Origin of the sequence: Butyricicoccus intestinisimiae, from assembly GCF_018918345.1 — a bacterium.
Lineage (GTDB): Bacteria > Bacillota > Clostridia > Oscillospirales > Butyricicoccaceae > Butyricicoccus_A > Butyricicoccus_A intestinisimiae.
The window spans coordinates 456,884-514,554 of sequence record NZ_JAHLQI010000002.1 but is presented as its reverse complement, the minus strand read 5'-3'; the positions used below and the strand labels follow the sequence as shown (position 1 = coordinate 514,554).

The following is a 57,671-nucleotide window of genomic DNA, read 5'->3' as shown; positions in this document are numbered from 1 at the left end:
TTTGAAAAATAGGATTGTAGAAGGAGTTATTACATGAAAGGATTGATTCTGGCAGCTGGCAAGGGTACACGACTGTATCCGATGACCCGTATGATTTGCAAGCCGCTGCTGCCGGTATATGACAAGCCGCTGATTTATTACCCGCTCAGCATTCTGCTTCAGGCTGGTATCACGGATATTATGGTCATTATTCCGGAGGGAGAAGAAGAAACCTTTAGCAAGCTGCTCGGTGACGGCAGCGCATGGGGCGCGCATATTTCGTATGCGGTGCAGAAGGTGCCGCGCGGCATTGCGGACGCATTCCTCGTTGCAGAGGACTTTATCAAGGGCGATTCGGTTTGTCTGGTGCTGGGCGACAACATCTTTTATGATGAGAGCCGCGATTATCTGTTCCTCAAGAAGGGCAGAGAGCTGACGGAAGGCGCGCTGGTATTTGGCTATTATGTAGAAGATCCGCGCCCGTTTGGCGTTGTAGAATTTGACGCAGACGGCAATGCGCTGAGCATTGAGGAAAAGCCGCGCTTTCCGAAATCCAACTATATCATTCCGGGCTTGTATTTTTATGACAGCGATGTACTGGACATTGCGCGCAATCTCAAGCCGTCGGCGCGCGGCGAGCTGGAAATCACCGATGTCAATCTGGAATATCTGCGCCGCGGCAGCCTAAAGGTTGCGCCGCTGGACAACGATTTTGTTTGGCTGGATGCGGGAACCGCAGAGAGCCTACTGGAGGCCGGCAATCGGATTCGAGAGGTACAGACGCGCACCGGACGGTATGTTGCTTGCCCGGAGGAAATTGCCTGTGAGCAGGGACTGATTACGGTGGAGCAGGTGCACAGCTTGGGCGATGAGCTGAGCAAGACGCTGTACGGACAATACCTGCAGTGCATGCCGGTGAAAAAAGATCAACAATAACTGGAAAAAGGCGGCCGAGAGGTCGCCTTTCGTGCAAACGAGGAGGAATTGTGATATGACGACCGTGTATTTTATCCGGCACGGCACAACCGAGAATAACATTGCCGGACGGTTTCAGGGACGGTCAGACATCCCGCTGGGAGAGAAGGGACGAAAGCAGGCGGCATGCTTGGGCGAACGATTTGCCCATATTCCGCTGGATGCCGTGTACACCAGTCCGCTTCGGCGCGCGTATCAGACTGCGGAGGGCGTGTGCGCGCATCTGCCTGTGCAGCCGATTTGCTGCGACGGTCTGCGAGAGATAGACGGCGGCGCACTGGAAGGCAGAACAAATGATGAAAATATACGGGATTATCCTGATGTCATGCGCAATTTCCGTGAGCATCCGGCAAAATTTAACCCGCCGGACGGCGAGAGCGCGGAGCAGGTGCATGCGCGTGTGCTGGGTACGATTGAAAAAATTGTCAGCAAAGAACGAGACAAAACCATTGCGATTGTGTCGCATGGCTTCGCGCTGCTGTGCAGCATTGGCAGCTTGGGCATTCCGTTCGATGCGCTTCCGCCGCAGATTTTGGCAAATGCTTCCGTGAGCTGCATTCAATTTGACCAAGACGGCAGCTATCGCGTGGTGCTCTGGAATGATCAGAGCCATTTGCCGGAACAGCTGCAATTTCATTCTCCGTTCTGGAAGGAAGCAGAGACGAAAAAAATCAGCACAAACGTCTGATGACTGCAATCTGTTGCCTTTTGGATATAAAAATTGCACATCTGACAAGACAGACGACAATGCCCCGCTCACTGCGCACAGCAAAAGCGGGGCAAAATTTTTTTCCGGATTTGAGACACATCCGACAATGTGGATAAAAGAAAACGCCGCATTTCGCCGAAAACTGGCGGAAGCGACGGGACAGCGCACCCATCCGATTCTTGACAAAATGGGTGTTTTGTGGTATTATAAATTAGTTTCCACATAGGACGGTGGAAACGTTCACTAAAAATATTCTAGCATTTTTTCACCGAAGATGCAAGAAACGAAGAAGCAATAATCACTACGCAGCCGGGCGTATCGAATACTTGAGAAACGGAGTGATGGGTACAATATGGCAAATGAAGCAACGATCAATGGCGTACACGTTCATGATGTGCAATATGGACGCACCACCAGAAAGAGCTTTGCCAGAATTCCGGAAGTTCTGGAAATGCCGAACCTGATCGAGGTTCAGAAAAAATCCTACGAATGGTTCCTGACCGATGGTCTGCGCGAGGTCTTTGAGGACGTCGCTTGCATCACCGACTATACAGGCAATCTGGAACTGTCGTTCATCGACTATAAGCTCGATGACGAGCCGAAATACAGCGTAGAGGAGTGCAAGGCGCGCGATGCAACGTACGCTTGCCCGCTGCGCGTCCGCATGCGTCTGCGTTACCGCGAGACAGGCGAAATCAAGGAGCAGGAGCTGTTCATGGGTGACTTCCCGAAGATGACAGATTCCGGCACCTTCATTATCAACGGCGCAGAGCGCGTTATCGTATCCCAGATCGTCCGTTCCCCGGGCGTATACTACGGCATGACGCTGGACAAGACCGACAAGCCGCTGCTGTCCGCAACGGTTATCCCGTACCGCGGCGCTTGGCTCGAGTACGAGACCGACAGCAACGATGTATTCTATGTCCGCATTGATAAGAATAGAAAAATTCCGATCACCTCTTTCATCCGCGCAATCGGCGTAGAGACCGATGCAGAGATTATTGAGATGTTCGGTGAGGACGAGCGCATTCTCGCAACGCTGGACAAGGATCCGTCCAAGACCGTTGAGGAAGCACTGATTGAGATTTATAAGAAGCTGCGTCCGGGCGAGCCGCCAACGGTGGATTCTTCCCGCAGCCTGCTCAATGCGCTGTTCTTTGACACCCGCCGCTATGACATTTCTGCGGTAGGTCGTTACAAGTATAACAAGAAGCTGAACATTGCACGCCGTCTGGCAGGTCACACGCTGTGCGAGACCGTCACCGATCCGATGACCGGCGAAATCATTGCAGAGGAAGGCACGCTGTGTTCCCGCGAGCTGGCAAATGAAATTGCACGCCGCGGCGTACACGGCACCATCATCGAAGCAAATGACGGCACCAAGGTCAAGGTATTCGGCAACGGCATGGTTGACATGAAGGACTTCGTTTCCTTTAACCCGCAGGAGAAGTGCGGCATTAAGGAAAAGGTTCGCTTTGAAGTGCTCAAGGAGCTGCTGGAAAATGCACAGACCGAGGGCAAGAGCGAGGACGAGCTGATTGACGACATCAAGGCTGCCAAGGATGATTTGATTCCGAAGCACATCATCGTTGATGATATGCTGGCATCCATCTGCTATCTGCTGGGTCTTGGCCATGACATCGGCAACACCGACGACATCGACCATCTGGGCAACCGTCGTCTGCGCTGCGTTGGTGAGCTGCTGCAGAACCAGTTCCGCATCGGCTTCTCCCGTATGGAGCGTGTCATTCGTGAGCGCATGACCATTCAGGATCTGGACATCGTTACCCCGCAGTCCCTGATTAACATTCGTCCGGTCACTGCGGCAATCAAGGAGTTCTTCGGATCTTCTCCGCTGTCCCAGTTCATGGACCAGAACAACCCGCTGTCTGAGCTGACGCACAAGCGCCGTATGTCCGCATTGGGTCCTGGCGGTCTGTCCCGTGACCGTGCATCCTTTGAAGTTCGAGATGTACATTACAGCCACTACGGCCGTATGTGCCCGATTGAGACCCCAGAAGGTCCGAACATCGGTCTGATCTCTTACCTCGCAACCTACGCACGCATCAACGATTTCGGCTTTGTAGAAGCACCGTATCGTTTCATTGATAAGGAAACCGGCCGTGTCACCGATGAAATTCAGTACATGACCGCTGATGTCGAGGATGAATACACCGTATGCCAGGCATACGAGCCGCTGGATGAAAACGGCTGCCTCGCAAACCCGCGTATCACCTGCCGCTGCCGCGAAGAAATCGTCGAAGTAGACCGTCAGGATGTCGATCTGATGGACGTATCTCCGCGCATGATGGTATCGGTTGCAACTGCCATGATTCCGTTCCTGGATCACGATGACGCAAACCGTGCACTGATGGGCGCGAACATGCAGCGTCAGGCTGTGCCGCTGCTCAAGACCGAGGCTCCGGCTGTCGGTACCGGCATGGAGTACAAGGCATGTGTAGACTCCGGCATTGTTCCGCTGGCAGAGGGTGACGGTACCGTTACCCGCGTTACCGCGCGTGAAGTGACCGTAAACTACGACACGATGGGCGAAAAGACCTATCGTCTGACCAAGTTCCTGCGTTCCAATCAGTCCACCTGTATCAACCAGCGTCCGATTGTCAATCTGGGCGAGCGCGTCAAGAAGGGCGATGTACTGGCTGACGGTCCGGCTACCTGCAACGGCGAAGTTGCACTGGGCAAGAACGCACTGATCGGCTTCATGACCTGGGAAGGTTATAACTACGAGGATGCTGTACTGCTCAACGAGCGTCTGGTTCGTGACGACGTATACACCTCAATTCATATTGAAGAATACGAATCCGAGTCCCGTGACACCAAGCTGGGACCGGAAGAAATCACCCGTGACATTCCGAACGTCGGTGATGACGCACTGCGTGATCTGGACGAGCGCGGCATTATCCGCATCGGCGCTGAGGTTCATTCCGGTGATATTCTGGTTGGTAAGGTTACCCCGAAGGGCGAGACCGAGCTGACCGCAGAAGAGCGCCTGCTGCGCGCTATCTTCGGCGAGAAGGCACGCGAAGTGCGTGATACCTCTCTGCGCGCACCGCACGGTGAGGCCGGCATCGTTGTCGATGTCAAGGTATTCACCCGTGAGGGCGGAGATGACATGTCTCCAGGCGTAAACATGACGGTTCGCGTTTATATCGCACAGAAGAGAAAGATCTCTGTCGGCGATAAGATGGCAGGCCGCCATGGTAACAAGGGTGTTGTTTCCCGCATTCTGCCGCAGGAGGATATGCCGTTCCTCGAAGACGGTACTCCGCTGGATATCGTGCTGAACCCGTTGGGCGTGCCGTCCCGAATGAACATCGGACAGGTACTGGAAGTACATCTGGGCTATGCTGCAATGAGCATGGGCTGGAAGATTGCGACTCCGGTATTTGACGGCGCGAGCGAGCAGGACATTGCCGATGCCCTCAAGGCAGCTGGCAAGAACCCGAACGGTAAGTCTGTTCTGTATGACGGACGTACCGGCGAGAAGTTTGACAACGAAGTAACCGTTGGTTACATGTATTACCTGAAGCTGCATCATCTGGTTGATGATAAGATTCATGCACGTTCTACCGGCCCGTACTCTCTGGTAACCCAGCAGCCGCTCGGCGGCAAGGCACAGTTCGGCGGCCAGCGTTTCGGCGAGATGGAAGTTTGGGCCCTCGAGGCATACGGCGCAGCGTACACCCTGCAGGAAATCCTGACCGTCAAGTCCGACGATATTGTCGGCCGTGTCAAGACCTACGAGGCAATTGTCAAGGGTCACAACATCCCGGCAGCCGGTATTCCGGAATCCTTCAAGGTACTCATCAAGGAACTGCAGTCCCTGTGCTTGGATATTCGTGTACTGGACGAGCAGGGTGAGGAAATCATTCTGACCGACGACGATGATGAAACCACCAACTTCAGCCAGGTTGAGCGCGAGAACCGCTCTCATGCAACCGCTGAGGAGTTTGAAGCAGCCGGCTACGGTGTTTCGGATGCAGAAGACGGCGATCATCCGCTGATGGAAGATGACGCGGCTTACACCGACACCAGTGCAGATGCAGACGATCTGTTCGGCAGCGACGACGGTTTTGACAGCGATACGGAGGAGTAAGCATGGGATACAATACGTTTAATGCAATTAAAATCGGCCTTGCTTCGCCGGAGCTCATCCGCGAGTGGTCTTACGGCGAGGTCAAGAAGCCGGAAACCATCAACTATAGAACACTGAAGCCGGAGCGCGACGGTCTGTTCTGTGAGCGCATCTTTGGACCGCAGAAGGACTGGGAGTGCCACTGCGGACGCTACAAGAAGGTTCGCTATAAGGGCAAGATCTGTGAGCGCTGCGGTGTTGAAGTTACCAAGTCCAAGGTACGCCGTGAGCGCATGGGTCATATCGAGCTGGCAGCTCCGGTATCTCACATCTGGTACTTTAAGGGCATTCCGTCCCGCATGGGTCTGATTCTGGACATGTCCCCGCGTCTTTTGGAGAAGGTGCTGTACTTTGCAGCATACATCGTAACCGATCCGGGCGAGGGCACCGGTCTGATTAAGAAGCAGATTCTGACCGAGCGCGAGTACCGCGACATGCGCGAGAAGTTCGAGGACGATTTCGAAGCTGCTATGGGTGCTGAGGCAATCCAGAAGCTGCTGAAGGAATTGGATCTGGAGCAGCTAAGCGCAGATCTCAAGGCTGAGCTGAAGAATGCAACGGGTCAGAAGCGCGTTCGCATTATCAAGCGTTTGGAGGTTGTCGAGGCATTCCGCCAGTCCGGCAACCGTCCGGAGTGGATGATTATGGACGTTGTTCCGGTCATCCCGCCGGAAATCCGTCCGATGGTACAGCTGGACGGCGGTCGTTTTGCGACTTCCGACCTGAACGATCTGTATCGCCGCGTTATCAACAGAAATAACCGTCTGAAGCGCTTGCTGGAGCTGGGCGCTCCGGACATCATTGTTCGCAATGAGAAGCGCATGCTGCAGGAAGCAGTTGACGCGCTGATCGACAACGGCCGCCGCGGCCGTCCGGTAACCGGCCCGAACAACCGCCCGCTCAAGTCGCTCTCCGATATGCTGAAGGGCAAGCAGGGACGTTTCCGTCAGAACCTGCTGGGCAAGCGTGTTGACTACTCCGGCCGTTCCGTAATCGTCGTAGGTCCGGATCTGAAGATTTATCAGTGCGGCCTGCCGAAGGAAATGGCAATCGAGCTGTTCAAGCCGTTTATCATGAAGCGTCTGGTTCAGACCGGTGTTGCATCCAACATCAAGTCTGCCAAGAAGATGGTAGAGCGCGGCAAGCCGGAGGTTTGGGACGCACTCGAGACCGTCATCAAGGGTCATCCGGTTCTGCTCAACCGTGCACCGACGCTGCACCGTCTGGGTATCGAAGCATTCGAGCCGATTCTGGTAGAAGGCCGTGCAATCAAGCTGCATCCGCTGGTTTGTACCGCATTTAACGCCGACTTCGACGGTGACCAGATGGCTGTGCATCTGCCGCTGTCTGTTGAGGCACAGGCTGAAGCACGTCTGCTGATGCTGTCTGCCAACAACCTGCTCAAGCCGCAGGACGGCAAGCCGGTAACCGTACCGTCTCAGGATATGGTACTTGGTTCTTATTATCTGACCATCGACCGCGACACCGAAAAGGGTGCTGGCAAGGTATTCCGCAATGAGGACGAGGCTCTGATGGCATACGATGAGGGTGTTATCGGTATTCATGCACCGATTAAGGTACGCAGAAGCGTTGTCGTAGACGGCGAGACCGTTACCGGCATCGTCGATGCAACCGCAGGCCGCCTGATCTTCAACCAGAAGATTCCGCAGGATCTGGGCTTTATCGAGAGACATACCAAGGAAGATATGCTCAAGCTGGAAATCATGCAGACTTGCGGCAAGAAGCAGCTGGGCAAGATCATTGACAAGTGCATTCGCAAGCATGGCTTTAACACCACCGCTGAGGTGCTGGACGCCATCAAGGCAATGGGCTATAAGTACTCTACCAAGGGTGCGCTGACCGTATCCTTCTCTGATATCGCTGTTCCGGAGCAGAAGCAGAGCTTGATCGAAGCTTCTGAGAAGAAGGTTGCAGCAATTGACCGCAAGTACAAGCGCGGCTTCATCACGGACACCGAGCGTTATCGTCTGGTTGTTAAGGAGTGGGAGGAGACCACCAAGGTTGTAACCGACGCACTGCAGGAAAAGATGGAAAGCGACCGCTTTAACCCGATTCACATGATGGCACAGTCTGGTGCGCGAGGTTCTATCAACCAGATCCGTCAGCTGGCAGGTATGCGAGGTCTGATGGCAAACGCAGCCGGCCGTACCATCGAGATTCCGGTTAAGTCAAACTTCCGTGAGGGTCTGTCGGTATTGGAGTACTTCATCTCCGCTCGAGGCGCTCGTAAGGGCTTGGCAGATACCGCACTGCGTACCGCCGACTCTGGTTACCTGACCCGTCGAATGGTTGACGTATCTCAGGAAGTTATCATCCGTGAGGAAGACTGCGGCGCGAAGATCGGTATTTGGGTCGAGGACATCATGGAAGGCAATTCCTGCATCGAGCCGCTGGCTGAGCGTCTGGTTGGCCGTTACCCGGTTGACGATGTGGTTCATCCGGAGACCGGTGAGATTCTCCAGCACAAGGAAGATATGATGAACGAGCAGGATGCAGAGCGCATCGTTGCCGCTGGCATCAAGAAGGTACAGATTCGTACCGTTCTGCAGTGCCGTGCACGCAAGGGCGTTTGTGCACACTGCTATGGTTCCAACCTGGCATTCAATGCAGAGTGCGCAATGGGCGAGGCTGTCGGCGTTATCGCAGCACAGTCCATCGGCGAGCCGGGCACCCAGCTTACCATGCGTACCTTCCATTCCGGCGGTATCGCAGGTTCCGATATTACGCAGGGTCTTCCGCGAGTTGAAGAACTGTTCGAGGCTAGAAAGCCGAAGAAGGTTGCTACTCTGGCTGAAATCGGCGGCGTAGTTACCATTGAAGAGTCCAAGCGTACCACGGTTCGTACCGTAAACGTTGTCAACCAGCAGACTGGCGAGACCAAGAGCTACCAGCTGGCTTCTTCCTCTGGCATTCGCGTACATGATGGCGATGTCATTCCGCAGGGCTTCCAGCTCAATGAAGGCGCTCTGAATCCGCATGACATTCTGCGTATCCTGAATCCGCGTGCCGTTGAGGATTACCTGCTGAAGGAAGTTCAGAAGGTATACCGTCAGCAGGGTGTAGATCTGAACGACAAGCATATTGAAGTTATTGTTCGTCAGATGATGCGCAAGATCAAGGTTGAGGACGCAGGCGACACCGATCTGCTGCCGGGCGCAATGCTGACCATTCTCGAGCTGGAAGATGCAAACGAGAAGGTACAGGAGCGCATGGACGCAGGCGAAACCGGACTGACCTTTGCAACCGCTTCTCCGGTACTCATGGGTATCACAAAGGCTGCACTGGCTACCGAGTCTTTCCTGTCCGCTGCATCCTTCCAGGAGACCACGCGTGTCCTGACCGATGCTGCAATCAAGGGTAAGATCGATCCGCTGACCGGTCTGAAGGAGAACGTTCTGATCGGTAAGCTGATTCCGGCAGGCTCTGGTCTGAAGGAATACCGCAACGGTCATTACGAAGAGATCCACAATATGGACTAAACGATCTTTATAGATATGAAAATCCCCTCGGATTTCTCCGAGGGGATTTTTGTCAACTTTCACAGATGAAATTTTCGGTATGGTGTGCTATACTGTGTCAAGTAAACACAATCCCCGAGAGGGAGTTTTTTGTTATGAAACACGAGAAAATCTGGAAATACACGTGCTTTTTCGTGGCGCTGGCGCTGATTTTGTACGGTGTGCATCTCGCGCGCATAGATGCCGTGCTGCACGGTGCGTGCAAAAAACAGTTGTATTACAGCCGGTTCGCAACGTATGGCCTGTATCTGTTTTGTCTGACAGCCGCGGCGCTGCTTCTGTATGCCGTATGGCTGTGGATTGCGGAGGCTGTGAAGAAAAAGCAAATCGCGTGCACAATGGTGCTTGCAGTGTGTCTCTGTGCGTTTTTGGCTGCGGGATATCAGGACTATCATGCAGAGGTCTACCGGCGTTCGACGGTATCCGCACAGAAAAAATATCAATTGCTGTACGAAAAAGGACTTTTCTACGATCTGAAGGGTCTTTTTCGATAACTATATGCAGGAATAGAGAACGTGTCCTGCATATGCGAAAAACCGGAAAATTTTGCCGTTTCATAGGAAGTTTCTTGTCGTTTGTGCAATATTACGCATAAATTCCGAAAAGAAGGACATCCTGTTTTCAGGTTCGTAGAATTCGGAAAAAAAGCATTGACAGGATGCGACTTATGGGGTAAAATAAACGGGTATGCGATAAGGAGGTATATCTATGCTCTCTCAGCTGTCCTCGGCGGCAAAGGTCGTCGGCGTCAAGCAGTCAAAAAAAGTCATCCGTGACGGCAGTGCAACACATGCATTCATTGCGGCGGACGCAGAGCGTCGGATTACCGCACCGATCTATGAACTGTGTGAAGCACACAATGTTCCGGTGACAGAAGTTTCGACAATGAAGGAACTTGGAAGCGCGGTCGGCATTGCAGTCGGCGCAGCAGTCGTCACCGTTATCGACTGATTTTAACGGGACAAATTCCCGCTGAAATATAAATCTATTCAATCTTTTGAAGGAGGTGCAAGTTAAATGCCAACCTTTAACCAGCTCGTTCGCAAGGGTAGAAAGGAAACTGAGTACAAGTCCACTGCCCCGGCACTTCAGGTAGGTCTGAACTCTCTGAAGAAGAAGGAGACCAAGCAGTCTTCTCCGCAGAAGAGAGGCGTATGCACTACTGTTAAGACCATGACTCCGAAGAAGCCGAACTCCGCACTGCGTAAGGTAGCCCGTGTTAAGCTGACCAACGGTATGGAAGTTTCCGCTTACATCCCGGGTATCGGCCACAACCTGCAGGAGCATTCCGTAGTAATGGTACGCGGCGGTCGTGTCAAGGACCTTCCGGGTGTACGTTACCACATCATCCGCGGCACTCTGGATACCCAGGGCGTTGCAAACCGCAATCAGGCTCGTTCCAAGTACGGCGCAAAGCGTCCGAAGGCAGGCAAGTAAGCCTAAGAGCCTAAAACCCACACATCACCCGTGCGTTTGACTTGAACACAGTTCAGCAAAGCAAAAAAAGCTTTGTCCTGAGCGTTGTTTGAATAGATTTTATTTCAGACACCTCGGACAGGCGATGACAAAAGCCAGGGGTGGCTTTTGAAGTACCTATGAAATCATTATTGTGAAGGAGGGAAGTATCGTGCCAAGAAGAGGTTTTGTTCCCAAGAGAGAAGTTCTGGCGGATCCGATCTACGGTTCCCAGCTCGTTACCAAGCTGATTAACTCCATCATGCTGGATGGCAAGAAGGGTGTTGCTCAGAAGGTTGTTTACGGTGCTTTTGACATCGTGAAGGAGAAGTCTGGCCGCGATCCGTTAGAAGTATTTATCGAGGCTATGGATAACATCATGCCGTCCCTGGAAGTTAAGGCTCGCCGTGTCGGCGGTGCTACCTACCAGGTTCCGATGGAAGTTCGTCCGGAAAGACGTCAGACTCTGGGTCTGCGCTGGATCACCAAGTACTCCCGTGCTCGTTCCGAGAGAACAATGGCAGAGAGACTGGCTGGCGAGATCATGGATGCAGTGAACAATCTGGGCGGTTCTGTTAAGAAGCGTGAAGATACCCATAAGATGGCAGAGGCTAACAAGGCATTTGCTCATTACAGATACTAATCTGTAACCGGGTGACTTTACGAAAGGAGAAATACCATGCCAAGAGAGTTTTCACTGGAAAATACTAGAAACATTGGTATCATGGCTCATATCGATGCTGGTAAGACCACTACTACAGAGCGTATTCTGTACTACACTGGTCGTACCCACAAGATCGGTGAGACCCATGAAGGCGCTTCCCAGATGGACTGGATGGTACAGGAGAAGGAACGTGGCATCACGATCACTTCCGCTGCTACTACCTGCCACTGGAAGGGCAACCGAATCAACATCATCGACACCCCGGGTCACGTTGACTTCACTGTAGAAGTACAGCGTTCCCTGCGCGTACTGGACGGTTCCGTTTGTGTATTCTGCGCAAAGGGTGGCGTAGAGCCGCAGTCCGAGACTGTATGGCACCAGGCTAACGATTATATGGTTCCGCGTATGGCGTTCGTCAACAAGATGGACATCATGGGCGCAAACTTCTATAACGTTGTTCAGATGATGAAGGATCGCCTGAAGTGCGTTCCGGTTCCGATTCAGCTGCCGATCGGCGCTGAGAGCGATTTCGTTGGCATCATCGACCTGATGACCATGCGCGCAGAGGTTTACTATGATGACCTCGGCAAGGACGTCCGTGATGAGGACATCCCGGCAGATATGGTTGAGAAGGCACAGCAGTACCATGACGAGATGGTAGAGCTGATCTGCGATACCGACGAAGATCTGATGATGATGTACCTGGAGGGCGAAGAGATTCCGGTTGAGGATCTGAAGAAGGCACTCCGCAAGGCTACCATCGACAACAAGCTGGTTCCGGTACTGTGTGGTACCGCTTACCGCAACAAGGGCGTTCAGATGCTTCTGGATGCAATTGTTGATTACATGCCGGCTCCGATTGATATCCCGCCGATCAAGGGTGTCAATCCGGATACCGACGAAGAGGATGAGCGTCCGTCCGATGACGAGGCTCCGTTCTCTGCACTGGCGTTCAAGATTGCCACCGACCCGTTCGTTGGCCGTCTGTCCTTCTTCCGCGTATACTCCGGTACTCTTGAGGCTGGTACTTCCGTTCTCAACGCTACCAAGGACAAGCGCGAGAGAATGGGTCGAATCCTGCTGATGCATGCAAACCATCGTGAGGATATCACCAAGGTATACTCCGGCGATATTGCAGCCGCTGTAGGCTTCAAGAACACCACCACCGGCGACACGCTGTGCGACGAAAAGCACCCGATCATCCTGGAGTCTATGGACTTCCCGGATCCGGTTATCCGTGTTGCTATCGAGCCGAAGACCAAGGCAGGTCAGGAAAAGATGGGTATCGCGCTGGCTAAGCTGGCAGAAGAAGACCCGACCTTCAAGACCTACACCGACGAAGAGACCGGTCAGACCATCATTGCTGGTATGGGTGAGCTCCATCTGGAGATCATCGTTGACCGTCTGCTCCGCGAGTTTAAGGTTGAGGCTAACGTAGGCAAGCCGCAGGTTGCTTACAAGGAAACCATCCGCCGCAAGGCAGACGTCGAGACCAAGTACGCTCGTCAGTCTGGTGGTAAGGGTCAGTATGGTCATGTTAAGATCACGCTGGAGCCGAACGAGCCGGGCGCTGGTTACGAGTTCGTAAATGCAGTTGTCGGCGGTGCTATTCCGAAGGAATACATCGAGCCGGTTAACCAGGGTATCCAGGGCGCTATGCAGAATGGTATTCTGGCAGGCTATCCGGTAGTTGACTGCAAGGTTACGCTGTATGATGGTTCCTATCATGAAGTCGACTCCTCCGAAATGGCATTTAAGATCGCTGGTTCTATGGCGTTCAAGGAAGCTATGAAGAAGGCTGATCCGGTTCTGACCGAGCCGATCATGCAGGTTGACGTTATGGTTCCGGAGGAATACATGGGCGACGTTATCGGCGACCTGAACTCCCGCCGTGGCCAGATTCAGGGCATGGAGCCGCGTGGCGCCGTACAGGCTATCTCGGCAAAGGTTCCGCTGTCCGAGATGTTCGGTTACGCTACCGATCTGCGCTCCCGTTCTCAGGGTCGTGGTCAGTATGTTATGCAGCCGAGCCACTATGCTGAAATCCCGAAGAGCATTGCGGACAAGATTATCTCTAACCGCAACAAGTCTCAGGGCTAATTTCTAAAAATACAGGCTCTCTTTCGCAAGAGAGAGAGAGCCTGATTTCGGATTTTGCAGATTTCTCTGTGAAATCTGTGCGGTAATGCTTGCAATTTTGTGGGTATTATTATAAAATATAGCTGTATTTTACTACGCTAGTTCAACTATATTGAAGGAGGATTCCAACAATGGCAAAGGAAAAGTACGTAAGAGACCTGCCTCATGTTAACATTGGCACCATCGGCCACGTTGACCACGGCAAGACCACCCTTACCGCTGCAATCACCAAGGTTCTCGGCCTGGAAGGCGAAGCTGAGGTTATGAAGTATGATGAGATCGATAAGGCTCCGGAAGAGAAGGAGCGCGGCATCACCATCAACACCGCTCACGTAGAGTACAAGACCGCTAAGCGTCACTACGCTCACGTTGACTGCCCGGGCCATGCTGACTATGTAAAGAACATGATCACTGGCGCTGCTCAGATGGACGGTGCTATCCTGGTAGTATCTTCTGCTGACGGCCCGATGCCGCAGACCCGCGAGCACATCCTGCTGGCTCGTCAGGTAGGCGTACCGTATATCGTTGTATTCATGAACAAGGTTGACCAGGTAGACGACGAGGAGCTGCTGGATCTGGTAGAGATGGAGATCCGTGAGCTGCTGAACGACTACGACTTCCCGGGCGACGACGTTCCGATCATCCGCGGCACCGCTCTGGGCGTTCTGGAGTGCGAGTCCACCGATCCGAATGCACCGGAGTACGCTTGCATCCATGAGCTGATGGACGCTGTTGACGAGTACATCCCGACTCCGGAGCGTAAGGCTGACCAGCCGTTCCTGATGCCGGTCGAGGACGTATTCTCCATCACCGGTCGTGGTACCGTTGCTACCGGTCGTGTAGAGCGTGGCCAGATCAAAATGGGCGAAGAAGTCGAAATCGTAGGTCTGATGGACGCTCCGCGCAAGACCGTTATTACCGGTATCGAAATGTTCCGCAAGCTGCTGGACTACGCTGAAGCTGGCGACAACATCGGCACCCTGCTGCGTGGTATCCAGAAGAACGAGGTTGAGCGTGGTCAGGTACTGGCTAAGCCGGGCACCATCCATCCGCACACCAAGTTCAAGGGTCAGGTATACGTTCTGAAGAAGGAAGAGGGCGGCCGCCATACTCCGTTCTTCAACAACTACCGTCCGCAGTTCTACTTCCGTACCACTGACGTTACTGGCGTTATCACTCTGCCGGAAGGCACTGAGATGTGCATGCCGGGCGACAACGTTGATATGGACGTAGCTCTGATCACCCCGATCGCTATCGAGAAGGGCCTGCGTTTCGCTATCCGTGAGGGTGGCCGTACCGTTGGTTCCGGCGTTGTTACCGAGATCTACGAATAATTTCGGAACACACTCGATCGCTTATTGAAGTGCATTTTGTCCCGTCTGGAGAAATCCGGACGGGACTTTTTGCGTTCGGAAAACAGTTGTGTTATAATACGGAAAGCATATAAAACAGGACGAGAGAGGAGGAAGGCATATGGAAAACGAACTGCAAAGCATCAGCGGAACCGTGGAGGCCGTCATCTATCAGAACGAGGACAACGGCTATGCGGTCATCCGGCTCGTCGAAGAGGACGGCGAAGAAGTCACGGCTGTCGGCACGATGCCGCAGATTTGCTTGGGCGAGGAGCTGATGCTGACCGGTCATTGGACAACCCATGCGTCATATGGCGAACAGTTTTTGACGGAATATTTTGAACGGCGTATGCCTGCGACAGTCAAGGGCATCGCAGATTATCTGTCCTCCGGTATTATCAAGGGAATCGGCCCCAAATTGGCAAAAAAAATCGCAGACCGCTTTGGAGAAGAAACCTTTGCCGTCATGGCGAACGAGCCGGAACGTCTGTCCAATATTTCAGGCATCACAGCGCGCAAGGCGGAGCAAATCGGCGAACAATTCCGTCAGCAGACGTCCATGCGCCGCCTGATGGAATTTTTGATGGAAAATCAGCTGCCGCCGCAGCTTGCCGCACAATTGTATAAGCGATTTAAGGACAGTGCCATTGATCATGTGCTGGACAATCCCTATTTGCTGTGCAGCGAGGAATTTGCTGTCGATTTTCAGCAGGCAGATGATCTGGCATTGTCTCAGGGTATGCCGTGGGACGCCGAGGAACGGGTGCAGGCGGGCATTTTATACACGCTGCAATTCAATTTGAACAACGGGCATACATTTATTCCAAAAGAAAAGCTGCTTGCCACAGCGGCGCAGCTATTGCAGGATGAAGATGGCTATCTGCCGGAGCAATCGCTGCTCGAGCATAATTTCGCCGAGCTGCAGGACAATGGCAGATTGATTTGTGAATATATTTGCCGCCGCGATGCGGTGTATTTGAATCCGATGCACGAAGCGGAGGTTTTTGTCGCGGATTATTTGACCGAGCTTTCTGACACGGAATATCAGTATGATTTCAATTTACAGGAGCTGCTCGCCACACTGGAGGAAAACAGTGCGGTGGTCTATGCGCCGCGCCAGCGGCAGGCCATTGAGTGGGCAGCGCGCTATGGCTTGGTGATTTTGACCGGCGGTCCGGGTACCGGTAAAACGACAACGGTTCGCGGCATGCTGGATTTTTATGATGCCGTGGGATTGGATGTTGTGCTCGCAGCACCGACAGGACGCGCCGCCAAGCGCCTCAGTGAGCTGTGTGACCGCGAAGCCAAGACCATCCATAGATTGTTGGAATCCGGATATCGAAACGGAGAGGGCAAGGCAGTCTTTGCCCGCAATCAGATGAACCCGCTGGAATGCGATGTTGTCATTCTGGATGAGGTATCCATGATAGATATTGTGCTGATGCAGGCACTGCTGGAGGCGATGCCGCCGGAGACGCGTCTGATTCTGGTCGGGGACGCGGATCAGCTGCCGCCGGTCGGCCCGGGTAATTTTCTGCGCGACTGTATCAGTTCGGAACGCATTCATACGGTTGAATTGGACGAGATTTTCCGTCAGGCACAGGAGAGCGCCATTGTCCGCAATGCACACGCGATTAACCGCGGAGAAATGCCGGTCAGCGGCGGGCGCGATGGGGATTTCTTCATTATGCGCAAGCACAGCGCGGAGGACGTCATGCAGACGGTCGTGGATTTGTGCCGCAAGCGTCTGCCGGATTACTATGGATTTTCTCCCGAGCAGATTCAAGTGCTGACTCCGTCCCGCCGACAGGCAGCAGGCACCCAGCAGCTCAACCGGATGCTGCAGGACGCACTCAATCCGCCGGATGCGTGCAAGCCGGAAAAACGATATGGAGACACGATTTTCCGCTTGGGAGACCGCGTCATGCAGGTGCGCAATAACTATGACATTGTGTGGGAAAAAGAGCACGATCCGGAGGAAGAAGGAACCGGCATGTTTAACGGAGATGTCGGAAAAATTGTTGGTATTTCTCTGCGCGATGAAAATCTCTGCGTGCAGTTTGATGACAAGCTCGCACACTATACGTTTGATATGCTCGGTGAATTGGAGCTTGCCTATGCTATGACGGTACACAAATCGCAGGGCAGTGAATTTGATGCGGTCATTGTCGCTCTGCCCGCGGGCATCGGCAGGCGTCTGCTGACGCGAAATATTCTGTACACGGCGATTACGCGTGCAAAGAAGCTGCTTGTGCTCGTCGGAGATTCGGATGTGGCAGAAACCATGGTGCACACCAATACGCGCAATCGGCGGTATAGTGCCCTGCGTGCGCGGCTCATTCGGCAGATGCCGGAGGACGCGCAGACACGCATGGAGGAGGAATAAGCGATGTCACTGCTGTTTCCCACCCATTGTATTTTGTGCGGACAGACGATTTCGGAACAGGCACGCGGGCTGTGCAAAGCATGCCGTGCGCAAATCGAGACAGAGATGCAGACGCTGACCTGTTATCCGCCGGAATATGTCAGTGATCTGGTTTGTGCGGCGCAATACCGCGGCAGCTATCGCGCCGCCCTGCTGCACATAAAATATGCGCATGAGCCATATCGCCTGTACCCGATTGCGGAGCTGATGGCACAGGCGTGGGATTGGCATCAGATGCCGCTGCCGGATGTGATTACCTGTGTGCCGATGCATGGCTGGCACAAATTTCGGCGCGGATTCAATCAGAGCGAGGAATTTGCCAAGTATCTCTCAGAGATGTGGGGCGTTCCGTATGTTCCAATGCTCCAACGCAAGCTGCGCTCGCACAAGCAAGCACGGCTGTCCGCCGCGCAGCGGCAGGAAAATGCAGCCCGCTCGTTTGTGCGCAGAAAAGATGTGGGAGAGCTCGCCGGTCAGCGCATTTTGCTGGTTGATGATATTGTCACGACCGGCGCCACGGTCAGCCACTGCGCACAATTGCTGCGCGAGAAAAAGCCGGAGAAAATTTGGGTTCTTGCCGCGGCAAAAGCCTGAATATTTGTCGAACAAAAAATAAACATCCTGTGTATCATCGCATACCGGACAGGCATATACTTTGATATAGCCGTTCGGAATCAGAAAGCGAGGAACACAGGATGTTTGATTATGCGATGGATTTGGGTACATCGTCGGTTTTGCTGTATCGAGAGGGAAAGGGAATTGTGCTGCGCGAGCCGTCGGTGGTGGCGATGCGAAGAAGCTCCGGAAGTGTTGTCGGCGCGGGACAAAAAGCGCGGGATATGTTGGGCAGAACACCGGAGGATTTGCTGGCTGTGCGTCCGGTGCGCGGCGGCGTGATTACCGATTGTTCGATTGCCGGAGCCATGACGAAAATATTCTTAAAGCGCGCCGGATGCGGCGGTTTTTTGCGTCCGAATCTGCTCGTCTGTGTGCCGCCCTTGGTGTCCGAGTTGGAGGAACGCGCGGTCATAGATGCGGGGATGCAGGCGGGCGCGTCACGGGTATATCTGATGGAACAGCCGGTTGCCGCTGCTGCCGGTGCCGGTGTCGATCCGGACAGCCCCAAAGGCACGCTGGTCATTGACATTGGCGGCGGGACGACGGATTTGGCGGTGATTTCCTTGGGCGCTGTCGTGTGCGCCGCATCCATTCGCATCGCCGGAGACAGCTGCGACGATGCCATTCAAGCGTATGTCAAGCAGCAGCATGACCTGCTCATTGGAATTTCCGCAGCAGAACAAATCAAACAGACCATCGGCAGCGTGTTGCCGAGAGACGAGCTGTGTTCGGTGCCGGTGCGCGGACGGCGCGTATCTACAGGGCTGCCCGCCTGCGAAACCGTGACGTCAGAAGAATTGATGCCGCTTTTGCGGGAACAGGCGGAGCTCATCCGGCAAGCCGTGTGTGCGCTGCTGGAGCGCACGCCGCCGGAGCTGGTCGGAGATTTGACGGAGACCGGCATGGCACTGGCGGGCGGCGGATCCAAGCTGTACGGCATGGCGGCGTATCTTTCGCAATCGCTGGGGCTGGAGGCGCATACATCGGACGAGCCGGAAACCTGCGTGATTCTCGGCACGCGCCGCACCCTGAACCGGCTGAAGCAATTGCATGACGGGCCGATCAATCTCGCGCGCCGTAGACAGGGATTGGCATAAAAAAAGACTGCATTTCGCGTGAAATGCAGTCTTTTGCTGTTTAGAACAAGTTACTTTGCGTCAACACACAGCTTTGGGCCGATGCCGTTGATGTTGCCGGCGCCCATCGTGATGATGAGGTCGTTCGGCTGCGCAATTTCGCGGACACGCGCTTCAATCTGCTCGAAAGACGGATAGTATTCGCCGCCATCCAGCTGGTCTGCAATGTCCTTGCCGCTGATGCCAAACGTGTTTTTTTCGCGGGCAGCATAGATGTCTGCCACAATCGCCTTGTCGCACAGCTTGAGCGCCTCGACAAACTGCGGAAGCAGTGCCTTGGTGCGGGAATACGTGTGAGACTGGAAAACACAGATGATGCGGTCAAAATCCATCTCGCGGGCGGTCTTGAGCGTTGCCGTCATCTCCGTCGGATGATGTGCATAGTCATCAATGACGGTTGCACCGTTTGCCATATGGCCGGTCAGCTGGAAGCGGCGGGAAGAACCCGTGAACTTCTTGAGACCTGCTGCGGATTTCTCCGGATCCAAACCGATGAAAATACATACCGCACAGGAAGCCAGCGCATTGAGCATGTTGTGACGGCCCGGCACGGACAGATCGACATGCGTGAACAGCTTGCCCTTGTGCATGACGTCAAAGCTGTAGTAGCCGTGGTTGTCGGTGACATTTTCCGGATAAACATCTGCCTCCGGTGTGGTGCCGAACGTGATACAGGTGCGGTCGATGCCTGCAACTGCCTTCATGGCGTTGGCGGAGTCGTGGTTGACGACAATGGCGCCGTTTTCCGGAACCAGCTCGCAGAAGCGGTGGAACGAATGAATGATATCATCAATGTCCTTGAAGAAGTCCAGATGGTCTGCATCGACATTGAGCACAACGGCAACCGTCGGGTGGAAGCTGAGGAAGGAGTTGGTGTACTCACAGGACTCAGCGATGAAGTAATCATGCGCGCCGATGCGCAGCGTGCCGCCGATGGCATCCAGATTGCTGCCGACCATGACCGTCGGGTCAGAACCGCATTCGATACCAATCATCGTCAGCATGGAAGTGGTTGTGGTCTTGCCGTGGGTGCCGGATACACAAACGGCATGCTTGTACTCCAGCATAATCTTGCCCCACGCCTGTGCGCGTTCCATAACCGGAATGCCCAGCTCGCGTGCGTGCGCGATTTCCGGATTGTCATCGTGAACAGCGGCGGTGCGGATTACGAGGTCTGCGCTGTCTACGTTTTCCGGCAGATGTGCGTATGTAATGCTGGCGCCCAGCTTGGCCAGTTTGTCTGTGACGTCGGTTTCCGTGCGGTCAGAGCCGGTTACTTTTGCACCGAGGTGTAAAAGCAGCTCGGCAAGGGCAGACATGGACACGCCGCCGATGCCGACGAGGTGGATGGTCTTATGGTCTGTTACATAGGACTTTAAAGAAAAGTCAGACATGAGTCAAATGCCTCCAATTAAAATGGCGGAATCCAAATGACAAGATGGATTCGCAGATTTTTCTGATCATAGAATATATTTCGACTTGTCTTACAAAATACATCGTATATATTATATGACAAATCCCGTAGAAGATAAATAGTCAGAATGCAGAAAAATGGTTACAATACGGTAAAAATAGTGGATTTCGCCCGCTATACGTTGCACTTCTGATGGGAATAAGGTACAATGAAAACAATAAAGTGGAGGAATCGCATGAAGATATTATTATTGTCGGTTACAGCGGGCTATGGACACTATGCCACAGCAAAAGCACTGGCCGATCTTTTTGAACAGAAGGGCGCAGAGGTCGAGATTGTCGATGTGTATGAATATATCAGCAAAATGATACAGCAGGCGTTGGCAAAAGGCTACCTGTTATCTTCCAAGTATACGCCGGAGCTGTATCGGCTGTTTTACGATAAGACCTCGCAAACCAAAGAAAAACTCAATAAGATGAACATAGTCAAGCTGGTCAATACGCTGGGCGCCTTCCGGTTTGAATCGTTTGTGGAAAACTTTGAGCCGGATGCGATTGTGTGCACACATGTGCTCGCAGCGCATCTGGTCAGCCAGATGAAGCAGCGCGGCATGGTCACAGCGCCGAGCATCGGCATCGCAACCGACTATTGCATCCATCCGTATTGGGAGGATGTGCTGTACATGGATGGACTCGTCATAGCGAGCGAGCTGATTACCCAGAGCGCGGTAAAGCGCGGCATTCCGGAGCAGCGGCTGTTGCCGTTTGGCATTCCGGTTCATCCGAAATTCAATCAGCACATACAAAAGACGGAGGCGCGCCGACAGCTTGGACTGGATGCCGAGCGTCCGGTACTGCTCGTCATGAGTGGCAGCATGGGATACGGAGACTGTGCGGAGACCGTGCAGCATATTACCAATGCCGGCGTAGATTTTCAAATTCTCGCCGTGTGCGGCAACAATAAAAAGGCATATCAGCATTTGCAAAATTTTCTGGATGACTATACCGGTGTGTGCAGCATTCGTGTGATGGGATTTGTGGACAACGTGGATGTGCTGATGAGTGCGGCGGACTGCATCATTACCAAGCCGGGTGGCTTGACGGTCACGGAAGCCATTGCAAAGGGACTGCCGATGATTTTGGCGAATCCGATTCCGGGACAGGAAGAACGCAACGTGGAATTTTTGCTCAACAACGGCATGGCGATGCTTGTCACCAAGACATTTCCGTTGGATGAGGTACTGTATTATCTGCTCAACAATCCGGTGCGGGTGCAGACCATGCAGGATACCATTCGGGCGCTGGGGCATCCGGATGCCTCGGAACGATTGGTAGAATATGTGATGGATTTGGTTCGGAAGCGACAGCGGGCAGTTTTTTCACTGTCGCGTGTCAAAAACGGAACGATAGACGAAACATAACAATGAACAGGCGGGAGCGGCAACGCTCCCGATTTTTTTGCAATTTTTTCTGCTTTTATCACACAAACGCGGTGTGAAACGTGTGTATAGTGAAAGGAGGCTGAGAACCATGCAGAATCATTCCGGACGGCCGACGGGTGAGGATGCAGAACAGATTTTTCGCAGATATGCAGATACGCTGTTCCGCTTTTGCTTTACCCTTGCGGGCAATCAGACAGACGCAGAGGATGCTGTGTCGGAAACCATGATTCGATATATCACGCGCGCCCCTGCGTTTGACAGTGAGGAGCACCGAAAAGCATGGCTTCTGCGCGTGGCGGCAAATATCTGCCGAGACATGCACCGCTTTCATTTGCGTCACACCTATGTTTCCTTGGAAGATGCCTATAACCTGTGCGCAGACGAGAAGCAGGTTGACGTCTTGGAGGAAGTCATGCGGCTGCCGCAAAAGCTGAAAACCGTGATGTATCTCTATTATATCGAAGGATACACATCGGAGGAAATCGCAGATATGCTGCATATTTCTGCCGCAGCCGTGCGCAAACGATTGCAGTATGGGCGAAAAAAGCTCAAGTTTGAGCTGGAAGAAAGCGGACAGCTGAAGCTGAAAGGGAGCGAAGGGATATGAGAAAGAACGACTATATCAAAACCATGAGAGCCATGCATATGCCCGACGACATGCGGGCGCGCATCGCACAGCGCATGGCACAGGAAAACGAACACAAGGAGGTTTCGATTTCTATGTTCAAACACAAGAAAAAGAGAATGGCTGCGACTGTCATTGCCGCAACAGTTGTCGTAGGCGGTTCCGCCTTTGCCTTTGGCGGCACGGCAATCAGTCAGATCATTGCAACATGCTCCGCATCGGCGGACTACACCAGCCTGCCGAGTGCGCAGCAGTGTCAGCGGGATGCCGGTTTTACACCGGCTCTGTTACAGAGCTTTGATAATGGATTTGCATTCAAAGACGGCGTGATTGTTCATAATCAGGAGCAAAACGAGGACGGGCAGACCGTCAACAAGTATGCGTCTTTGGAATTTGACTATCAAAAAGGTGACGAGACCGTCTCGCTCATGCAGGACAGCGGCGCTGCTCAGGAGAAGGAAACCGGCAGATGTGCCGCACAGAAGGACGGAGTTTCCTATTATGAGACGACAAAGACTGAAAAATATGTGTCGGACTCTTATCAGATGACCGAACAAGACCGGAAGGAAGAGGCATCCGGACAAGTGGAATTCAATGTCGGTCCGTCGGACAACGGCGTAGAGACCGTACAGTATCATGGCATCAACTGGACGGCAGGCGACGTACACTATAGCCTGTATCAGATGAACGGCAGCCTGACCACCGCACAAATGCTGGAGATGGCACAGCAGATTACCGCGGCAGCGGACTGATACGATGCTGTTTTGAGCAAAAGCCCGCCGGATTTGGCGGGCTTTTTTGCTTTTGCAATTGACATTTGTCCTTGTTTGTGTTACTTTTATATGTAAAAGAGTTACGCTTTAAACGGGAAAAGAATCCCGCGGAGTAGAGATTTTTTAGAGGAAGGACAGGGTATCCCCGATGCCAATTACCGATTTACTTGAAAAAAACAGCAAGCTGTACGGCAACGATGTCGCACTGGTTGAGCTGAATCCGGAAATCAAAGAGATTCGACGGGTAACATGGAAGGAATTTGATCTGATGGAGCCGACACCGGCTTCGGATTACCGCAGAGAGATTACGTGGCATGTGTTTGACGAGAAGGCAAACCGCTTTGCCAATCTGCTGCTCAGCCGCGGCATCAAAAAGGGCGATAAAGTTGCCATTTTGCTGATGAACTGTCTGGAATGGCTGCCGATTTATTTTGGCATTCTCAAGACCGGTGCGCTGGCGGTGCCGTTCAATTTCCGTTATGATACCGATGAAATCAAGTATTGTGCGGAGCTGGCAGAGGTCAACGCAATTGTGTTTGGCAATCATTTTATCGGCAGACTGGAGCCGATTGCCGATGAGTTGGGACGCAATCGCCTGATGTTCTATCTTGGCGAGGGCGGATGTCCGAGCTGGGCGGAGGATTACACCCATCTGGCGGCAAACTGTTCGAGTCAGGCACCGCTCATCGACATTACCGATGAGGACGATGCGGCGATTTATTTCTCCTCCGGCACGACGGGATTCCCGAAGGCCATTCTGCACAACCATGAATCGCTGATGCATGCAGCCCGCGTGGAGCAGCATCATCACGGTCAAACCAAGGAGGATGTATTCCTGTGCATTCCGCCGCTGTATCATACCGGCGCAAAGATGCATTGGTTCGGCAGCTTGATTTCCGGCGGCAAGGCTGTTTTGCTCAAGGGCACCAAGCCGAAATATATTCTCGAAGCGGTTTCCAAAGAGCATTGCAGCATTGTGTGGCTGCTTGTGCCGTGGGCACAGGATATTCTGGATGCGCTGGATCGCGGAGATCTCAAGCTGTCCGATTATGAATTGGATCAGTGGAGACTGATGCACATTGGTGCACAGCCGGTACCGCCGTCTTTGATTCGCCGTTGGAAGGCATACTTCCCGAAGCATCAGTACGATACAAACTATGGCTTGAGTGAATCGATTGGCCCGGGCTGTGTGCATCTGGGTGTGGAAAACATCGACAAGGTGGGCGCCATCGGCGTGCCGGGCTTTGGCTGGAAAGCGAAGATTGTCGATGAGGACGGCAAGGAAGTGCAGCAGGGAGAAGTCGGCGAACTGTGCGTCAAGGGTCCGGGCGTCATGACCTGCTATTACCGCAACGAAGAAGCGACAGCGGAAACTCTCAAGGATGGCTGGCTGTTTACCGGAGATATGGCGCGTCAGGATGAGGACGGATTTTATTTCCTTGTAGACCGTAAGAAGGACGTCATCATCAGCGGCGGCGAGAACATTTATCCGGTACAGATTGAAGATTTCCTGCGTGCGCATCCGGCCATTAAGGACGTTGCCGTGATTGGTATGCCGGATCAGCGTCTCGGCGAGATTACCGCGGCAATTATCGAGGTAAAAGAAGGCTTTGCCTGCTCTGAAGAGGAAATCCGCGACTACTGCATGAAGCTGCCGCGCTATAAGCGTCCGGTCAAGATTATCTTTGCAGACATTCCGCGCAACCCAACCGGCAAAATTGAAAAGCCCAAGCTGCGCCAGATGTACAGCGTAGAACAGCTGGTGGCAAGAGAAAACGAAGGCTGAGCACAGATGGGAATAGAAAACGGTCTCTGTCTCGAACAGAGACCGTTTTTTCGGGAAAATATTTACTGTTGCGCAGTATTGTGTTAAACTGATTATTGAAAGCGTCACAAGCAAGCTGTCGTCTGCGGCAGCAGCAGGGGAGGAAGCCGCATGGCAAGATTAGACCACAAGAAGCCGAGTATGGCTCTATATGAGAACATCCTGAAGCTGAAAAACGTTGATGAGTGCAGACAGTTCTTTGAAGATCTGTGCACGGTATCCGAGGCGCGTGCAATGGAGCAGCGCTTTGATGTGGCGGTTTTGCTGACGGAGGGAAAAATTTATAATGAAATTCTCGGATGCACCGGCGCGAGCAGCGCGACCATCAGCCGCGTCAGCCGCATGCTGTCCGGCGGCACCGGCGTGCTGCGCAGCATGACCGAACAGATTGCAAAAGAGGACGAGGACAAGTAAGAGGGGAAATTTTTATTTCCTCTCTCTAAGTATATACAAAGGAAGGAACCTAACTTATGAAACAGCTTATGCTGGGCAACAAGGCAGTTGCCCGCGGTCTGTATGAAGCAGGCTGCGCGGTCGTTTCCAGCTACCCGGGCACACCGAGTACCGAGGTAACCGAAGAAGCCGCAAAATATGATGAGATGTACTGCGAATGGGCACCGAATGAGAAGGTAGCCATGGAAGTCGCATTCGGCGCCTGTCTGGCAGGCAAGCGCAGCTTCTGCGGCATGAAGCACGTTGGCCTGAACGTAGCAGCGGATCCGCTGTTCACCGTTTCGTACACCGGTGTCAATGCCGGTATGGTTATCGTTGTCGCAGACGATGCCGGTATGCATTCCTCTCAGAACGAGCAGGATTCCCGCCATCATGCGATTGCATCCAAGATTCCGATGCTGGAGCCGTCCGACTCCGCCGAAGCACGTGCGTTTACCATGCGTGCGTTTGAGCTGTCTGAGCAGTTCGACACGCCGGTCATCATTAAGATGTGCACCCGCGTGGCACATTCCCAGAGCATCGTAGAGCCGGGCGAGCGCGTAGAGCCGCCGGTAAAGCCGTATGAAAAGAACATCGGCAAGTACGTTATGATGCCGGGCAACGCGAAGAAGCGTCATCCGATTGTAGAGCAGCGCACCCGCGACCTGATTGCCTTCGCAGAAAACTGTGAGTTCAACCGCGTCGAGTGGGGCGATACTTCGATTGGTATCATCGCTTCCAGCACCTGCTATCAGTATGCAAAGGAAGTATTTGGCGAAAAGGCTTCGATTCTCAAGCTGGGTATGATTAACCCGCTGCCGGAAAAGCTGATTCTCGACTTTGCCGCAAAGGTTGACAAGCTGGTTGTCATTGAAGAGCTGGATCCGATTATTGAGAATCACTGCAAGCAGCTGGGTCTGACCGTAACCGGCAAGGATGTTCTGCCGATTGAGGACGAGTTCTCTCAGAATCTGATTGCAGAAAAGCTGGGCATGTCGGTTCCGGAAGGCAAGAAGCTGGACGAGACCATGCCGGCACGCCCGCCGGTTATGTGTGCCGGATGTCCGCACCGCGGCATGTTCTACACACTGTCCAAGAACAAGTGCACCGTACTCGGTGACATCGGATGTTATACGCTGGGCGCTGTCGCTCCGCTCAACGCCATCGAAATGACGCTGTGCATGGGCGCCTCGATTTCTTCCATTCATGGTTTTAACAAGGCACTGGGCGAAGAATCCGAGGGCAAGACGGTTGCTGTCATCGGTGACTCGACCTTTATGCACTCCGGTATGACCGGCTTGGCAAACATTGCGTATAACCAGAGCAATTCGACGGTTATTATTCTGGATAACTCCATCACCGGCATGACCGGCCATCAGCAGAACCCGACCACGGGCTATAACATCAAGGGCGATCCGGCCGGCAAGATTGATTTGGAATCTCTGTGCCGTGCGATGGGCTTTGCGCGCATCCGTGTGGTTGACCCGTATGATCTCAAGCAGTGTGATACCGTTCTCAAGGAAGAGCTGGCAGCACAGGAGCCGTCTGTTATCATCAGCCGCCGTCCGTGCGCACTGCTCAAGTACGTCAAGCACAATCCGCCGCTCAAGGTGGACAATGATGCCTGCCGCGGCTGCCGCAGCTGCATGAAGCTGGGCTGTCCGGCAATCAGCATCAAGAACGGCAAGGCAGTTGTTGACGCAACCCTGTGCGTGGGCTGTGGTGTCTGCCAGCAGATGTGTGCGTTTGACGCGCTGAAGGCGTAAGGAGGTGCCGAACATGACAACAAATGTAATGATTGTAGGTGTCGGCGGTCAGGGCTCCCTGCTGGCAAGTAAGCTGCTCGGACGTCTGCTGCTCGACCAGAATTATGATGTCAAGGTTTCCGAAGTGCATGGCATGAGCCAGCGCGGCGGCAGCGTTGTAACCTATGTTCGCTTTGGCGATCACGTATATTCCCCGATTATTGATAAGGGCGAGGCGGATTTCATCGTTTCGTTTGAGAAGCTGGAAGCTGCTCGCTGGATGGAATATCTCAAGCCGGGCGGACGCGTCATTGTCAATACACAGGAAATTGACCCGATGCCGGTTATTACCGGTGCGGCAGAGTACCCGTCGGATCTGGTAGAAAAAATGCAGGCGCTGGGCGCAAAGGTCGATGCGATGGACGCACTGGCAATTGCAACCGAAGCAGGCTCTGCCAAGGCGGTCAATATTGCACTGATGGGCAGACTGTCCCGCTATTTTGACCAGATTAGCGAGCAGGCTTGGCTGGACGCGCTGGAAGCAAGCGTTCCGGCAAAGTTCCTGGAGCTGAATAGAAAGGCTTTCCACCTCGGAAGAGTAGAGTAAGCAGATAAATCTTAGGAGAAATCCCTCTCACGGAGCAGGGGCACGAGGAATGCCCCTCAGAGAGTCGCAGTTGTATCGGAGAGCAGGCAGTCTCTCTGTAGAAATCAGAACGAAGTCGCCATTTTCTCGCCTTTTTGGAAGGAGTGCAGGAATGGGGAAGGGCTGGTTTCATGTAAAAACAAGGAGTTTAATGGGAAGATGAGCAAGTATTACCAGCCGGAAATTGAGACGATGCCGGTTGACCAGCTGCAGGCACTGCAAAGTGAGCGTTTGGTTGCACAGGTCAAGCATGTATATGATAACGTAGAATTTTATCGCAACAAGATGGACGAAGCGGGCGTTAAGCCGGAAGATATTCACGGCATTGAAGATCTGCATCTGCTGCCGTTTATCACAAAGGACGATCTGAAGGATCAGTATCCGTATGGTCTGCTGGCAAAGCCGCTCAAGGACTGCGTGCGGATGCACTCCACCAGCGGCACGACTGGTCGACGCGTGGTTGCGTTCTACACCCAGCATGATATTGATTTGTGGGAAGAGTGCTGTGCGCGCGCGATTGTAGCAGCAGGCGGCACGAATGAGGATGTCTGCCACGTTGCATACGGCTATGGTCTGTTTACCGGCGGTGCTGGTGTACATGGCGGTGCTCATAAAGTTGGCTGCCTGACTCTGCCGATGTCGTCCGGCAATACCGAACGTCAGCTGCAGTTTATGATGGATCTCGGTTCCACCATTCTGTGCTGCACACCGTCGTATGCCGCATATCTGGGTGAGAGCGTCAGTGAGCGCGGATTGCGTGATAAGCTCAAGCTCAAGGCCGGCATCTTCGGCGCAGAGGCATGGACGGAAGAAATGCGTCACAACATTGAAGAAACGCTTGGCATCAAGGCGTATGATATCTATGGTCTGACCGAAATTTCCGGTCCGGGTGTCTCCTTCGAGTGCGAGGAACAGAACGGCATGCATATCAATGAAGATCACTTCATTGCAGAGGTCATTGACCCGAACACCGGTGAGGTTCTGCCGGAGGGCGAGCGCGGTGAGCTGGTATTCACCTGTCTGACCAAGGAAGCATTCCCGATGATTCGCTATCGCACCCGCGATATTTGCATTCTGTCGCGCAAAAAGTGCTCGTGCGGACGCACACATATTCGAATGACCAAGCCGCTCGGCCGCAGCGATGACATGATGGTTGTCAAGGGCGTCAACGTATTCCCGTCCCAGATTGAGACAGTTCTGCTCAACGAAGGCTATCCGGCAAACTATGAGCTGATCGTAGACCGTGTGAACAACAGCGATACGATTGAGGTCAATGTCGAAATGTCGTTGGATATGTTCAATGACCTGAAGGTTTCCGACGCAGAGCGTGAAAAGAAGCTGGTTGCAGCGCTCAAGGTTATGCTCGGCATCAAGGTAGATGTCAAGCTGCTGCCGCCGAAGTCGATTGCACGCAGCGAAGGCAAAGCTGTTCGCATCATCGACAAGAGAAATCTGTTTAAAAACTGATAGCTATACATAACAAAATCCCGTCTTTCGCGTGAAAGACGGGATTTTTGTATCGGAAATTATAGCTTCAGCAGCTTTTGTGCATTGTTCCCCAGAATGTCCGCCAGCTCCTGCTCCGTAAATTCGCAATCTCGCAGAAATGCCAAAGATTCCGATTGACTGCTCCACGGGCAGTCTGTGGCAAACAGCAATTTGTCGGTTCCCAGCGTGTGTGCAAGAAAGGCAAACTGCTGCTTGTTCATGTTGTGCGATTCTTCTTCTGCGCGTATGGTGTTCGGTGCAGGGAGAATATCACCCATCGAAAACGCGGTGTCAAAATACACCGGCAAATCGGCGAGATTGTTGGCGACATCGCGCCAGCCCTGCCAGCCGCCCATGTGGGCGAGAACCAGCTTGTCCGGACCGACCTCCTGCATGACATGGCGAATATGTGCTGTCGAACAGTAGTTGTGTTCCGGAATGCCGATGTCCATGCCTGCGTGTGTCAAAACAATCAATCCCAGCTCTGCTGCCTTGTCTATGATGCGCATGTACCGAATGTCGTCAAAGTCATAGCCCTGATATGCCGGATGCAGCTTGATGCCCTTGATGCCCATGTCTGCAATATGCCGCAGTTCCTCTTTGTAGTTGGTGTATTCCGGATGCATGCCGCCGAACGACAGCAAACCGGTTTCCTCCCAATGTTCATTGGTGCGGGCGGCAATTTCATTGAGCTTGGGTACCTGATGCGTGTTGGTCATAACCGGCAGCAAAATCGACAGGTCAATGCCGGCGTTGTCCATGGAGCGGCGCAGACCGTCGTTGGTCGCGTCGGTAAATGCCATGGAACGCGATTTGCTCTGTAAATGCGCGATGACGGAATGTGCAATTTTGGCAGGAAATGTATGGGTGTGAAAATCAATAATCATGCGGAAATCTCCTCTTTCTGTGCGCGATGGCAGCCGATAAAGCGCTCCAGCGGCTGACGCAGACGCGGTGTAAAGAATTTGATGACCATGCCGGTGCACAGCGCGGCAATCAGTGTGCCCTCGCGGGTGCCCTGAATGGTAAAGTCAAAGAAAAGTAAAGACAGAACCAGTGCGATGCCTACGCAGCTGACGTCAAAGCAGATTTTCAGTGTGCCGAAATCCTTGCGCGTGGTGTCGGAAACCGCCTTGACAAATGCCTCGCCCGAGTTCATGACGGCGTTGGCAATGACGCAGAAGGAAATGCCAAAACCCAGCATGATCGTGCCGCAGCAGATGTTGACCAGACGCAGCGGATACAGCTCCGGACAAGCCCAAGAGAATGCCCACATACCGAAATCTGTAAAATAACCAAAGAGGAAAGACAACGGAATCTGAAGCAGCTGAATCGGCTGGAATTTGCGGCGCAAAATCAAAATCTGACCGAGAATGAGCACGCAGTTCCAGATAATCAGCCAGTTGCCGAGCGACAGCGCCGGCAGACGCAAGCTCATGACATTGGCGACCGAAGAAATCGGGGAAACGCCCAATGCGCCCAGCTTGGTGATCGCAACGCCCTGCGCCGAGAAGAACAGGCCCAAGATACATAATGCATACCGTTTCAGTGTTTCTGATGAAATTGGCATGGAATAAGACCTCCTACTATATGATGTGTTTAACATGTCTAGTATAACATGATTGCCCGCCTCCTGTTAGATACAAACATCAACAAAAATGCGGCGGCGCAGAGGAAAATTTTGCGTGCATATTTATGCGGCAAAGAAAAACCAAGCCGCACGCATGGAGGCGCACGGCTTGGCAAAATGTCATAGATTATTTTCCCAGAGCGGTTTTCTGCGGAACGGTGGTCTCCTTGTCGTAGCAGGAGAACGCATCGTCTACAATTTCTTTGTTCGGTGCCGGAGAAATCAGGCTGATGACCGGAACCAGAATTAAGCCGACAATCATAGCGACAGCGCCGCAGTTAATCGGGGACTGCAGCAGCGTCGGGAAGCTGGTGCGGAACAGCATGTTCGCAATCATCAGACCGCAGCCGAAGATGAAGCATACCCAGCACGCCAGACGGCTGGTGCGCTTCCAGTACAGACCGTACAGGAACGGCGCGAGGAATGCGCCTGCGAGTGCGCCCCACGAGATGCCCATCAGCTGAGCGATAAAGGTCACGTTGCTCTTGTACTGGACAATCGCAATCACCGCAGAGATGGCGATGAATACAAAGATAAATACGCGAATGGTGATAAGCAGCTTGCGCTGGCTCATGTTCTTCATGAATGTGCCGCCGAGGAAATCAATCGTCAGCGTCGAGCTGGACGCGATAACCAGAGAGGACAGCGTGGACATGGACGCGGACAGCACCAAGATGACAACCAGTGCAATGAGAATCGGTGTCAGATTGGAGAGCATGGTCGGAATGATGGAATCAAAGCCGTCCGCCTCGATGTTGACCTGATCCGAGAACAGACGACCGAAGCCGCCCAAGAAGTAGCAGCCGCCGGATACAACCAGCGCGAACAGCGTGGAAATGACAGAACCCTTGTGAATCGAGGATTCGTCCTTGATGGCGTAGAACTTCTGTACCATCTGCGGCAGACCCCATGTGCCAAGGCTGGTCAGGATGACAACGCCGAGCAGGTTGAGCGGGTCGGGACCAAAGAACGAAGCAAAGACGCCCGGCTGCGCAGAGGCTGCCGGATCGGAAACCTGTGCCAGACCGTTGACCGCTTCCATAAAGCCGCCCTTGCTCATCAGCACAGCGGCAATGATAATCACAATGCCAAACAGCATGATGATGCCTTGAATAAAGTCATTGATGGCGGTTGCCATGTAGCCGCCTGCGATGACGTAAATCGCGGTCAAAATCGCCATGAGAACGATACAGACGGTGTAGTCAATGTTGAATGCCATGCCGAACAGGCGGGATAAGCCGTTGTACAGCGAAGCGGTGTACGGAATCAAGAACACGAAAATAATGGCGGAAGAGCCAATCTTGAGTGCCTTGCTGTCGAAGCGGGAGCCGAAGAAGGCGGGCATTGTTGCGGAGTCCAAGTGCTGCGTCATGATGCGCGTGCGGCGTCCGAGAACGACCCAAGCGAGCAGCGAACCGACCAGCGCGTTGCCGATGCCAATCCACGTGGAAGCGATGCCGTATTTCCAGCCGAACTGACCGGCGTAGCCGACAAAGATGACGGCAGAGAAGTACGACGTACCGTAAGCGAATGCGGTCAGCCATGGGCCGACCGAGCGGCCGCCGAGGACGAAGCCGTTGACATCGGTGGCGTGTCGGCGGCAGTACAAGCCGATGCCAATGAGCACGGCGAAGTACACGAGTAAAACAATCAGTTTCATACGTAAACCTTCCTTTGAAAAACGTAGCGCAGACACTTTGATGCTTTTAATAAATAAAGTATCTGCATGATGAATACTTTATCACATAAAAGCGATAAAGTCAAGAGAAACGCGGTTATTTCCAAAGAATTCGAAATTGCAGCGGGGTCAGTCCGGTGTTCTTTCGAAATGCCATAATAAAATGGGATGTGCTGCAAAATCCGCAGTCCTCTGCGATTTGTTCGATGCTGTGCGCAGTTACGGTGAGCTGCTCTTTTGCGGCGCGCAGGCGAACCGATTGTAAATATTGATGCGGGGTGACGCCGTGATATTCTTTGAACTTGCGAAGATAATAGCAGGTGCTCAGCGCGGCGCGGGCGGCAAGTGCGGGGATTTTTGCCTCTTTTTCGGCATAATGCGCTTCTATATACTGGGCGGAGTCGATCATCGACTGTTCCACGGCATCCGGCTTGGTCTCTACGGCGAGCGATGCGAGACCGGCGAGCAGCTGCTCTACATGCGCAGAGATGACATAGGCATTTGCATCCTGTTTGGCATCCGTGATAATCTGCGCGAAAAACCGTTCGATGTCGGCGTTCTTTGCGGTTTGGATGACAAATCCATGCGATTGAATAATGTGGGCAATGTAGGCAAAGCTGGAAGCGCCGACGATGTGAAACCAGCGGAAACGGATTTCCGGAGAGACGGCAAAATATTCATGCGGTTCTCGGCAGTCGAGCAAAATCAGCATGCCGGGAGATGCAGTAATTTCCTGCTCGTGGTAACGCACAGTCAATGTGCCTTGATCCATAAAAATCGCTTGGCAAATGTCTAGGCAGGTTTCTCCTGCGCGGGAAAAATTGTATTGAGAGTCACAGTGATAGACGCCGACGTGCGGCGTGTGATATAGTGCCTGCTCTGTGAATGCATCCGGCTCGTGAAAAAAACGGACAGAATCCGGAAGAATTCCCGCATCTATGCGCATACGGCATCAGCTCCTAAAAAAGTATAATTTTTTGATATTTTTTATCAAGAAAATGCAGTGCAGTTGCTTTACAAATAGTATATCATAGCATTACAGGGTTGTGAATGAAAAAACACAACAATTTACGCGATTTTTATCGCGGAAAAATAGTAAGTATAAAAATTTTTTGATATGAAATGGAGCGAGACAACATGAACGAGATTCGCATTGGTTTGATTGGCGGCGGCTGGATGGGCAAAGCGCACACCACAGCGTTTCACAATGCAAAGATGATTTTCGGAGATGACATGCCGGTGTTCGAAATCGTCAGCGATGTGACAGAAGATGCAGCGAAAGCATTTGCTGAGCAGATGGGCTACGCGAGATATACAGCGGATTGGCACGACGTTGTGTCGGATCCGGCTGTCGATTTGGTGGACGTTGCGACGCCGAATTGTATGCACTATGAGATGGCAAAGGCGGCACTGGAGCATGGCAAGCATGTGTTCTGTGAAAAGCCGCTGAGCCTGTCCGCACAGCAGTCCAGAGAGCTGGCGCAGCTGGCAAAGGAAAAAGGCGTTGTCAATTACTGTGGATTTTCCAATATTATGAATCCGGCAAACCAGTATGTGGCAGAACTTGTAAAATCCGGCAGACTGGGCAAGATTATGCGCGTCCATGCGACATATGATCAGGATATGCTGCTCGATCCGAAGATTCCGCTGGCATGGAGACACATCAATAAGCTGGCGGGTTCCGGCGCGCTGGGCGATCTGTGCAGCCATCTGCTTTCTGTTTCGCAGATGATTCTGGGCGATATGGAAGCCGTTACAGCGGTGCAGTCCATTGTCATTCCAGAGCGTCCGGTAAAAGCTGGCTCGTCTGAGATGGGAACGGTAGAAAATGACGATGTGATTTCCTTCCTTGTGAAGTATAAGAACGGTGCCATTGGTGACTTCTCGTCCTCCCGTGTGGCAACCGGACGCAAGAATTATTTCTATTATGAGATTCAAGGCACGGAAGGCTCGGTTGTCTACGACTTGGAGCGCATGTGCGAGGTACAGGTATATTTCAAGTCGGATGCAGATGTTGACCGCGGACGCGATTGCGGTTTCCGCACGGTACTGCTCAATCCGGAACACAAGGGCTTTAAATGGTTCCAGCCGGCTGGCGGCATTGCCATTGCATTTGACGATATGAAAACCTTGCAGGCGCACACGCTGATGCAGGCGCTGCACGGCGGAGAATATATTTGTAATTTTGCCATGGGCGCAAAGGTTGACGGTGTGATTGATGCCGTGCTCAAGTCGGTCAAGAGCGGTCAGTGGGAACAGTGCTGAGAGGAGATAAACATGTTTAACAATGTAAAATTGGGTATTGCACCGATTGGTTGGACGAATGATGATATGCCGCAGCTGGGCGGAGAGCTGACCTTTGAACAGATGATTTCCGAAGCGGCTCTCGCGGGCTTTCAGGGCACAGAAGTCGGCGGAAAGTTTCCGACAGATCCGGCGGTCTTGAATCACGCCTTGGATTTGCGCGGCATCAAGATTGCCTCGCAGTGGTTTTCCAGCTTTTTGTGCTCCAAGCCGTATGAAGAAAATGAAGCGGAATTTATCAAGACCTTGGATTTTCTGGAAGCAGTCGGTGCTTCGCGCGTCAATGTCTGCGAGCTGACCCGCTGCCTGTTTGCAGAGACTTGCTCCATGTTTGGCGATAATAAGCCGGTTGCCACAGAAGAGGAATGGGAAAAGCTGTGCAATGGCCTCAATAAGCTGGGAAAGATTGCAGCAGACCGCGGCTTTAAGCTGTGCTATCACCATCACATGGCGACGGTCGTGCAGACAATCGAGGAGACCAAGCGTCTGATGGATAATACCGATCCGCGCTACGTCTATCTGTGCTTTGACACCGGACATTTTACGTTTTCCGGTGAAGATGCCGTACAGGCAGCAAAGCTGTTCGGTTCGCGCATCGGTCATGTGCATTTGAAGGATATTCGGCCGGAAAAGATGAAGCAGGCATATGCGGAAGGTTTTGCGTTCCGTCAGGCTGTGCTGGAGGGATGCTTTACGATTCCGGGAGATGGCTGTGTCGATTATCCGAATGTGTTCCAAGCCCTGCGCGATGCACACTATGAGGGATGGTTTGTTGTGGAAGCGGAACAGGATCCGGCAAAGGCAAACCCGTTCGAGTATGCGCTGAAGGCACGCGACTACATCAGACAGACCGCTGGTTTGTAAGAAATAGAAATACATAGAGCAAAAGCCCCGCGATGCGGGGCTTTTGTTGTATCATCTTTGCTTTCGCTCTTTTCTGCGTTCGCGGGCGGCTCTGCGCTCCTGCGCTTTGTGGGCGAACAGCTCGCGCCAGATCGTCGGGTGGAACAGAATGAGCAGCGGGAACAGCTCCAGTCTGCCCGCAAGCATGTCGAACATCAGCACGTATTTGGAAATCGGGCTGAAGAAATTGAAGTTTGCCGCAGGTCCTACCAAAGAAAGACCGGGGCCGATGTTGTTGATGGTTGCGGCAACCGCCGTGAAATTGGTGACCAAATCATGCCCTTCAAAGGAAAGGGCGAATACCGAAGCCGTAAAGATAACAACAAACGTCATGACGTACACGTTGGTCGCGCGGACAACTTCATGCTCGATCGGCTTGCCGTCCATCTTGACCTTGGTGATGATTTTCGGATGGATATACGAGCGCAGCTCTTTGACAACGGTTTTGCCCGCGATGAGAAGACGAGAAACCTTGATGCCGCCGCCGGTACTGCCTGCGCAGGCACCGCAGAACATCAGCATGACAAGAATTGCCTGACTTGCCTTTGGCCACAAGTCGAAATTCGCCGTGGCGAAGCCGGTTGTCGTGATAATTGAGCCGACCTGAAAGGCTGCCTGTGTCAATGCGTCAAAGACGCCGGTGCACATGCTGCGGATATTATATGTGATAAAGGCAACCGATGCAATAATAATGACGAAATAGGCGCGCACTTCTTCCATGCCAAATGCCTTGCGGAATTGGTGGAACAAAATAAAATAATATGCATTGAAATTGACACCGAATAAAATCATGAAGATGGTGACAATCCATTGCAGGTGGACGGCATAACCGGCAAAGCTGTCCGCTTTGATGCCGAAACCGCCGGTGCCGGCCGTGCCGAAGCTGGTGGTCACGCTGTCAAACAGCGGCATGCCGCCGAGAATCAGCAGCACAATCTCCAACAGAGTCAATCCAAAATAAATGCCGTACAAAATACGGGCAGAGGATACCATTTTCGGTACCAGCTTGCCAACGGAAGGTCCCGGGCTTTCTGCACGCATCAGATTGATGTTGGAGCCGCCGCTCATCGGGACAATCGCAAGCAGGAAAACCAGCACACCCATGCCGCCAATCCAGTGCGTGAAGCTGCGCCACAGCAGCGCACAGTGCGACAGGGCTTCTACATCCTCTAAAATGCTGGCGCCGGTTGTTGTAAAGCCGGAGATTGTCTCAAACAGCGCATTGGTAAATGAAGGAATTTCTCTGCTGAATACAAACGGCAGACAGCCAAACACACTGAGAAATATCCAGCTCAGCGCTGTGGCAACACAGCCCTCTTTGAGATAAAAGACGTTGTTTTTCGGTTTGCGCAGCGTCATCAAAAAGCCGAGCACAATACAAATGGCTGCGGTGAGCAGATAATACACACCTTGTATTTCCTGATAATAAACCGCAGTCAAACAGGGAAGCAGCAGAAGAATGGCTTCAATCTTGAGCACATGACCCAAGATATAACGAATCATAGAAGTATTCATGCTGCGCCGTCACCTCAAAATATCGCGGATGTCCATCAGCTCTTGATGCGTTGTGACAACCATGACGGTGTCACCGACATGAATACAGTCGTTGCCGCTTGGAATGATGATGCGTCCGTTCCGATTGATAAATGCCACGAGCAAGCTCTTGCGAATCGGGAGCTTGCGCAGCGGAACACCGATGACAGCGGATTCTTTCTCGACACGGAATTCAACGGCTTCTACGCGGGAATCAAACAAATGATACAGCGTTTCGATGTTGTTGCTGTCCTTTGAGTTGGTTTTCGCGCGCACATAAGCGATAATTGCCTCGGAAGTGATCAGGCGCGGATAAATGACGCTGCCCAAATCCAGCTGGCTGATGACGTCGTGGAAGGAAATGCGGTTGAGCTTGGTGATAACCTTTGCGTTGGACACCTGACGCGCGTGTAATGTCAGCAAAACATTTTCTTCGTCAATGCCGGTGAGCGCAACGACCGATTCGGCGTACTCGATGCCTTCTTCTTTTAGCAGTTCTTCGTCTGTGCCGTCGCCGTTGATGACGATGGCATTGGGCAACAGCGTACTCAGCTCCTCACAGCGCGCACGATTGATTTCAATAATTTTGACCGAAATGCCCATTTGAATCAGCTGATTGCCGAGGTAGTATGCGCCCTTGCCGCCACCGATAATCATGGTGTTGCTGACGCGCTTGGTTTTGACGCCGATGCATTCCAAGAAGGAACGCGTCATGCGGCGCGGACAAACAAACGAGATGATATCGCCCTTGGCGAGCTGGAAATCGCCGCCCGGAATGTGAAGCTCGGCGCCGCGCTGTACCACACAAATCAGTACGGCGTTGGTGATATGACGGCCCAGATGTGCAACGGTCATGCCGTCCAGAAGATTTCCCTCCGGAATTTTAAATTTAATCATTTCTACCTGACCATGTGCAAAGGAATTGACCTCCAATGCCGTTGGCAGATACAGAATGCGGGCAGCCTCACGGGCAGCCTCCAATTCCGGATTGATAATCATAGCAAGACCCAAGCGGTCACGCAGGTAGCCGACTTCCTTGCTGTAATCCGGCGTGCGCACGCGGGCAATGGCGGAGCAGTCACCCACACGCTTGGCAATGGTGCAGCACAAGAGATTCAGCTCATCCGAAGCCGTGACGGCGATGAATAAATCGGCACTGCTGATGCCGGCCTCGATTTGTACGCTGTAGCTTGCGCCGTTTCCGATGATACCCATGATATCATACAGGTTGGTCAGTTCTTGTACGGTGGAAGGGTCTTTGTCAACAATTGTGATTTTATGACCTTCCTTGCACAACTGCTGCACGAGAGTTGTTCCGACCTTGCCGCAGCCGACAATGATGATGTTAAGCCCGTGTCTGGCAAGACTATTTTTCTTTAACATACAATGATACTCCTCTGATGATGAATCAATACATCTGTCTATACTATACCATGTTTCTGTAAAAAAAACAGCTTCTATTGGAAAAATAGCGAAGGATTAACTTGTGAGATGATATAGAATCCCGTATAATAAAGGTATCGTTTTACATAAGGGCAAAATAGAAAGTGGGTGTTTGCTATAAATAACTTTATAAGAAGAGGTGCAGCGGTTGCATTGTCTCTGAGTCTGCTCGCGGGCGGCGTACCGGAATTTGCACAGGGCGCGGAGCGGATAACGGGAAAAGCGGAAGAAGTCTTTGACGATGTGTGTGCACAGGACTGGTTCTGCCCGTATGTGCAGTACGTGTATGAAAATGGCATCATGCAGGGAACATCGGAGACAACGTTTTCGCCATATGCTACCATGACGCGCGGCATGGTGGCGCAGATTCTATACAATCAGGCAAAAGAGACGGACAATATAGGAGAAATGGGCAGTGAAACGCCGGTATTCTCCGATGTGCAGGCAGATCAGTGGTACTTTGAAGCGGTGCAGTGGGCATATGCAAACGGAAAGGCGAGCGGCGTTGGAAACGGAAGATTTGAGCCGGAACGACAGGTGACGCGGGAAGAGCTGGCGATGTTTTTGTATCGCGATGCCGGACAGCCGTATATCGGCGGCGAGCTGTACTTCTCCGACGCAAATCAAGTGGACGGCTGGGCAAAAAATGCGATTTTGTGGGCGGTACATCAAAAGATCATGAGCGGAACCGATAACAATCACATAAACCCGCTCGGCAGTGCCCTGCGGTCGGAAGCAGCAACGATGTTTCAGCGCTATTTGACGGTACCGACGATTGCATATTTGACCAGCGCAGAGGAATCTGAGGAAGAACGGGAAATCCGCATCTTCGGTCGTACCGTGGATAGCTGTCGTTATCCGAACAGCCAGACCGCAGAAGCGAACCAGACGTGGGTGCGTGTACCGGTCTGGAAATTAGATTCCAACGGCAGCAAGTACAGCAGTACGCTAGACGTACAAATACATAAAGAGCTGGCAGGAAGCATACAGCAGATCTTTCAAGAAATTTATGACAGCGGCGAGCAATTCCCGATTTATTCTGTCGGCGGATACAACTGGCGCGGAGATACTTCCTCGTCCGAGCATTGCTTAGGTACTGCACTGGACATCAATCCGAACGAAAACTACCAGTGCAAAAATGACGGCACGGCAATCGTCGGCAAATACTGGAAGCCGAACGAAGATCCGTATTCCATTCCGGCAGACGGCATTGTGGTAAAGACCTTTGAGAAATACGGATTCCGGTGGGGCGGCACGTTTAGAAATTCAAAGGATTATATGCATTTCTCATATTTTGGCACATGACGACAAGAAATAATACAAAGAAAGCGCAGACAAATCCTGTCTGCGCTTTTGCATGTTATGCGCGCTTGTGTGCGTTATTCATGGCGGTTCGATGCCCCGGACCGGAGAGGAAAAATGCCTTTTGTGCATGCAGAATGTACTGCATGACTTTTTGCATGGTGCTTTTTCTGTAAGAAATGAAATTTACGATTTCTTCCGCTTCTTTATAATTTTTTTGGATATATTCTTGGTCGGACTTATCCAGCGTGCCGGACTGGATAATTTGCTGATAAGTCGGGTCAATGATAATCTTTGGGAGATAATAATCGTTCATGATGATATGCAATTGCCCGTTTTCCTCCGTGATATAAAAATCCGGTAAAATATACGGCGTCTCGGAGCGCACGCCCAGCCCGTTCATGGGACGGGGATTTAATGTGCAAATCAATTCGCACGCGCAAGCCCAAACTCAATCACAGACAGTATTATACCACACGGTACGGAAAAGATGTGGACATTGTGTCCAATAATTATCCAATTGTTCAAAATGGACAGATTCTCGGTGGATTCAGCGTCATGGAGGATTGGAGCCGGATGGACAGCCTGCACAAGCAAATTTTAGAGTTGCAGGAAAAACTGCGCAATCACACGGCATCAGGAAAGAGCCACACGGCGAGCAAGCTGACAGCCAAGTATACGTTTGATGACATCGTGCATATCAGTGAACCGATGCGGCATGTTGTGTCGCGCTGCAGACAAGTGGCAAAATCCGATTCCTCTGTTATGATATATGGAGAAACCGGAACGGGAAAAGAACTGCTCGCGCAAAGCATTCACAATGCCAGCCGAAGAAAAGACGGCCCGTTTTTGGCGATCAACTGCGCGGCAATTCCGGAAAATCTGTTGGAGAGCTTGCTGTTCGGCACGGAAAAAGGTGCGTATACCGGAGCGGAACGCCGTCCGGGACTGTTTGAACAAGCGGACGGCGGCACGCTGCTGCTTGACGAAATCAATTCCATGAATCTGGGGCTGCAGGCAAAGCTGCTGCGCGTCTTGCAGGAAGGAACCGTGCGCCGTGTCGGCGGAGCGACGGAAATTTCCGTCGATGTCCGTGTGCTGTCCAACACCAATATTCCGCCATATCAGGCAATGGAAGAAAATAAGCTGCGCCGCGATTTGTTCTATCGGCTCGGCGTCGTGAATATTACCATTCCGCCGCTGCGCGAGAGAAAAGAGGACATTCCGCTGCTCGTTAAAACCTTTGTCATGCAGTGCAATCAAAAACTGGAGCGCAATATCCGCGATGCCGACCGCAATGTGCTGGATGCGTTTTATGCATATGACTGGCCGGGCAATGTGCGGGAATTGCAGCACGCAGTGGAACATGCGATGAATGTGGTGCCGGATGCATACTCCATGATTACAGCGGAATATATTCCGGAACACATCGGCGGTGCAGCGGGACAGACGGGAATATCAGCGCCGGATAAGCAAAGAGATTCGCTTGCCAGTACCATGAAAGACATGGAATACAATACCATTTGCCGTGTTCTCAAAGAGACCGGCGGAAATATTTCGGAATCGGCGCGCATCCTGCAAATGAGCCGACAAAAATTACAGTATCGCATCAAACGGCATCGGATTGATGTGCAGAAGCTGCGGGAATAAATACATTTGAAATCAGCCTCTCAAAAGTGAGAGGCTGATTTTTTTAGTAGCCGAGATCTTCTCCGATGAGAATCAGTTCGCAGCGCTCCTGCGAACGCATCGGGCCCTGATGAATGACAATGGCGCGGCAAATGCTGTTCGGTGCTGTGCAGTGATAGCATTTGTCTCCGCCAGCCTTGGTACAGGCTGGAACCGGATCATCGGCATTGACACAGACAGCGTCACCGTCCGTGTTGCCGAATAAACGCCATGCGTTTTTCGGCGCGGCGATGTTTTGGGCGCGCTCTATGGCAGAGGACAGATCCGGTGCGATTTTGTTGATGCCGCACACGAAAAATACCTGCTTCGGGCCGTATAGAGTTGCAGAGACACGGTTGCCTGCGCCGTCAATGTTGACCACTTCTCCGGTCTCGGAGATCGCATTGGCAGAGGTGATGTAAATTTCTGCGTCCTGTACGTAGCCATCGCCCTTCCAGTGCCAGTGCACATCCGCGTGCGGCTTTAAGATGTCGTACAGATTCATTTCATCCAGCGTCATAGAACCGCCGAAAGAGACGAATTTTCCGGCTGTCTGCTGTGCCAGATAGGCAGCGGCTTCGCTGCGCGTTTCAAAATACCGATAGGAAAAACCGTGCAGCGCAAAATTTTTTTGTAAGCGCATGAGATCCATATACGCAACTCCTTTCGAATCATCTGCCTGTATTGTACTGGAACAAACCATGAATTGCAAGCAGAGATACATTTGGGTGGGCTGTAAGAACAGCCCACCCAGACGTGATATTGAAGAAAGTTCTTTGAACGAATCGGTTAGTCGTCAGCCAATTCCTTGTAAGTTTCAAAGCGATGCTTTGCATCTGCCTCTGCCTTTTCGTACAGACCGTCCGCCTTTTCCGGGAAGGACAGCTTCAGGGAAGCGTAGCGGTTCTGACCCTTGATGAAGGTCTGGAACTCACCGTTCGGTTCCTTGGAGTAATCCAGCTGGAACGGGTTCTTGCCCTGCTCTGCCAGATCCGGATTGTAGCGGTACAGCTGCCAGTAGCCGGACTGTACGGCGTCCTTTTCTGCTTCCTGAGACAGACTCATGCCGCGCTTCTCGTACTGAGAAGTACCTGCCGGCCAAGTGCCGTCCTCCAGACCATATTTCATCATCTGACCAACCGTCAGCGCGTCACCCTGCTGGCGGTTCATCGGAGCTACGATTTCCTTGATAAATTCCGGTACATTGTCCTGCTTCGGGGCATCCTCTGCGGCAGCCCAAGCCTCCGGAATCTCAACAGCAATCAGCTCGTTGATGCCGTGGTCGATGGATGCGTTGTTCATGTCAACGACCTTCTGACCCTTCTTTTTGAAGTAGGATTTGTAAATCGCTTCCTTCATTGTTTCATCACGCAAGACAGCTGGTGGAGAAAGAGATTGGCACGGACAGCGTGCAGTATGCGACAGTGCTCAACAATATGGCGGGAACCTGCCGTTTGATGGGACATTTTGATGATGCGCTCCGGCTGTTTCACATGGCGGAACAGATCTATGCTCGTGCCGGAGAAGAACAGAGCTACGCTTATGCGAGCGTGCTCAATAGTATGTCGCTGGTCTATCGAGAGCTGGAGGACTTACAGCCAGCCATTGATTATTTGGAAAAAGCGCGGGAAATTTTTGCGCAGGCGCTCGGAGAGGACGATGCCCGCACGTGTGCCGTTGCGGATGATCTGCGCCGTCTGAAGGAAGGAGTCGGCGCATGAACGGGCTGGTGTCGCTTCAAGAAATTTTTGCCGATCCGCTCGGTATATTTATAAGCATTCGAGAGAAACGGCACAAAAACGGAGAAGCAAAGCACGCAGGTTCCATTTCGGAAACCTGCGTGCTTTTGCATCATATGGAAAAACAACAAAAACTGCACATGCTGATTTTTTCGAAAAAAATTACGTCTTTTTTCGCCGTCTGCCGCATAGACATAGAGCACAAAGCAATGTCAGGAGGGAACTCTGTGAAAGGACAGCCGGAAGAACGAGCCATCCAGCTGGCACAGTATCTGGTAGAAACGGGAGCGACTGTGCGGCAAACCGCTGCGAAATTCGGCGTGAGCAAGTCCACCGTGCACAAAGATATTACGGAGAGATTATATCATCTCAATCTGCCGCTGTATACGCAGGCGCATGAGGTGTTGATGAAAAACAAAGAGGAGAGACATATCCGCGGCGGCATGGCAACGAGAAAGAAATATCGCGGAGAATAACAAATACGGGAACTGGCAGCAGTTCCCGTATTATAATCAAGAGAAGATGAGATAAAATGGATTAGTCCTGTTCAAACAATTCGTGCATGCAGCTGCGGCAGATATTTTTGCCTTTGAATTGGACAATGTCCTTGGTGTTGCCGCAAAAGATGCAGTCCGGTTCATATTTTTTTAATACGATTTGCGGGCCGTCCACATAAATTTCCAGAGAATCCTTGACTGCAATGTTTAAGGTTCTTCGCAGTTCGATGGGAAGAACAATGCGGCCGAGCTCGTCAACTTTGCGGACAATTCCTGTTGATTTCATAATAGTAATATTCCTCCATAGAAAACACATAGTTTAAGTATAAATGATACGATAAGAAGAAAGCCGAACATCGGCGGTAGAAAGGCGTGAAACGCATGATGAATGGTTTATGGGCAGGCATGATAATCCTTGCCTGTGCAACTGCCTGCATAACGGGGAGAACAGCAGAGCTGTCCGCGGCCGTGACGCAAGGGACGGAGCAGGCCGTCACGCTTTGTCTGGCACTGGTCGGCGTCATGGGATTGTGGTCGGGAATTCTGGAACTGATGCAGAAATCCGGCATCTGCAAGGGGCTGACAGTCCTGCTGCGCCCGATTTTGTGCCCGCTGTTTCCGCGTGCCTCGCAGGACACAGAGACCATGGAAGGCATTGCGGCCAATGTCACGGCGAATCTGATGGGGCTGAGCAATGCGGCGACGCCGATTGGCCTGCGTGCCGGAAAGCGGTTGTATGGGCTGTACGGTGCGGCTGGAACGCCGGATGAAGTATTGACGTTTGTTGTGCTTAACACAACATCTATCCAACTCATACCGACAACGGTTGCCGCAGTGCGTGCGGCGCTGGGGGCAGCCCAGCCGTTTGATATCATGCCGGCGGTATGGGGCGCGTCGATTTGCTCGGTTGCTGTTGGCTTGGCAGCAGCGCGGCTGTTTGCCCGCCTGCAGGCGCATGGGGAAACCATATGACAGACCTGTTTCTCCCGCTGCTTCTGGCGTGTACGGCGGGATATGCCCTGTATCGGCGTGTAGACCTCTTTCCGACGCTGCTGTGCGGTGTAGAAAAGGGATTGCACACGGCGCTGCATATTTTGCCGACCATGATTGTCATTCTGACGGCAGTGCGCATGCTGCGCGTGTCGGGATTTGTCGACCTGATGGGACAGGCCTGTCGGCCGCTGCTGCAGCTGACAGGCATTCCGGAAGAATGCACGGCGCTGCTTTTGCTCAAGCCAATCAGCGGAAGCGGCGGGCTGGCGCTCGGACAGGACATTATGCGCACCTGCGGCGTAGACAGCGTGCAGGGAAGAACTGCCGCGGTGATGCTCGGCGCGTCAGAAACGAGTCTGTATACCATCAGTGTGTACTGCGGATACTTGGGATTGAAGAAAACGCGGTACGCCATTCCTGCGGCATTACTTGCAGATTTTGCCGCTTTTGTTTGCGCGGCGTGGTTTGTTCGTATATTGTATTAACTGGAGAAAATGGATGGAATCTCCAAGTATGTATTCTATTATGACGTAGATTTTCGTCTGTTTCAATATGAAAACGAACTATCCTGTTTTGCATAGGGAATTTTCTGATATTGAACAATGATGACAATGAAAACAAGGAATAAATTGTAAAAAACATATAAAATAATTTCCAAATCAAGGAAAAGTTGTAAAATTTAATAGAAAAATATGTAAAAATCTGTAAAGAAAGTTGCGCAAAATTGCGAAAAAATCTCAAAAAAATATACGAAAAATGTCTCAAATAAAACAGTTTTGAAGAAAATCCTGTGCGGCATCGCAACGTGCAAAACGAAAAAAATCCCCCGTAACGAGGTGTTACAGGGGATGGAAAACAAAGGAATGTTTTTACTTAATCTTCAGCTCGCCGCCAGGAACTTCCGGACCAAACGGATACTTGTACGTAAAGAATCCACGGCCGGACTTCTGACCGAGCAGGCCAGCGCGAACCATCTTACGCAGCAGCGGATGCGGATGATATTTCGGATCGCCGGTTTCTTCATACATGTTGGACAGATCGGACAGAATGTCGTCCAGACCAACCAGATCAGCGGTATGAAGCGGGCCAACCTTCATGCCGGCACCCAGCTGCATAGCACGGTCAATGTCAGACGGGCTTGCAATGTTGTCTGCATAGATGCCGATAGCCTCGTTGATTTCCGGAATCAGAATACGGTTTACAACGAAACCAGCACCCTCGTTTACAACGATCGGATGCTTGTCAACACCCTTCATGATGTCAACAACAGTGTCAATAACAGACTGATCGGTGCTGATGGTGCGGGTAATCTCAACCAGCTTCATGATATGAGCCGGATTAAAGAAATGCACACCGAGGATGTGATCGGCACGATGCGGAACAGCGCGAGCGATCTCAGAGATCGGCAGCGCGGAGGTGTTGGTGCCAATGATGCAGTCCTCATCCAGAATGGTGTCCAGCTGCTTGAGCAGGGTAACCTTATCATCCAGATGCTCGTTGATGCACTCCAGAACCAGTGTGGAGCCGGCGGCATCCGAGCACATATTGGAGATTGTGATGCGGGCGAGAGCTGCGTCGCTCTCTTCCTTGGTCAGCTTGCCCTTTTCTATACCGATTGCCAGATCGGCAACGATGCGGTTCAGGCTTCCGGTTGCATGGTCGCGGTTGGTATCAATCATGACAACGTCATGACCGCCCTTGATCAGTACTTCCGTGACACGAGCGCCCATTACGCCAGCGCCAATGACGCTAATTTTCATACTATCGCCTCTTCCTGTCTACCGTAGATTACTTGATGGTCAGGTCGCCGCCAGGGATTTCCTTGCCGAACGGACCGTCGTAAGTAAAGAAGCCCTTGCCGGTCTTCTGACCCAGCAGACCAGCGCGAACCATCTTCTTCAGCAGCGGATGCGGGCGATACTTTGCATCGCCGGACTCGCGGTACAGCGTTTCCATGATAGCCAGGTTTACATCGTGACCAACCAGGTCACCGGTGTGAAGCGGGCCGGAACGCAGACCAGCGCCCAGCTGCATAGCCAGGTCAATGTCAGACGGGGAAGCGATGCCGTCAGCGTAAATGCCGATTGCCTCGTTAATCATCGGGATCAGGATACGGTTTACAACGAAGCCTGCGCCCTCGTTAACAGCGATCGGGGTCTTGCCGAGCGTCTGCATCAGCTCATAGGTGGTCTTAAATGTCTCGTCGTCGGTCAGCATGGAACGGGTAACCTCAACCAGCTTCATGATGTGAGCCGGGTTGAAGAAGTGTACGCCGATAACCTTTGCTGCACGTGCCGGAACAGCGCTTGCAATTTCTGTGATGGACAGCGCAGAAGTGTTGGTACCAATGATGCAGTCCTTGTCAAGAATGGCATCCAGATCCTTCAGCAGGTCTTCCTTCAGATCCATTCTCTCCAGAATAACTTCCATGACGAACTGGGAACCAGCTGCGTCCTGACGGTTGATGGACAGGGTCAGGTTTGCCAGTGCAGCATCCATTTCTTCCTGCGTCATCTTGCCGCGCTTTACAGCACCTGCGAGGTCACCCTCAATACGCTTCTTACCGCCTTCGCAGAACTGTTCCTTGATATCGATCATCGTAACCGCATGACCGGCCTTCAGGAATACTTCTGCAATACGGGCACCCATGTTACCTGCGCCAAATACAGAAACCTTCATTATTTCAATCTCCTCTATTTATCGATCAATTCCCTAAAAAATTACTTGTTCTTGAATACCTTCGGCTCGCGGCTCTTCTCAACGAAGTGCTTCATAGCGTATTTCTGATCCTCGGTAGCGAAGCACTGTGCGAAGCAGTTGCCCTCGAACTTCAGAGCGGAATTGATGTCGGTCTGCATACCAACGTTAACAGCTTCCTTAACCAGGGAAACAGCGATCGGAGCCTGTGCAGCGATCTCGTCAGCCAGCTTCATAGCCTCGTCCATCAGGGTTTCGATCGGGTAAACGTAGTTAACCAGACCCATATCCAGAGCGTCCTGAGCGGTATAGTTGCCACGAGCAGTGTACAGGATTTCCTTTGCCTTGCCCATGCCTACCAGACGAGCCAGTCTCTGGGTACCGCCGCAGCCCGGGGTGATGCCCAGACCAACTTCCGGCTGGCCGAAGGTAGCGTTCTCAGAGCAGATACGGATGTCGCAGGACATAGCCAGCTCTACGCCGCCGCCCAGGCAGAAGCCGTTGATAGCAGCGATAACCGGACGCTTGAAGTTCTCAATCTTCCAGCAAACGCGGTTGGAATTGTTGCCGAAGAACTTGCCTTCTTCAACGGTCATGGTGGACATCTGGGAAATATCAGCGCCAGCTACGAAGGACTGAACAGTCTTGCCCTTCTTGTTGACACGGGAAGAACCGGTCAGGACAACACAATATGCGTCTTCCATTGCAGCGACAGTATCAAAAGCCTCTTCCAGCTGTGTGTACATGTCGGTGCTCAGTGCGTTCATTGCCTGCATATGCTCGATGGTAATGACTGCTACATTACCCTTTTTCTCAACTTTAACGTCAGTCATTGTTGTAGCTCTCCTTCATATTTTTATGTTGTTTGTTTTGGAAAAACGAATATGCTAAGAAAGCGGGATGGGTGCACAGCACCCTCCCGTGTTCTTATTTCACGATACTTACTTGCAAAGCTCGTCGCGCTCGAGGATGATAGCTTCGCCCATGCCGCCGCCGATGCACATGGTAGCCAGACCATAGGTAGCATCACGCTTGATCATTTCGTACAGCAGGGTGGTAGAGATACGGCAGCCAGCTGCACCGATCGGGTGACCCAGAGCGATAGCACCGCCGTTTACGTTTACCTTGTCCATATCGAAGCCGAGGGTGCTGTTTACTGCACAAGCCTGAGCAGCAAATGCCTCGTTGGATTCGATGACATCCAGATCGTCAACGGTCAGACCTGCACGCTTCAGAGCCTGACGGGTGGACTCGATCGGGCCAATACCCATGATGGACGGATCGCAGCCTACGGAACCGTAAGACTTAATCTTAGCCATCGGCTTCAGGTTGTGAGCCTTTACGTAATCCTCAGATGCCAGAACCATGTATGCAGCAGCGTCGTTGATGCCGGAAGCGTTGCCTGCGGTTACCGTGCCGCCGTCCTTCTTGAATGCCGGACGCAGCTTCTGGAGACCTTCCAGTGTGGTGCCTTCGCGCGGATGCTCGTCGGTATCAAATACGATGGTCTGCTTCTTCTGCTTTACTTCAACCGGAACGATTTCGTCCTTGAACTTGCCAGCCTTGATGGCAGCAACAGCCTTCTGCTGGGAAGCCAGTGCCAGCTCGTCCTGCATCTCGCGGGTAATGCCGTACTGCTCAGCTACGTTCTCTGCAGTGATACCCATGTGGTAGCCGTTGAAGATGTCCCACAGACCATCGTTTACCATCAGGTCGACCATGGTAACGTTGTTCATACGAGCGCCCCAACGAGCTTCCTTCAGAACGTACGGTGCGGTGGACATGGACTCAGCGCCGCCAACCAGAACAACCTGGTCATCGCCGGACTTGATGAGCTGAGCGCCCAAGCTCATGCAGCGCATAGAGGATGCACAAACCTTGTTTACGGTGATAGACGGGGTGGTGATCGGCAGACCAGCGCCTACAGCGATCTGACGGCCGATGTTCTGGCCCTGACCGCCCTGCAGCACGCAGCCGGTGAGGGTCTCGTCGATGTCGTTTACGTCGATGCCTGCCTGCTCGATAGCAGCCTTAGCAGCGGTTACGCCGAGGGTCTTTGCAGTTACGCCCTTGAGGGTCTTGCCGTAAGAACCGATCGGGGTTCTCTTGGCAGAACAAATATAAACATTCATTTGCCCAATTCTCCTTTTTCTTCTATACAGAAAGCTAATGAAAATAAATATCGGAGACAGGATCGGTTTTGAACCCTGTCCCCGATACCATTGTACATGATAAAACGGAAATTCACAAGGTTTTTATGGCAAAAGGTTCAAAATTGACGAAATTTTACCATTGAAAATCGTGCGAAATCCTATGACGATACTGCAAAATGCAGATTAGTCGTTAGCAAGACCCATGGTCTCGTCACGGAAGATACGGGAATCCATCAGCTTGATGGTGCCGTCCTCCTGATAAGCGATCTTCGGCTCGAACTCCATCTGATCCAGAATCTGAGTCTGCAGGTCGATGCCCGGTGCAATCTCGATCAGGGTAACGCCTTCCGGACGCAGTTCGAATACTGCACGCTCGGTGATGTACAGAACCGGCTGATGTACCTTGTTTGCGTAGATACCAGAGAAGGTGATGTGCTCAACCTGGTTTACAAACTTCTTCTTGCCACCCTCCTGGGTGATAACCAGCTTGCCGTCCTCGCACTTGGTGCGCAGACCCTTTGCAGTAAAGGTACCGCAGTAGCAAACCTTCTTTGCGTTCTGGGTGATGTCGATGAATCCGCCTGCACCTGCCAGACGGGTGCCGAACTTGGATACGTTCAGGTCGCCGTTCGGAGCAGTTTCAGCCAGACCCAGGAATGCGATGTCCAGACCGCCGCCCTGATAGAAGTCAAACTGTACGTTGTGCGGCAGAATAGCCATGGAGTTTGCAGCAGCGCCGAACTGGGTTCCGCCGTACGGTACACCTGCGATGGAACCAGCCTCTACGGTCAGAGTCATGGAATCGGAAATGCCCTCTTCAGCAGCAACGTTTGCAATCTTCTCCGGTGCGCCGGTGCCAAGGTTTACGATAGCGTCCTTCGGCAGCTCCATAGCAGCACGGCGAGCAATAACCTTCTTTGCATCCAGCGGGATGGACGGGATAGCGTCAACCGGAATGCGGAATTCGCCGGTCAGTGCGCCGTCATACGGCATGCCGAGGCACTGCATGTTCTCTTCGTCAGAGCCGACAACAACGCAGTCAACATAGATGCCCGGGATAGCAACGAGCTTCGGATCCAGAGAACCACCCTGAACGATCTTCTCAACCTGTACGATAACCTTGCCGCCAGAGTTCTTACAAGCCTGAGCCATAGCGGTAACGTCCAGCGGGCCGATTTCGCGATGTACGGTGCAGTTGCCAAACTCATCGCAGTAGGAACCGCGCAGGAATACAACGTCGATCGGGAAGCCCTTGTACAGCAGGCGCTCTTCGCCTTCGATCTCGATCAGCTTAACCAGATCTTCCTTGGTGCAGTCGTTCAGCTTGCCGCCGCCGTTGCGCGGGTCAGCGAAGGTGTACAGACCAACATGGGAGATCGTGCCGATGTTGTGAGCTGCAATGTCACGATACATGTGGGAGATAATGCCCTGCGGCAGGTTGTAAGCCTCGATCTTGTTGTTCAGAGCGAGTTCACCCAGCTTCGGAGCACGATCCCAGTGACCGCCGATAACGCGCTTAACCATGCCTTCATGGCCGTAGTGGTCGCCGCCGGTGCCGTCACGATGGCCCTGACCTGCTGCGAAAAACAGGGTCAAATCCTTCGGATGACCGGTTTCCAGGAAACGCTTCTCCAGAGCGATGGACAAGGTTTCCGGGCAGGCACAGCTTACAAAACCGCCGGTAGCGATGGTATCGCCGTCATTTACGCGCAGAGCAGCCTCTTCTGGAGAGACAATCTGTACTTTCTTCATTGGTATCAAATCCTTTCTCTATTAAACGATTCATTTCAGACACAAGCATCTGAAAATAAATCCTGTTTACAACTTAATGCGCACAAAGCGCGGTGATGCGCTGTGCGGCATGATCCGCTTCGTTCTGACTGGCACAGACGATACGGTGGGTTGCCGAAATGTCCTCATACAGATATGGACATCCGGTGCATCCGCGCAGGATGAGCAGCACATCGTACTGTTCGCCATCTCTGGGCAAGGAGAAATCGGCCACACCCGCAAGGGTCTCGGCAATGTTGCGGTAGGCAGCACCGCGATCGTACATCGGATTGCAGCCGCCGCAGAATTTTACAGCACAGTGAAGCATAAAAAACCTCAAATAATTAGGAAGAATGAACAAACGGACAGACAGGCACCCACAGAGAATACCCTATGAGTGCCTGTTGTCACAATAAATTATTGTCTAAGATTCAGCACCGTTTGTCAGAAACACTTAGTCGATGCGAGCAATCGCCTTAGCGAGAGCCTTCTTCTGCTCCATGTTAGCCTGACGAGCGATCATGATGCGCTGAGCCTGCGGGGAACCAGCACCGTGCATGGACTCCGGCAGGTAACCAACAGCAGCAGTACCCATGGTCATGTTCTCGATCAGACGCAGAACGCGCATGCGATCCTCGGTCGGAACGGAAGCAACACCCTTCAGGTACTTCTCGATGTACGGCTTCAGCTCCGGATTGCGGTAGTCAGCCTCGGACGGCTGGGTTACCATCAGGCCGCCTGCCAGATCCTGTGCCAGACGAGCGATGTCATACGGGAAACGGGTTACGTTCTGCTTGCAGACGTTAGCCAGCAGCAGGTTGATCAGGTAGTTGCCAGCCTTGGTCGGAGCACCCTGAGAGGAGCAAGCGATGCCGCAAGCATACAGGGTTTCGTTCAGGTGAATCATCTCGATGATCTTGTCCTTGACATGGGAAGCCTTTGCACAGCCTGCCATCTCAACTGCCAGCTGAGTAGCGCCGATCAGGACGTCGCCTACACCAACCTTGCAGCCGCCGTAGGACTGACGATGATAGCCTGCGAAACGCTCTACGATCATGCCGGCGAACTTTACTTCACCGTTCAGGAAGATGCGATCGTTCGGTACGAATACATGGTCGAAGATAACCAGTACTTCGTGGCCGCCGTAAACCTTGTTGCCAACGTCGATGTCGTTGTACTCCTCGATCTTACGGGTGTCGCAGGACTGACGGCCGTAAATCAGGGTGATGCCCTCGGAATCGGTCGGAACAGCGAAGGAAATTGCGTAATCCTCGTCGCCCTCACGCATGGAGATGGTCGGCATAACCAGAACTTCATGGGAGTTTACGAAACCGGTCTGATGTGCCTTAGCGCCGGTTACATATACGCCGTCCGGAGTACGCTCTACAACGTGCAGGAACAGATCCGGATCAGCCTGCTTGGACGGAGCCAGACCACGGTCGCCCTTTACGTCGGTCATTGCGCCGTCAACTGCCAGATCTTCGTCCTGTACGCGGGTCAGGAACTTGACAAAGTTCTCATGATACTTGGTGCCGCATGCCTCGTCGATTTCGTAGGTGGAAGAATAAACAGCGTTCATTGCGTCCATGCCTACACAGCGCTGGAAACATGCTGCTGTCTTCTGACCCAGCATACGCTGCATCTTAACCTTCTTGATCAGGTCGTCGGTGGACTGATGCATGTGGGTGAAGCGGTTTACCTTCTTGCCGGTGATGTTGGAGGTAGCAATCATCAGATCTGCGTACTGCGGATCCTCTGCTGCCTCATAGGTTGCTGCGAAGGAGTTCAGAGACGGGCGGATTACCGGATCGTCTACCGGATTCTCTACCTTCTTGCCGAACATCCACAGATTGAGGTGCAGTTTGCGCAGGGACTCAATATACTGTTCTTTGGTCATCATGGTGATCAAAATCCTTTCTCTAGTCGTCTCTCTCTTAAATATATATTCAAGCGAAAATCAACGTGTTTTATGTAGCAAAAGCGCAGCGAGTACCGCGGACGATACCCGCTGCGTTTCACAAGCTAACGGTTATAGTGTTGGGTTCCAACAGAACGGGAGCTTAGAAGCACTCCTTGTATACGCGCTCGGACAGCTCAATGCTCCACGGACGGTAAGAGTTGGTGATCAGGCGCTGCTGGTTAGCATCAACCGACTGAGCAAATGCCTTGATGTCCTCTTCCTTGAAGCCGTACTCATGCAGCGGCTTCAGATGCAGAACCTTCTCCAGAGTTACGTTCAGGGTGCGCAGAGCGTCGTCCTTGGAGCAGCCCAGGCAGCGAGCAACGATTTCCTTGAACTTGCCCAGCTCGCCAGCCGGCTCGTACTCTTCGTACATCTCCAGAATCTTGCCGAACAGCGCGTAGTTGGACTCGCCGTGCGGTACATGATAGGTGCCGCCGAGCGGGAAGGACATACCATGAACGGTAGCGCAGCCAGCCTTCAGGAATGCGATGCCTGCGAACAGGGAAGCATGTACGAACTCACCCAGGTAATCCATGCGAGCGTCCGGACCTTCCAGAGCGATGCGGCGGAAGCCTTCCAGAATCATCTCCATAGCCTTTACGGAGAACATCTCAGAAGTGGTGGTCTTACGATGCGGGGACAGGAAAGACTCGGTTGCATGAATCAGCGCGTCGATAGCAGAAGCTGCGAACGGCTTGTACGGCAGGGTCTTCAGCAGATCCGGTACCAGGCAAACCTTGTTCGGGATGATATCGTCGGATACCAGACCCAGCTTGGTGTCGCCGCCAGTCAGCTTGCCGTCCTTCTCGTCCTTTACGATAGCAACGGAAATGTTGGTAACTTCGGAACCGGTGCCGCAGGTGGTCGGGATAGCGATAACTTCCTTCTCATGTACAACCGGCTCGCGCTTGAAGTACAGCTCATGTACGGAATTCGGACGCTTGCAGCCCAGCAGCTTGCACAGGTCCATGATAGCGCCGCCGCCTACTGCGATAACGCGATCGTAAGAATCGTACGGAATAGCCTCGTACATGGTCTCGATCATAGCCTCAGACGGCTCGCCGCCGCCGAACTTCTCCTGGAATACGAAGTTACACTTCAGACCCAGTTCCTCCATGAACGGCTTGTAGATAAACTCGTTGGTCAGAACGCAGTCTCTCTCACCCAGCTTGAATTCCTCAGCGAATCCCTTGAAATCATCGAACTTGTAAATGGTCGGCGCGATTACGATTTCTCTCTTGTCGGCCTGCAGAGCCTTGCTAAAAGCATCCATATTTAACATCTCCTATAAAAATTTCTGTAGAACAAAAGGTCAGACGAACCTTTTGTCCAAAACTTGAGCGGATTGTTTGATACCCTCGCTTCTAATTGTATCAAAAGATAAACGAAACTTCAACAGAAAGTGATAAAGTTACAAGAAAAAATATCTTGCCGCCTCGACACAATCGGCGAAGGGAAACCCGCACCTTCCTATGTACCTACATTTTATACTAATGTTACAACTTTGTAAATCATTTTTTCAAAAAAAGTTGTGTAAAACGTGGAGACAATTACCAGAAAAACCTGATTTTCTGGTAAAAGCATTTGGATTCATGCGCACATGATGGTGATATACGGGAAGATTGCGCAGAATGCGGCGGAAAAATGGTACAATTTTGTCGGAGAGACGAATTTTCTGCACCGGACTGGGATTTATTCCTTATGCGCAGTGCAGGATGCCGGCGGAGCAAAAGAAATTCCAAACAGTTGGTTGTCTTATACAAATTCTATGGTATAATTAAGAATCATACTTGTTCAATGCAATTGGAAATGCAAATAGGTGACGAAATATGAAATTTTTAACAGCACAGGGACACTTCGGTGTGCTTGACGGAAGACAAATCCGGTTTGAGGATGGTCTCAATGTATTGTATCTCCCCAACGAGGGCGGCAAGACGACGCTGTGCAATTTTCTGCGCGTGATGCTGTACGGCATCAACACCAGCAAGCGCGACACCCGCAATCAACTGTCGGACAAGACGCGGTTCCGTCCGGTGGACGGAAATCCGATGAGCGGTCTGTTACAGTTGGAGTGGAAGGGCAGAGAGATTATTATCAGCAGACAGACCGGCAAGGGTACGGCGCCGATGCAGGAATTTTCGGCGGTATATGCCGACACCGGCGAACCGTGTGAGGAGCTGACGGCAAAAGACTGCGGCAAGATATTAACCGGTGTCAGCGAGGAGGGCTTTCAGTCCTCTGCTATGCTGGACGGACAGGATCAGGCGCTTTCCGCGGAGGAGCTGGAACAGCGCATGCTGGAGCTTTCGACGTCAGGCGACAATGCGGCGGCGTACTCCAGTGCAATTTCTCAGCTGGATCAGTGGAAGAATGCACTGCGCGGAACGGGAAAACGCGGCAGATATGCGGCGGTCGAGCAGGAGCTGGACGACATCAACCACGCCGTATCGCGGCTGGATGATCTGACGGCGCAGATTGCAGCATATGAGGCGCAGATACCGGCGGCGGAAAAAAATGTCGCAGATGCCGAGCAAAAGCAGCAGGAAGCGACAGAGGCATTTACGCTGTTGTTTGTGGCAAAGAGAGAAGCTGCCGAGCGGGAAGAACGCCAAGCGCGGGACAAGCTCGCAGAATTGAGAGAACATCTGGTTGCGGATTCTTTGCTGAACGAGGCGGAAACGCTGGCACCGATTTATGCGGAGGCAAAGCAGGCGTTTGATGCCGCCAGTGCAGAGCTGGAAGAAGTCACAGAGAATTATCAACAGTGGCAGGAAGATATTGACCACACAGAGGAAGATTACAGCCAAAGCTCCAGCAGCATTTCGGACATTCACATTCGTGGATGGTCGATGGCAGTTGCCATTGCGCTCGGTGTGCTGGCGGTTGTCAGCCTGTTGGGCTTGGTGCCGTTCGGTCCGCTGACGGCGTATATGCCATACGTATTCTCCGTGCTGGCGGTTGTCTTTCTCATTGTAACGTTTATGGGAAGCACACAGACGCTGGACACGCCGCCGATGGATTTTGATGAAGAACGCGTCAAGCTGCACAAGCGCAGACAGCAGGCCATTGCCCGTGTCGAACAGACGACGGAAAAGCTCACACATATACAGGATAAATTCCAAAAGGTTTTGCGGGAGATGAGTCCGGAACTTTGCGCCGATGACAGTGAGGAACTGGTTGTCTTTATCGCGCAGGCGAGAGAGCGCAACAAACAGTACATCGCGCGGCAGCAGGAGCATGAAGATCTCAAGCACCAGTATTTGGATATTCTGGAAAAGACGGGTCCGGACGGCGAAGTTCGTGTCCGCATGAACAAAGCGAAAGAGCAGGCAGAGCAGGCGCGGCAGCACAACAATGCGCTGCACGAAGCCATTGCACTGTGCAAGGGCAAAAAAGAAGAAATCGGTGAGCGCAGTTCGCTGTGTGCACAGCGCAGCCGTCTGCAGGAGGAACGCGAAAACATTCTCTGGCAGCTGGATGCCATCCGGCTGGCAAAGGAATCGCTGGTGCAGGCGCATGCCGAGCTGACCGGCCGCGTATCTCCGCAGATCAACAAGCTCGCTGAACAGTATCTGCGCACGCTGACCGCAGAGCGCTATACGGCGATGCAGCTGTATACGGATTTGGAAGCGACCTGCCGCAGAGAAAACAGCGCGGTGGAAATGGATCGCCTGCGGCTGTCCACGGGCACCCGCGATCAGCTGTATTTGGCACTGCGTCTTGCCGTGTGCAAGGTGCTGCTGGACAAGACGGATGAGAGCGTTCCGCTGATTTTGGATGATCCGTTCGTCAATTATGATGACCAGCGCGTGGCGTGCGGCATGAAGCTGCTGCGCGAAATCGCGCACGAAAGACAGGTTAT

Annotated in this window: 49 protein-coding genes (1 of these 49 cut by a window edge); 30 read left to right on the top strand and 19 right to left on the bottom strand. The window is 52.5% G+C overall.

What is annotated here, in order from left to right:
- Positions 1–33: 33 nt before the first annotated feature.
- From rfbA to mreB, 13 genes are all read left to right on the top strand, one after another.
- Positions 34–915, top strand: a complete 882-nt coding sequence (gene rfbA, locus KQI75_RS05905; protein WP_216469799.1) for a glucose-1-phosphate thymidylyltransferase RfbA — start codon at positions 34–36, stop codon at positions 913–915.
- A gap of 55 nt (positions 916–970) precedes the next feature.
- Entirely contained in the window at positions 971–1,642 is a 672-nt protein-coding gene (locus KQI75_RS05900; RefSeq protein ID WP_216469798.1) for a histidine phosphatase family protein, read from the top strand.
- Positions 1,643–2,015: 373 nt separating this feature from the next.
- Positions 2,016–5,780 (top strand): DNA-directed RNA polymerase subunit beta, encoded by a 3,765-nt coding sequence (gene rpoB, locus KQI75_RS05895; RefSeq protein ID WP_216469797.1) that lies wholly within the window; start codon positions 2,016–2,018, stop codon positions 5,778–5,780.
- 2 nt (positions 5,781–5,782) lie between these two features.
- Positions 5,783–9,319 carry a DNA-directed RNA polymerase subunit beta' gene (gene rpoC / locus KQI75_RS05890; protein WP_216469796.1) on the top strand — a complete coding sequence of 1,179 codons (3,537 nt, stop codon included), beginning with the start codon at positions 5,783–5,785 and terminating at the stop codon, positions 9,317–9,319.
- A gap of 134 nt (positions 9,320–9,453) precedes the next feature.
- Entirely contained in the window at positions 9,454–9,852 is a 399-nt protein-coding gene (locus tag KQI75_RS05885) for a hypothetical protein (protein ID WP_216469795.1), read from the top strand.
- Between the two features lie 214 nt (positions 9,853–10,066).
- Positions 10,067–10,309: a L7Ae/L30e/S12e/Gadd45 family ribosomal protein gene (locus KQI75_RS05880; RefSeq protein WP_216469794.1), complete on the top strand. Its 243-nt coding sequence runs from the start codon at positions 10,067–10,069 to the stop codon at positions 10,307–10,309.
- Positions 10,310–10,375: 66 nt separating this feature from the next.
- Complete coding sequence (gene rpsL / locus KQI75_RS05875) at positions 10,376–10,795, top strand: 30S ribosomal protein S12 (RefSeq protein ID WP_216469793.1); 420 nt, start codon at positions 10,376–10,378, stop codon at positions 10,793–10,795.
- A gap of 190 nt (positions 10,796–10,985) precedes the next feature.
- Positions 10,986–11,456, top strand: coding sequence for a 30S ribosomal protein S7 (gene rpsG, locus KQI75_RS05870; RefSeq protein WP_216469792.1), 471 nt, complete (start codon positions 10,986–10,988; stop codon positions 11,454–11,456).
- A 36-nt stretch (positions 11,457–11,492) separates the two neighbouring features.
- Positions 11,493–13,577 (top strand): elongation factor G, encoded by a 2,085-nt coding sequence (gene fusA, locus KQI75_RS05865; RefSeq protein WP_216469791.1) that lies wholly within the window; start codon positions 11,493–11,495, stop codon positions 13,575–13,577.
- 170 nt (positions 13,578–13,747) lie between these two features.
- On the top strand, positions 13,748–14,950 hold the full coding sequence (gene tuf, locus KQI75_RS05860; RefSeq protein WP_216469790.1) for an elongation factor Tu: 1,203 nt from the start codon (positions 13,748–13,750) through the stop codon (positions 14,948–14,950).
- 139 nt (positions 14,951–15,089) lie between these two features.
- Positions 15,090–17,354, top strand: coding sequence for an SF1B family DNA helicase RecD2 (gene recD2 / locus KQI75_RS05855; RefSeq protein ID WP_216469789.1), 2,265 nt, complete (start codon positions 15,090–15,092; stop codon positions 17,352–17,354).
- A gap of 3 nt (positions 17,355–17,357) precedes the next feature.
- Complete coding sequence (locus KQI75_RS05850) at positions 17,358–17,987, top strand: ComF family protein (RefSeq protein WP_216469788.1); 630 nt, start codon at positions 17,358–17,360, stop codon at positions 17,985–17,987.
- Positions 17,988–18,088: 101 nt separating this feature from the next.
- Complete coding sequence (gene mreB, locus KQI75_RS05845) at positions 18,089–19,108, top strand: rod shape-determining protein (RefSeq protein WP_216469787.1); 1,020 nt, start codon at positions 18,089–18,091, stop codon at positions 19,106–19,108.
- 50 nt (positions 19,109–19,158) lie between these two features.
- Here the strand turns inward: mreB and murC are convergent, their stop codons facing one another.
- The gene (gene murC, locus KQI75_RS05840) at positions 19,159–20,541 is read right to left on the bottom strand and encodes a UDP-N-acetylmuramate--L-alanine ligase (RefSeq protein ID WP_216469786.1); all 1,383 of its coding nucleotides are present in this window, start codon (positions 20,539–20,541) and stop codon (positions 19,159–19,161) included.
- Positions 20,542–20,796: 255 nt separating this feature from the next.
- Here murC and KQI75_RS05835 point away from each other — a divergent pair, with 255 nt between their 5' ends.
- From KQI75_RS05835 to KQI75_RS05800, 8 genes are all read left to right on the top strand, one after another.
- A complete protein-coding gene (locus tag KQI75_RS05835) occupies positions 20,797–21,981 on the top strand; it encodes an MGDG synthase family glycosyltransferase (RefSeq protein WP_216469785.1) in 1,185 nt (394 codons plus the stop codon).
- Between the two features lie 109 nt (positions 21,982–22,090).
- Positions 22,091–22,609, top strand: a complete 519-nt coding sequence (locus tag KQI75_RS05830) for an RNA polymerase sigma factor (protein WP_216469784.1) — start codon at positions 22,091–22,093, stop codon at positions 22,607–22,609.
- Positions 22,606–23,379, top strand: a complete 774-nt coding sequence (locus KQI75_RS05825) for a hypothetical protein (RefSeq protein ID WP_216469783.1) — start codon at positions 22,606–22,608, stop codon at positions 23,377–23,379. Before KQI75_RS05830 ends, KQI75_RS05825 begins: the two co-directional genes overlap by 4 nt.
- A 169-nt stretch (positions 23,380–23,548) precedes the next feature.
- Positions 23,549–25,186 (top strand): class I adenylate-forming enzyme family protein, encoded by a 1,638-nt coding sequence (locus tag KQI75_RS05820; protein WP_216469782.1) that lies wholly within the window; start codon positions 23,549–23,551, stop codon positions 25,184–25,186.
- A gap of 150 nt (positions 25,187–25,336) precedes the next feature.
- Positions 25,337–25,639 (top strand): YerC/YecD family TrpR-related protein, encoded by a 303-nt coding sequence (locus KQI75_RS05815; protein ID WP_216469781.1) that lies wholly within the window; start codon positions 25,337–25,339, stop codon positions 25,637–25,639.
- A 56-nt stretch (positions 25,640–25,695) separates the two neighbouring features.
- A complete protein-coding gene (gene iorA, locus KQI75_RS05810; protein WP_216469780.1) occupies positions 25,696–27,423 on the top strand; it encodes an indolepyruvate ferredoxin oxidoreductase subunit alpha in 1,728 nt (575 codons plus the stop codon).
- A gap of 13 nt (positions 27,424–27,436) precedes the next feature.
- Entirely contained in the window at positions 27,437–28,009 is a 573-nt protein-coding gene (locus KQI75_RS05805) for an indolepyruvate oxidoreductase subunit beta (RefSeq protein ID WP_216469779.1), read from the top strand.
- Positions 28,010–28,207: 198 nt separating this feature from the next.
- Positions 28,208–29,515: a phenylacetate--CoA ligase family protein gene (locus tag KQI75_RS05800; RefSeq protein ID WP_216469778.1), complete on the top strand. Its 1,308-nt coding sequence runs from the start codon at positions 28,208–28,210 to the stop codon at positions 29,513–29,515.
- A gap of 59 nt (positions 29,516–29,574) precedes the next feature.
- Here the strand turns inward: KQI75_RS05800 and KQI75_RS05795 are convergent, their stop codons facing one another.
- The 4 genes from KQI75_RS05795 to KQI75_RS05780 all read right to left on the bottom strand — a co-directional run bounded on the left by KQI75_RS05795 (position 29,575) and on the right by KQI75_RS05780 (position 33,790).
- On the bottom strand, positions 29,575–30,423 hold the full coding sequence (locus tag KQI75_RS05795; RefSeq protein WP_216469777.1) for an amidohydrolase family protein: 849 nt from the start codon (positions 30,421–30,423) through the stop codon (positions 29,575–29,577).
- Positions 30,420–31,106, bottom strand: a complete 687-nt coding sequence (locus KQI75_RS05790) for a YczE/YyaS/YitT family protein (RefSeq protein WP_246566408.1) — start codon at positions 31,104–31,106, stop codon at positions 30,420–30,422. Before KQI75_RS05790 ends, KQI75_RS05795 begins: the two co-directional genes overlap by 4 nt.
- 187 nt (positions 31,107–31,293) lie before the next feature.
- Positions 31,294–32,826, bottom strand: a complete 1,533-nt coding sequence (locus tag KQI75_RS05785; protein ID WP_216469776.1) for a sodium:solute symporter family protein — start codon at positions 32,824–32,826, stop codon at positions 31,294–31,296.
- Between the two features lie 115 nt (positions 32,827–32,941).
- Positions 32,942–33,790, bottom strand: a complete 849-nt coding sequence (locus KQI75_RS05780; protein ID WP_216469775.1) for an AraC family transcriptional regulator — start codon at positions 33,788–33,790, stop codon at positions 32,942–32,944.
- A 191-nt stretch (positions 33,791–33,981) separates the two neighbouring features.
- Here KQI75_RS05780 and KQI75_RS05775 point away from each other — a divergent pair, with 191 nt between their 5' ends.
- On the top strand, positions 33,982–35,109 hold the full coding sequence (locus KQI75_RS05775) for a Gfo/Idh/MocA family protein (RefSeq protein ID WP_216469774.1): 1,128 nt from the start codon (positions 33,982–33,984) through the stop codon (positions 35,107–35,109).
- A 12-nt stretch (positions 35,110–35,121) separates the two neighbouring features.
- Positions 35,122–36,012, top strand: a complete 891-nt coding sequence (iolE, locus tag KQI75_RS05770; protein ID WP_216469773.1) for a myo-inosose-2 dehydratase — start codon at positions 35,122–35,124, stop codon at positions 36,010–36,012.
- A 51-nt stretch (positions 36,013–36,063) separates the two neighbouring features.
- On the opposite strand, the gene KQI75_RS05765 is transcribed toward iolE, so the two are convergent.
- Positions 36,064–37,566: a TrkH family potassium uptake protein gene (locus KQI75_RS05765; protein ID WP_216469772.1), complete on the bottom strand. Its 1,503-nt coding sequence runs from the start codon at positions 37,564–37,566 to the stop codon at positions 36,064–36,066.
- A gap of 9 nt (positions 37,567–37,575) precedes the next feature.
- Positions 37,576–38,967, bottom strand: a complete 1,392-nt coding sequence (trkA, locus tag KQI75_RS05760) for a Trk system potassium transporter TrkA (RefSeq protein WP_216469771.1) — start codon at positions 38,965–38,967, stop codon at positions 37,576–37,578.
- 213 nt (positions 38,968–39,180) lie between these two features.
- On the opposite strand from trkA, the gene KQI75_RS05755 reads away from it, so the two are divergent.
- Positions 39,181–40,332 carry an S-layer homology domain-containing protein gene (locus KQI75_RS05755; RefSeq protein ID WP_216469770.1) on the top strand — a complete coding sequence of 384 codons (1,152 nt, stop codon included), beginning with the start codon at positions 39,181–39,183 and terminating at the stop codon, positions 40,330–40,332.
- A 55-nt stretch (positions 40,333–40,387) separates the two neighbouring features.
- On the opposite strand, the gene KQI75_RS05750 is transcribed toward KQI75_RS05755, so the two are convergent.
- Positions 40,388–40,732: an RNA polymerase factor sigma-54 gene (locus KQI75_RS05750; protein ID WP_216469769.1), complete on the bottom strand. Its 345-nt coding sequence runs from the start codon at positions 40,730–40,732 to the stop codon at positions 40,388–40,390.
- 14 nt (positions 40,733–40,746) lie between these two features.
- On the opposite strand from KQI75_RS05750, the gene KQI75_RS05745 reads away from it, so the two are divergent.
- Positions 40,747–41,979, top strand: a complete 1,233-nt coding sequence (locus KQI75_RS05745) for a sigma-54 interaction domain-containing protein (RefSeq protein ID WP_216469768.1) — start codon at positions 40,747–40,749, stop codon at positions 41,977–41,979.
- A gap of 43 nt (positions 41,980–42,022) precedes the next feature.
- Here KQI75_RS05745 and KQI75_RS05740 read toward each other — a convergent pair whose 3' ends face one another.
- Together KQI75_RS05740 and KQI75_RS05735 are read right to left on the bottom strand one after the other, a co-directional pair.
- Entirely contained in the window at positions 42,023–42,649 is a 627-nt protein-coding gene (locus KQI75_RS05740; RefSeq protein ID WP_216469767.1) for a lactate utilization protein, read from the bottom strand.
- 137 nt (positions 42,650–42,786) lie between these two features.
- Positions 42,787–43,356 carry a hypothetical protein gene (locus KQI75_RS05735; protein ID WP_216469766.1) on the bottom strand — a complete coding sequence of 190 codons (570 nt, stop codon included), beginning with the start codon at positions 43,354–43,356 and terminating at the stop codon, positions 42,787–42,789.
- Between the two features lie 23 nt (positions 43,357–43,379).
- On the opposite strand from KQI75_RS05735, the gene KQI75_RS05730 reads away from it, so the two are divergent.
- Both KQI75_RS05730 and KQI75_RS05725 read left to right on the top strand, forming a co-directional pair.
- Complete coding sequence (locus KQI75_RS05730; protein WP_216469765.1) at positions 43,380–43,718, top strand: tetratricopeptide repeat protein; 339 nt, start codon at positions 43,380–43,382, stop codon at positions 43,716–43,718.
- A 245-nt stretch (positions 43,719–43,963) separates the two neighbouring features.
- Positions 43,964–44,212, top strand: a complete 249-nt coding sequence (locus tag KQI75_RS05725) for a sporulation transcriptional regulator SpoIIID (protein ID WP_216469764.1) — start codon at positions 43,964–43,966, stop codon at positions 44,210–44,212.
- Positions 44,213–44,273: 61 nt separating this feature from the next.
- Here KQI75_RS05725 and KQI75_RS05720 read toward each other — a convergent pair whose 3' ends face one another.
- Positions 44,274–44,519, bottom strand: coding sequence for an AbrB/MazE/SpoVT family DNA-binding domain-containing protein (locus KQI75_RS05720; RefSeq protein ID WP_216469763.1), 246 nt, complete (start codon positions 44,517–44,519; stop codon positions 44,274–44,276).
- 95 nt (positions 44,520–44,614) lie between these two features.
- Here KQI75_RS05720 and KQI75_RS05715 point away from each other — a divergent pair, with 95 nt between their 5' ends.
- Together KQI75_RS05715 and KQI75_RS05710 are read left to right on the top strand one after the other, a co-directional pair.
- Complete coding sequence (locus tag KQI75_RS05715; protein WP_216469762.1) at positions 44,615–45,205, top strand: spore maturation protein A; 591 nt, start codon at positions 44,615–44,617, stop codon at positions 45,203–45,205.
- A complete protein-coding gene (locus KQI75_RS05710) occupies positions 45,202–45,711 on the top strand; it encodes a nucleoside recognition domain-containing protein (RefSeq protein WP_216469761.1) in 510 nt (169 codons plus the stop codon). The genes KQI75_RS05715 and KQI75_RS05710 overlap by 4 nt, the downstream gene beginning before the upstream one ends.
- Positions 45,712–46,095: 384 nt before the next feature.
- Here the strand turns inward: KQI75_RS05710 and KQI75_RS05705 are convergent, their stop codons facing one another.
- From KQI75_RS05705 to KQI75_RS05670, 8 genes are all read right to left on the bottom strand, one after another.
- Entirely contained in the window at positions 46,096–46,986 is an 891-nt protein-coding gene (locus KQI75_RS05705; protein WP_216469760.1) for a 3-hydroxyacyl-CoA dehydrogenase family protein, read from the bottom strand.
- Between the two features lie 28 nt (positions 46,987–47,014).
- Positions 47,015–47,905 carry a 3-hydroxyacyl-CoA dehydrogenase family protein gene (locus KQI75_RS05700; protein WP_216469759.1) on the bottom strand — a complete coding sequence of 297 codons (891 nt, stop codon included), beginning with the start codon at positions 47,903–47,905 and terminating at the stop codon, positions 47,015–47,017.
- A 41-nt stretch (positions 47,906–47,946) separates the two neighbouring features.
- Positions 47,947–48,756 carry an enoyl-CoA hydratase-related protein gene (locus tag KQI75_RS05695; protein ID WP_216469758.1) on the bottom strand — a complete coding sequence of 270 codons (810 nt, stop codon included), beginning with the start codon at positions 48,754–48,756 and terminating at the stop codon, positions 47,947–47,949.
- Positions 48,757–48,864: 108 nt separating this feature from the next.
- Positions 48,865–50,055 carry an acetyl-CoA C-acetyltransferase gene (locus tag KQI75_RS05690; protein WP_216469757.1) on the bottom strand — a complete coding sequence of 397 codons (1,191 nt, stop codon included), beginning with the start codon at positions 50,053–50,055 and terminating at the stop codon, positions 48,865–48,867.
- Positions 50,056–50,259: 204 nt separating this feature from the next.
- Entirely contained in the window at positions 50,260–51,828 is a 1,569-nt protein-coding gene (locus tag KQI75_RS05685; RefSeq protein WP_216469756.1) for an acyl CoA:acetate/3-ketoacid CoA transferase, read from the bottom strand.
- A 73-nt stretch (positions 51,829–51,901) separates the two neighbouring features.
- Positions 51,902–52,174 (bottom strand): hypothetical protein, encoded by a 273-nt coding sequence (locus tag KQI75_RS05680; protein WP_216469755.1) that lies wholly within the window; start codon positions 52,172–52,174, stop codon positions 51,902–51,904.
- Between the two features lie 126 nt (positions 52,175–52,300).
- Entirely contained in the window at positions 52,301–53,752 is a 1,452-nt protein-coding gene (locus tag KQI75_RS05675) for a 4-hydroxyphenylacetate 3-hydroxylase family protein (RefSeq protein WP_216469927.1), read from the bottom strand.
- A 154-nt stretch (positions 53,753–53,906) separates the two neighbouring features.
- Positions 53,907–55,082 carry a 4-hydroxybutyrate dehydrogenase gene (locus tag KQI75_RS05670; RefSeq protein WP_216469754.1) on the bottom strand — a complete coding sequence of 392 codons (1,176 nt, stop codon included), beginning with the start codon at positions 55,080–55,082 and terminating at the stop codon, positions 53,907–53,909.
- A 556-nt stretch (positions 55,083–55,638) separates the two neighbouring features.
- On the opposite strand from KQI75_RS05670, the gene KQI75_RS05665 reads away from it, so the two are divergent.
- A protein-coding gene (locus KQI75_RS05665) for an ATP-binding protein (protein ID WP_216469753.1) crosses the window boundary here: on the top strand, positions 55,639–57,671 show its 5' portion. The gene runs 25 nt beyond the window's last position; 2,033 of the gene's 2,058 nt are visible here — the first part of the coding sequence; the start codon lies at positions 55,639–55,641; the stop codon falls past the right edge of the window.

What these genes read in the sequence shown, in the direction of transcription:
- rfbA (WP_216469799.1), top strand. Translation starts at nt 34, where the DNA reads ATGAAAGGATTGATTCTGGCAGCTGGCAAGGGTACACGACTGTATCCG.
- KQI75_RS05900 (WP_216469798.1), top strand. Translation starts at nt 971, where the DNA reads ATGACGACCGTGTATTTTATCCGGCACGGCACAACCGAGAATAACATT.
- rpoB (WP_216469797.1), top strand. Translation starts at nt 2,016, where the DNA reads ATGGCAAATGAAGCAACGATCAATGGCGTACACGTTCATGATGTGCAA.
- rpoC (WP_216469796.1), top strand. Translation starts at nt 5,783, where the DNA reads ATGGGATACAATACGTTTAATGCAATTAAAATCGGCCTTGCTTCGCCG.
- KQI75_RS05885 (WP_216469795.1), top strand. Translation starts at nt 9,454, where the DNA reads ATGAAACACGAGAAAATCTGGAAATACACGTGCTTTTTCGTGGCGCTG.
- KQI75_RS05880 (WP_216469794.1), top strand. Translation starts at nt 10,067, where the DNA reads ATGCTCTCTCAGCTGTCCTCGGCGGCAAAGGTCGTCGGCGTCAAGCAG.
- rpsL (WP_216469793.1), top strand. Translation starts at nt 10,376, where the DNA reads ATGCCAACCTTTAACCAGCTCGTTCGCAAGGGTAGAAAGGAAACTGAG.
- fusA (WP_216469791.1), top strand. Translation starts at nt 11,493, where the DNA reads ATGCCAAGAGAGTTTTCACTGGAAAATACTAGAAACATTGGTATCATG.
- tuf (WP_216469790.1), top strand. Translation starts at nt 13,748, where the DNA reads ATGGCAAAGGAAAAGTACGTAAGAGACCTGCCTCATGTTAACATTGGC.
- recD2 (WP_216469789.1), top strand. Translation starts at nt 15,090, where the DNA reads ATGGAAAACGAACTGCAAAGCATCAGCGGAACCGTGGAGGCCGTCATC.
- KQI75_RS05850 (WP_216469788.1), top strand. Translation starts at nt 17,358, where the DNA reads ATGTCACTGCTGTTTCCCACCCATTGTATTTTGTGCGGACAGACGATT.
- mreB (WP_216469787.1), top strand. Translation starts at nt 18,089, where the DNA reads ATGTTTGATTATGCGATGGATTTGGGTACATCGTCGGTTTTGCTGTAT.
- murC (WP_216469786.1), bottom strand. Translation starts at nt 20,541, where the DNA reads ATGTCTGACTTTTCTTTAAAGTCCTATGTAACAGACCATAAGACCATC.
- KQI75_RS05835 (WP_216469785.1), top strand. Translation starts at nt 20,797, where the DNA reads ATGAAGATATTATTATTGTCGGTTACAGCGGGCTATGGACACTATGCC.
- KQI75_RS05830 (WP_216469784.1), top strand. Translation starts at nt 22,091, where the DNA reads ATGCAGAATCATTCCGGACGGCCGACGGGTGAGGATGCAGAACAGATT.
- KQI75_RS05825 (WP_216469783.1), top strand. Translation starts at nt 22,606, where the DNA reads ATGAGAAAGAACGACTATATCAAAACCATGAGAGCCATGCATATGCCC.
- KQI75_RS05820 (WP_216469782.1), top strand. Translation starts at nt 23,549, where the DNA reads ATGCCAATTACCGATTTACTTGAAAAAAACAGCAAGCTGTACGGCAAC.
- KQI75_RS05815 (WP_216469781.1), top strand. Translation starts at nt 25,337, where the DNA reads ATGGCAAGATTAGACCACAAGAAGCCGAGTATGGCTCTATATGAGAAC.
- iorA (WP_216469780.1), top strand. Translation starts at nt 25,696, where the DNA reads ATGAAACAGCTTATGCTGGGCAACAAGGCAGTTGCCCGCGGTCTGTAT.
- KQI75_RS05805 (WP_216469779.1), top strand. Translation starts at nt 27,437, where the DNA reads ATGACAACAAATGTAATGATTGTAGGTGTCGGCGGTCAGGGCTCCCTG.
- KQI75_RS05800 (WP_216469778.1), top strand. Translation starts at nt 28,208, where the DNA reads ATGAGCAAGTATTACCAGCCGGAAATTGAGACGATGCCGGTTGACCAG.
- KQI75_RS05795 (WP_216469777.1), bottom strand. Translation starts at nt 30,423, where the DNA reads ATGATTATTGATTTTCACACCCATACATTTCCTGCCAAAATTGCACAT.
- KQI75_RS05790 (WP_246566408.1), bottom strand. Translation starts at nt 31,106, where the DNA reads ATGCCAATTTCATCAGAAACACTGAAACGGTATGCATTATGTATCTTG.
- KQI75_RS05785 (WP_216469776.1), bottom strand. Translation starts at nt 32,826, where the DNA reads ATGAAACTGATTGTTTTACTCGTGTACTTCGCCGTGCTCATTGGCATC.
- KQI75_RS05780 (WP_216469775.1), bottom strand. Translation starts at nt 33,790, where the DNA reads ATGCGCATAGATGCGGGAATTCTTCCGGATTCTGTCCGTTTTTTTCAC.
- KQI75_RS05775 (WP_216469774.1), top strand. Translation starts at nt 33,982, where the DNA reads ATGAACGAGATTCGCATTGGTTTGATTGGCGGCGGCTGGATGGGCAAA.
- iolE (WP_216469773.1), top strand. Translation starts at nt 35,122, where the DNA reads ATGTTTAACAATGTAAAATTGGGTATTGCACCGATTGGTTGGACGAAT.
- KQI75_RS05765 (WP_216469772.1), bottom strand. Translation starts at nt 37,566, where the DNA reads ATGAATACTTCTATGATTCGTTATATCTTGGGTCATGTGCTCAAGATT.
- trkA (WP_216469771.1), bottom strand. Translation starts at nt 38,967, where the DNA reads ATGTTAAAGAAAAATAGTCTTGCCAGACACGGGCTTAACATCATCATT.
- KQI75_RS05750 (WP_216469769.1), bottom strand. Translation starts at nt 40,732, where the DNA reads ATGAACGGGCTGGGCGTGCGCTCCGAGACGCCGTATATTTTACCGGAT.
- KQI75_RS05745 (WP_216469768.1), top strand. Translation starts at nt 40,747, where the DNA reads ATGTGCAAATCAATTCGCACGCGCAAGCCCAAACTCAATCACAGACAG.
- KQI75_RS05740 (WP_216469767.1), bottom strand. Translation starts at nt 42,649, where the DNA reads ATGGATCTCATGCGCTTACAAAAAAATTTTGCGCTGCACGGTTTTTCC.
- KQI75_RS05735 (WP_216469766.1), bottom strand. Translation starts at nt 43,356, where the DNA reads ATGAAGGAAGCGATTTACAAATCCTACTTCAAAAAGAAGGGTCAGAAG.
- KQI75_RS05720 (WP_216469763.1), bottom strand. Translation starts at nt 44,519, where the DNA reads ATGAAATCAACAGGAATTGTCCGCAAAGTTGACGAGCTCGGCCGCATT.
- KQI75_RS05715 (WP_216469762.1), top strand. Translation starts at nt 44,615, where the DNA reads ATGATGAATGGTTTATGGGCAGGCATGATAATCCTTGCCTGTGCAACT.
- KQI75_RS05710 (WP_216469761.1), top strand. Translation starts at nt 45,202, where the DNA reads ATGACAGACCTGTTTCTCCCGCTGCTTCTGGCGTGTACGGCGGGATAT.
- KQI75_RS05705 (WP_216469760.1), bottom strand. Translation starts at nt 46,986, where the DNA reads ATGAAAATTAGCGTCATTGGCGCTGGCGTAATGGGCGCTCGTGTCACG.
- KQI75_RS05700 (WP_216469759.1), bottom strand. Translation starts at nt 47,905, where the DNA reads ATGAAGGTTTCTGTATTTGGCGCAGGTAACATGGGTGCCCGTATTGCA.
- KQI75_RS05695 (WP_216469758.1), bottom strand. Translation starts at nt 48,756, where the DNA reads ATGACTGACGTTAAAGTTGAGAAAAAGGGTAATGTAGCAGTCATTACC.
- KQI75_RS05690 (WP_216469757.1), bottom strand. Translation starts at nt 50,055, where the DNA reads ATGAATGTTTATATTTGTTCTGCCAAGAGAACCCCGATCGGTTCTTAC.
- KQI75_RS05685 (WP_216469756.1), bottom strand. Translation starts at nt 51,828, where the DNA reads ATGAAGAAAGTACAGATTGTCTCTCCAGAAGAGGCTGCTCTGCGCGTA.
- KQI75_RS05680 (WP_216469755.1), bottom strand. Translation starts at nt 52,174, where the DNA reads ATGCTTCACTGTGCTGTAAAATTCTGCGGCGGCTGCAATCCGATGTAC.
- KQI75_RS05670 (WP_216469754.1), bottom strand. Translation starts at nt 55,082, where the DNA reads ATGGATGCTTTTAGCAAGGCTCTGCAGGCCGACAAGAGAGAAATCGTA.